Annotated in this window: 70 protein-coding genes and 3 tRNA genes (2 of these 73 running past the window's edge); 28 read left to right on the top strand and 45 right to left on the bottom strand. The window is 42.4% G+C overall.

The window, feature by feature from the left end; genetic code table 11:
• The 6 genes from ACZ5NL_RS10070 to ACZ5NL_RS10045 form a co-directional block, all read left to right on the top strand.
• Positions 1-564, top strand: partial view of an RNase J family beta-CASP ribonuclease gene (locus ACZ5NL_RS10070; protein WP_004067575.1) — the 3' portion only. It extends 759 nt beyond the left edge of the window; 564 of the gene's 1,323 nt are visible here — the last part of the coding sequence; the start codon falls outside the window, past its left edge; its stop codon occupies positions 562-564.
• 4 nt (positions 565-568) lie between these two features.
• The gene (locus ACZ5NL_RS10065) at positions 569-1,594 is read left to right on the top strand and encodes a polyprenyl synthetase family protein (protein WP_464842171.1); all 1,026 of its coding nucleotides are present in this window, start codon (positions 569-571) and stop codon (positions 1,592-1,594) included.
• Between the two features lie 80 nt (positions 1,595-1,674).
• Positions 1,675-1,751 (top strand) — tRNA-Thr (locus tag ACZ5NL_RS10060).
• Between the two features lie 70 nt (positions 1,752-1,821).
• Entirely contained in the window at positions 1,822-2,334 is a 513-nt protein-coding gene (locus ACZ5NL_RS10055; protein WP_464843476.1) for a winged helix-turn-helix transcriptional regulator, read from the top strand.
• The gene (locus ACZ5NL_RS10050) at positions 2,331-2,603 is read left to right on the top strand and encodes a hypothetical protein (RefSeq protein WP_464842170.1); all 273 of its coding nucleotides are present in this window, start codon (positions 2,331-2,333) and stop codon (positions 2,601-2,603) included. The genes ACZ5NL_RS10055 and ACZ5NL_RS10050 overlap by 4 nt, the downstream gene beginning before the upstream one ends.
• A gap of 1 nt (position 2,604) precedes the next feature.
• Positions 2,605-2,835: a hypothetical protein gene (locus tag ACZ5NL_RS10045; RefSeq protein ID WP_464842169.1), complete on the top strand. Its 231-nt coding sequence runs from the start codon at positions 2,605-2,607 to the stop codon at positions 2,833-2,835.
• Here ACZ5NL_RS10045 and ACZ5NL_RS10040 read toward each other — a convergent pair.
• Genes ACZ5NL_RS10040 through ACZ5NL_RS10030 form a run of 3 tightly spaced genes read right to left on the bottom strand, consistent with a single transcriptional unit; the run spans position 2,832 to position 5,119 of the window.
• A complete protein-coding gene (locus ACZ5NL_RS10040; RefSeq protein WP_004069907.1) occupies positions 2,832-3,281 on the bottom strand; it encodes a universal stress protein in 450 nt (149 codons plus the stop codon). The two genes, ACZ5NL_RS10045 and ACZ5NL_RS10040, sit on opposite strands and share 4 nt — an antisense overlap.
• Before the next feature lie 3 nt (positions 3,282-3,284).
• Positions 3,285-4,565, bottom strand: coding sequence for an ArsB/NhaD family transporter (locus tag ACZ5NL_RS10035; RefSeq protein WP_464842168.1), 1,281 nt, complete (start codon positions 4,563-4,565; stop codon positions 3,285-3,287).
• Positions 4,566-4,576: 11 nt separating this feature from the next.
• The gene (locus tag ACZ5NL_RS10030; protein ID WP_464842167.1) at positions 4,577-5,119 is read right to left on the bottom strand and encodes a universal stress protein; all 543 of its coding nucleotides are present in this window, start codon (positions 5,117-5,119) and stop codon (positions 4,577-4,579) included.
• A 124-nt stretch (positions 5,120-5,243) separates the two neighbouring features.
• Between ACZ5NL_RS10030 and ACZ5NL_RS10025 the strand changes: the two genes are divergently transcribed.
• The 8 genes from ACZ5NL_RS10025 (at position 5,244) to ACZ5NL_RS09990 (ending at position 13,632) form a co-directional block, all read left to right on the top strand.
• Positions 5,244-7,148, top strand: a complete 1,905-nt coding sequence (locus ACZ5NL_RS10025; protein WP_464842166.1) for a S16 family serine protease — start codon at positions 5,244-5,246, stop codon at positions 7,146-7,148.
• A gap of 58 nt (positions 7,149-7,206) precedes the next feature.
• The gene (locus ACZ5NL_RS10020) at positions 7,207-7,902 is read left to right on the top strand and encodes a SagB/ThcOx family dehydrogenase (protein ID WP_464842165.1); all 696 of its coding nucleotides are present in this window, start codon (positions 7,207-7,209) and stop codon (positions 7,900-7,902) included.
• Between the two features lies 1 nt (position 7,903).
• The gene (locus tag ACZ5NL_RS10015; RefSeq protein ID WP_464842164.1) at positions 7,904-8,083 is read left to right on the top strand and encodes a hypothetical protein; all 180 of its coding nucleotides are present in this window, start codon (positions 7,904-7,906) and stop codon (positions 8,081-8,083) included.
• Between the two features lie 40 nt (positions 8,084-8,123).
• Positions 8,124-8,495, top strand: coding sequence for a cupin domain-containing protein (locus ACZ5NL_RS10010; protein ID WP_464843475.1), 372 nt, complete (start codon positions 8,124-8,126; stop codon positions 8,493-8,495).
• Positions 8,496-8,607: 112 nt separating this feature from the next.
• Positions 8,608-9,891 carry a uracil-xanthine permease family protein gene (locus ACZ5NL_RS10005; protein WP_464842162.1) on the top strand — a complete coding sequence of 428 codons (1,284 nt, stop codon included), beginning with the start codon at positions 8,608-8,610 and terminating at the stop codon, positions 9,889-9,891.
• A 5-nt stretch (positions 9,892-9,896) separates the two neighbouring features.
• A complete protein-coding gene (upp, locus tag ACZ5NL_RS10000; RefSeq protein ID WP_464842160.1) occupies positions 9,897-10,595 on the top strand; it encodes a uracil phosphoribosyltransferase in 699 nt (232 codons plus the stop codon).
• A gap of 41 nt (positions 10,596-10,636) precedes the next feature.
• Positions 10,637-11,119: an Lrp/AsnC family transcriptional regulator gene (locus ACZ5NL_RS09995; protein ID WP_464842159.1), complete on the top strand. Its 483-nt coding sequence runs from the start codon at positions 10,637-10,639 to the stop codon at positions 11,117-11,119.
• Positions 11,120-11,124: 5 nt separating this feature from the next.
• Positions 11,125-13,632 carry a DUF5814 domain-containing protein gene (locus ACZ5NL_RS09990; RefSeq protein WP_464843474.1) on the top strand — a complete coding sequence of 836 codons (2,508 nt, stop codon included), beginning with the start codon at positions 11,125-11,127 and terminating at the stop codon, positions 13,630-13,632.
• On the opposite strand, the gene ACZ5NL_RS09985 is transcribed toward ACZ5NL_RS09990, so the two are convergent.
• Positions 13,629-14,417, bottom strand: a complete 789-nt coding sequence (locus ACZ5NL_RS09985) for a DUF63 family protein (protein ID WP_464842158.1) — start codon at positions 14,415-14,417, stop codon at positions 13,629-13,631. The two genes, ACZ5NL_RS09990 and ACZ5NL_RS09985, sit on opposite strands and share 4 nt — an antisense overlap.
• A gap of 106 nt (positions 14,418-14,523) precedes the next feature.
• Between ACZ5NL_RS09985 and ACZ5NL_RS09980 the strand changes: the two genes are divergently transcribed.
• Complete coding sequence (locus ACZ5NL_RS09980; protein WP_464842157.1) at positions 14,524-14,898, top strand: hypothetical protein; 375 nt, start codon at positions 14,524-14,526, stop codon at positions 14,896-14,898.
• A gap of 29 nt (positions 14,899-14,927) precedes the next feature.
• Here the strand turns inward: ACZ5NL_RS09980 and ACZ5NL_RS09975 are convergent, their stop codons facing one another.
• The 8 genes from ACZ5NL_RS09975 to ACZ5NL_RS09940 all read right to left on the bottom strand — a co-directional run bounded on the left by ACZ5NL_RS09975 (position 14,928) and on the right by ACZ5NL_RS09940 (position 20,566).
• The gene (locus tag ACZ5NL_RS09975; protein ID WP_464842156.1) at positions 14,928-15,959 is read right to left on the bottom strand and encodes a DUF5305 family protein; all 1,032 of its coding nucleotides are present in this window, start codon (positions 15,957-15,959) and stop codon (positions 14,928-14,930) included.
• Between the two features lie 20 nt (positions 15,960-15,979).
• A complete protein-coding gene (locus ACZ5NL_RS09970) occupies positions 15,980-16,924 on the bottom strand; it encodes a hypothetical protein (RefSeq protein ID WP_464842155.1) in 945 nt (314 codons plus the stop codon).
• The gene (locus ACZ5NL_RS09965; RefSeq protein WP_464842154.1) at positions 16,921-17,991 is read right to left on the bottom strand and encodes a signal peptidase I; all 1,071 of its coding nucleotides are present in this window, start codon (positions 17,989-17,991) and stop codon (positions 16,921-16,923) included. The genes ACZ5NL_RS09970 and ACZ5NL_RS09965 overlap by 4 nt, the downstream gene beginning before the upstream one ends.
• Positions 17,988-18,494, bottom strand: coding sequence for a DUF1102 domain-containing protein (locus ACZ5NL_RS09960; RefSeq protein WP_464842153.1), 507 nt, complete (start codon positions 18,492-18,494; stop codon positions 17,988-17,990). The genes ACZ5NL_RS09965 and ACZ5NL_RS09960 overlap by 4 nt, the downstream gene beginning before the upstream one ends.
• A 65-nt stretch (positions 18,495-18,559) precedes the next feature.
• Positions 18,560-19,108, bottom strand: coding sequence for a DUF1102 domain-containing protein (locus ACZ5NL_RS09955; RefSeq protein ID WP_464842152.1), 549 nt, complete (start codon positions 19,106-19,108; stop codon positions 18,560-18,562).
• On the bottom strand, positions 19,105-19,671 hold the full coding sequence (locus ACZ5NL_RS09950; RefSeq protein ID WP_464842150.1) for a DUF1102 domain-containing protein: 567 nt from the start codon (positions 19,669-19,671) through the stop codon (positions 19,105-19,107). The genes ACZ5NL_RS09955 and ACZ5NL_RS09950 overlap by 4 nt, the downstream gene beginning before the upstream one ends.
• A gap of 119 nt (positions 19,672-19,790) precedes the next feature.
• The gene (locus tag ACZ5NL_RS09945; protein WP_464842149.1) at positions 19,791-20,345 is read right to left on the bottom strand and encodes a DUF7344 domain-containing protein; all 555 of its coding nucleotides are present in this window, start codon (positions 20,343-20,345) and stop codon (positions 19,791-19,793) included.
• The gene (locus ACZ5NL_RS09940) at positions 20,345-20,566 is read right to left on the bottom strand and encodes a hypothetical protein (RefSeq protein ID WP_464842148.1); all 222 of its coding nucleotides are present in this window, start codon (positions 20,564-20,566) and stop codon (positions 20,345-20,347) included. The genes ACZ5NL_RS09945 and ACZ5NL_RS09940 overlap by 1 nt, the downstream gene beginning before the upstream one ends.
• A gap of 423 nt (positions 20,567-20,989) precedes the next feature.
• On the opposite strand from ACZ5NL_RS09940, the gene ACZ5NL_RS09935 reads away from it, so the two are divergent.
• On the top strand, positions 20,990-21,640 hold the full coding sequence (locus ACZ5NL_RS09935) for a hypothetical protein (protein ID WP_464842147.1): 651 nt from the start codon (positions 20,990-20,992) through the stop codon (positions 21,638-21,640).
• On the opposite strand, the gene ACZ5NL_RS09930 is transcribed toward ACZ5NL_RS09935, so the two are convergent.
• Complete coding sequence (locus ACZ5NL_RS09930) at positions 21,632-22,390, bottom strand: energy-coupling factor transporter transmembrane component T family protein (RefSeq protein WP_464842146.1); 759 nt, start codon at positions 22,388-22,390, stop codon at positions 21,632-21,634. The two genes, ACZ5NL_RS09935 and ACZ5NL_RS09930, sit on opposite strands and share 9 nt — an antisense overlap.
• On the bottom strand, positions 22,387-23,175 hold the full coding sequence (locus tag ACZ5NL_RS09925; RefSeq protein ID WP_464842145.1) for an energy-coupling factor ABC transporter ATP-binding protein: 789 nt from the start codon (positions 23,173-23,175) through the stop codon (positions 22,387-22,389). Before ACZ5NL_RS09925 ends, ACZ5NL_RS09930 begins: the two co-directional genes overlap by 4 nt.
• 88 nt (positions 23,176-23,263) lie before the next feature.
• On the opposite strand from ACZ5NL_RS09925, the gene ACZ5NL_RS09920 reads away from it, so the two are divergent.
• On the top strand, positions 23,264-23,779 hold the full coding sequence (locus tag ACZ5NL_RS09920; protein WP_464842144.1) for a biotin transporter BioY: 516 nt from the start codon (positions 23,264-23,266) through the stop codon (positions 23,777-23,779).
• Here the strand turns inward: ACZ5NL_RS09920 and ACZ5NL_RS09915 are convergent.
• The gene (locus tag ACZ5NL_RS09915; RefSeq protein ID WP_464842143.1) at positions 23,776-24,369 is read right to left on the bottom strand and encodes an NTP transferase domain-containing protein; all 594 of its coding nucleotides are present in this window, start codon (positions 24,367-24,369) and stop codon (positions 23,776-23,778) included. The genes ACZ5NL_RS09920 and ACZ5NL_RS09915 overlap by 4 nt on opposite strands.
• A gap of 58 nt (positions 24,370-24,427) precedes the next feature.
• Between ACZ5NL_RS09915 and ACZ5NL_RS09910 the strand changes: the two genes are divergently transcribed.
• The 6 genes from ACZ5NL_RS09910 (at position 24,428) to ACZ5NL_RS09885 (ending at position 27,541) form a co-directional block, all read left to right on the top strand.
• Positions 24,428-25,069, top strand: a complete 642-nt coding sequence (locus ACZ5NL_RS09910; protein WP_464842142.1) for a hypothetical protein — start codon at positions 24,428-24,430, stop codon at positions 25,067-25,069.
• The gene (locus ACZ5NL_RS09905) at positions 25,053-25,421 is read left to right on the top strand and encodes a Mov34/MPN/PAD-1 family protein (RefSeq protein WP_464842141.1); all 369 of its coding nucleotides are present in this window, start codon (positions 25,053-25,055) and stop codon (positions 25,419-25,421) included. The genes ACZ5NL_RS09910 and ACZ5NL_RS09905 overlap by 17 nt, the downstream gene beginning before the upstream one ends.
• Positions 25,422-25,484: 63 nt before the next feature.
• The gene (locus ACZ5NL_RS09900; protein WP_464842140.1) at positions 25,485-25,862 is read left to right on the top strand and encodes an ArsR/SmtB family transcription factor; all 378 of its coding nucleotides are present in this window, start codon (positions 25,485-25,487) and stop codon (positions 25,860-25,862) included.
• 25 nt (positions 25,863-25,887) lie between these two features.
• Positions 25,888-26,187, top strand: a complete 300-nt coding sequence (locus tag ACZ5NL_RS09895) for a MazG nucleotide pyrophosphohydrolase domain-containing protein (protein ID WP_464842139.1) — start codon at positions 25,888-25,890, stop codon at positions 26,185-26,187.
• Positions 26,188-26,298: 111 nt separating this feature from the next.
• A complete protein-coding gene (locus ACZ5NL_RS09890; protein WP_464842138.1) occupies positions 26,299-26,748 on the top strand; it encodes an Lrp/AsnC family transcriptional regulator in 450 nt (149 codons plus the stop codon).
• An 88-nt stretch (positions 26,749-26,836) separates the two neighbouring features.
• Positions 26,837-27,541 (top strand): DUF92 domain-containing protein, encoded by a 705-nt coding sequence (locus tag ACZ5NL_RS09885; RefSeq protein ID WP_464842137.1) that lies wholly within the window; start codon positions 26,837-26,839, stop codon positions 27,539-27,541.
• 46 nt (positions 27,542-27,587) lie between these two features.
• Here the strand turns inward: ACZ5NL_RS09885 and ACZ5NL_RS09880 are convergent, their stop codons facing one another.
• Genes ACZ5NL_RS09880 through ACZ5NL_RS09860 form a run of 5 tightly spaced genes read right to left on the bottom strand, consistent with a single transcriptional unit; the run spans position 27,588 to position 31,446 of the window.
• Positions 27,588-28,643: an SPOUT family RNA methylase gene (locus ACZ5NL_RS09880; RefSeq protein WP_464842135.1), complete on the bottom strand. Its 1,056-nt coding sequence runs from the start codon at positions 28,641-28,643 to the stop codon at positions 27,588-27,590.
• 35 nt (positions 28,644-28,678) lie between these two features.
• Entirely contained in the window at positions 28,679-29,281 is a 603-nt protein-coding gene (locus ACZ5NL_RS09875) for a 30S ribosomal protein S3ae (RefSeq protein WP_004068622.1), read from the bottom strand.
• 15 nt (positions 29,282-29,296) lie between these two features.
• Positions 29,297-29,542 carry a KEOPS complex subunit Pcc1 gene (locus ACZ5NL_RS09870; RefSeq protein WP_464842134.1) on the bottom strand — a complete coding sequence of 82 codons (246 nt, stop codon included), beginning with the start codon at positions 29,540-29,542 and terminating at the stop codon, positions 29,297-29,299.
• On the bottom strand, positions 29,532-30,959 hold the full coding sequence (locus tag ACZ5NL_RS09865) for a DHHA1 domain-containing protein (RefSeq protein WP_464842133.1): 1,428 nt from the start codon (positions 30,957-30,959) through the stop codon (positions 29,532-29,534). Before ACZ5NL_RS09865 ends, ACZ5NL_RS09870 begins: the two co-directional genes overlap by 11 nt.
• A gap of 31 nt (positions 30,960-30,990) precedes the next feature.
• Positions 30,991-31,446 carry a 30S ribosomal protein S15 gene (locus ACZ5NL_RS09860; protein ID WP_004068616.1) on the bottom strand — a complete coding sequence of 152 codons (456 nt, stop codon included), beginning with the start codon at positions 31,444-31,446 and terminating at the stop codon, positions 30,991-30,993.
• A 198-nt stretch (positions 31,447-31,644) separates the two neighbouring features.
• Here ACZ5NL_RS09860 and cas6 point away from each other — a divergent pair, with 198 nt between their 5' ends.
• Positions 31,645-32,382, top strand: a complete 738-nt coding sequence (cas6, locus tag ACZ5NL_RS09855) for a CRISPR-associated endoribonuclease Cas6 (protein WP_464842132.1) — start codon at positions 31,645-31,647, stop codon at positions 32,380-32,382.
• Here the strand turns inward: cas6 and ACZ5NL_RS09850 are convergent.
• Entirely contained in the window at positions 32,351-33,250 is a 900-nt protein-coding gene (locus ACZ5NL_RS09850; RefSeq protein WP_464843472.1) for an MraY family glycosyltransferase, read from the bottom strand. The genes cas6 and ACZ5NL_RS09850 overlap by 32 nt on opposite strands.
• 78 nt (positions 33,251-33,328) lie before the next feature.
• On the opposite strand from ACZ5NL_RS09850, the gene ACZ5NL_RS09845 reads away from it, so the two are divergent.
• Entirely contained in the window at positions 33,329-34,651 is a 1,323-nt protein-coding gene (locus ACZ5NL_RS09845; RefSeq protein WP_464842131.1) for an HAD-IA family hydrolase, read from the top strand.
• A 5-nt stretch (positions 34,652-34,656) separates the two neighbouring features.
• Positions 34,657-35,019 (top strand): DUF2304 family protein, encoded by a 363-nt coding sequence (locus ACZ5NL_RS09840; protein ID WP_464842130.1) that lies wholly within the window; start codon positions 34,657-34,659, stop codon positions 35,017-35,019.
• On the opposite strand, the gene ACZ5NL_RS09835 is transcribed toward ACZ5NL_RS09840, so the two are convergent.
• The 4 genes from ACZ5NL_RS09835 to ACZ5NL_RS09820 form a co-directional block, all read right to left on the bottom strand.
• Positions 35,016-35,546: a deoxycytidylate deaminase gene (locus tag ACZ5NL_RS09835; protein ID WP_464842129.1), complete on the bottom strand. Its 531-nt coding sequence runs from the start codon at positions 35,544-35,546 to the stop codon at positions 35,016-35,018. The genes ACZ5NL_RS09840 and ACZ5NL_RS09835 overlap by 4 nt on opposite strands.
• Before the next feature lie 47 nt (positions 35,547-35,593).
• The gene (locus tag ACZ5NL_RS09830; protein WP_464842128.1) at positions 35,594-36,376 is read right to left on the bottom strand and encodes a M48 family metallopeptidase; all 783 of its coding nucleotides are present in this window, start codon (positions 36,374-36,376) and stop codon (positions 35,594-35,596) included.
• A 6-nt stretch (positions 36,377-36,382) separates the two neighbouring features.
• A complete protein-coding gene (locus ACZ5NL_RS09825) occupies positions 36,383-36,748 on the bottom strand; it encodes a BlaI/MecI/CopY family transcriptional regulator (RefSeq protein ID WP_087035399.1) in 366 nt (121 codons plus the stop codon).
• A gap of 96 nt (positions 36,749-36,844) precedes the next feature.
• A tRNA-Lys gene (locus tag ACZ5NL_RS09820) sits at positions 36,845-36,922 on the bottom strand.
• 102 nt (positions 36,923-37,024) lie between these two features.
• Here ACZ5NL_RS09820 and ACZ5NL_RS09815 point away from each other — a divergent pair.
• Positions 37,025-37,112, top strand: a tRNA-Leu gene (locus tag ACZ5NL_RS09815).
• A 46-nt stretch (positions 37,113-37,158) separates the two neighbouring features.
• Here ACZ5NL_RS09815 and ACZ5NL_RS09810 read toward each other — a convergent pair.
• Positions 37,159-38,388, bottom strand: coding sequence for an aminotransferase-like domain-containing protein (locus ACZ5NL_RS09810; protein WP_464843470.1), 1,230 nt, complete (start codon positions 38,386-38,388; stop codon positions 37,159-37,161).
• 66 nt (positions 38,389-38,454) lie between these two features.
• On the opposite strand from ACZ5NL_RS09810, the gene gyaR reads away from it, so the two are divergent.
• A complete protein-coding gene (gene gyaR, locus ACZ5NL_RS09805; RefSeq protein WP_464842127.1) occupies positions 38,455-39,459 on the top strand; it encodes a glyoxylate reductase in 1,005 nt (334 codons plus the stop codon).
• A 383-nt stretch (positions 39,460-39,842) separates the two neighbouring features.
• Here gyaR and ACZ5NL_RS09800 read toward each other — a convergent pair whose 3' ends face one another.
• The 19 genes from ACZ5NL_RS09800 to ACZ5NL_RS09710 form a co-directional block, all read right to left on the bottom strand.
• Positions 39,843-40,508 (bottom strand): DUF72 domain-containing protein, encoded by a 666-nt coding sequence (locus ACZ5NL_RS09800; protein ID WP_464842126.1) that lies wholly within the window; start codon positions 40,506-40,508, stop codon positions 39,843-39,845.
• A 24-nt stretch (positions 40,509-40,532) separates the two neighbouring features.
• Positions 40,533-40,991, bottom strand: a complete 459-nt coding sequence (locus ACZ5NL_RS09795; protein WP_464842125.1) for a 4Fe-4S dicluster domain-containing protein — start codon at positions 40,989-40,991, stop codon at positions 40,533-40,535.
• A gap of 1 nt (position 40,992) precedes the next feature.
• The gene (locus ACZ5NL_RS09790) at positions 40,993-41,961 is read right to left on the bottom strand and encodes a respiratory chain complex I subunit 1 family protein (RefSeq protein WP_464842124.1); all 969 of its coding nucleotides are present in this window, start codon (positions 41,959-41,961) and stop codon (positions 40,993-40,995) included.
• On the bottom strand, positions 41,958-43,196 hold the full coding sequence (locus ACZ5NL_RS09785; RefSeq protein WP_464842123.1) for a hydrogenase large subunit: 1,239 nt from the start codon (positions 43,194-43,196) through the stop codon (positions 41,958-41,960). Before ACZ5NL_RS09785 ends, ACZ5NL_RS09790 begins: the two co-directional genes overlap by 4 nt.
• On the bottom strand, positions 43,189-43,749 hold the full coding sequence (locus tag ACZ5NL_RS09780) for an NADH-quinone oxidoreductase subunit C (RefSeq protein ID WP_464842122.1): 561 nt from the start codon (positions 43,747-43,749) through the stop codon (positions 43,189-43,191). Before ACZ5NL_RS09780 ends, ACZ5NL_RS09785 begins: the two co-directional genes overlap by 8 nt.
• Complete coding sequence (locus ACZ5NL_RS09775) at positions 43,746-44,192, bottom strand: NADH-quinone oxidoreductase subunit B family protein (protein WP_464842121.1); 447 nt, start codon at positions 44,190-44,192, stop codon at positions 43,746-43,748. Before ACZ5NL_RS09775 ends, ACZ5NL_RS09780 begins: the two co-directional genes overlap by 4 nt.
• 1 nt (position 44,193) lies before the next feature.
• Positions 44,194-44,535 (bottom strand): hydrogenase, encoded by a 342-nt coding sequence (locus ACZ5NL_RS09770; RefSeq protein ID WP_464842120.1) that lies wholly within the window; start codon positions 44,533-44,535, stop codon positions 44,194-44,196.
• Entirely contained in the window at positions 44,532-46,085 is a 1,554-nt protein-coding gene (locus ACZ5NL_RS09765; RefSeq protein ID WP_464842119.1) for a proton-conducting transporter transmembrane domain-containing protein, read from the bottom strand. Before ACZ5NL_RS09765 ends, ACZ5NL_RS09770 begins: the two co-directional genes overlap by 4 nt.
• Positions 46,082-46,447 (bottom strand): sodium:proton antiporter, encoded by a 366-nt coding sequence (locus tag ACZ5NL_RS09760; protein ID WP_042702593.1) that lies wholly within the window; start codon positions 46,445-46,447, stop codon positions 46,082-46,084. The genes ACZ5NL_RS09765 and ACZ5NL_RS09760 overlap by 4 nt, the downstream gene beginning before the upstream one ends.
• On the bottom strand, positions 46,437-46,904 hold the full coding sequence (locus ACZ5NL_RS09755) for an MnhB domain-containing protein (RefSeq protein WP_464842118.1): 468 nt from the start codon (positions 46,902-46,904) through the stop codon (positions 46,437-46,439). The genes ACZ5NL_RS09760 and ACZ5NL_RS09755 overlap by 11 nt, the downstream gene beginning before the upstream one ends.
• Positions 46,901-47,176, bottom strand: coding sequence for a hydrogen gas-evolving membrane-bound hydrogenase subunit E (gene mbhE / locus ACZ5NL_RS09750; protein WP_464842117.1), 276 nt, complete (start codon positions 47,174-47,176; stop codon positions 46,901-46,903). The genes ACZ5NL_RS09755 and mbhE overlap by 4 nt, the downstream gene beginning before the upstream one ends.
• Positions 47,173-47,436 carry a hydrogenase subunit MbhD domain-containing protein gene (locus tag ACZ5NL_RS09745; protein WP_464842116.1) on the bottom strand — a complete coding sequence of 88 codons (264 nt, stop codon included), beginning with the start codon at positions 47,434-47,436 and terminating at the stop codon, positions 47,173-47,175. The genes mbhE and ACZ5NL_RS09745 overlap by 4 nt, the downstream gene beginning before the upstream one ends.
• Entirely contained in the window at positions 47,426-47,782 is a 357-nt protein-coding gene (mnhG, locus tag ACZ5NL_RS09740; protein ID WP_464842115.1) for a monovalent cation/H(+) antiporter subunit G, read from the bottom strand. Before mnhG ends, ACZ5NL_RS09745 begins: the two co-directional genes overlap by 11 nt.
• The gene (locus tag ACZ5NL_RS09735) at positions 47,779-48,024 is read right to left on the bottom strand and encodes a monovalent cation/H+ antiporter complex subunit F (protein ID WP_464842114.1); all 246 of its coding nucleotides are present in this window, start codon (positions 48,022-48,024) and stop codon (positions 47,779-47,781) included. The genes mnhG and ACZ5NL_RS09735 overlap by 4 nt, the downstream gene beginning before the upstream one ends.
• Before the next feature lie 26 nt (positions 48,025-48,050).
• Complete coding sequence (locus ACZ5NL_RS09730; protein WP_464842113.1) at positions 48,051-48,554, bottom strand: Na+/H+ antiporter subunit E; 504 nt, start codon at positions 48,552-48,554, stop codon at positions 48,051-48,053.
• Between the two features lie 283 nt (positions 48,555-48,837).
• Positions 48,838-49,407, bottom strand: coding sequence for a 4Fe-4S binding protein (locus ACZ5NL_RS09725; protein WP_464842112.1), 570 nt, complete (start codon positions 49,405-49,407; stop codon positions 48,838-48,840).
• The gene (locus ACZ5NL_RS09720) at positions 49,404-50,393 is read right to left on the bottom strand and encodes a respiratory chain complex I subunit 1 family protein (protein ID WP_464842111.1); all 990 of its coding nucleotides are present in this window, start codon (positions 50,391-50,393) and stop codon (positions 49,404-49,406) included. The genes ACZ5NL_RS09725 and ACZ5NL_RS09720 overlap by 4 nt, the downstream gene beginning before the upstream one ends.
• Positions 50,390-51,682: a hydrogenase large subunit gene (locus tag ACZ5NL_RS09715; RefSeq protein ID WP_464842109.1), complete on the bottom strand. Its 1,293-nt coding sequence runs from the start codon at positions 51,680-51,682 to the stop codon at positions 50,390-50,392. The genes ACZ5NL_RS09720 and ACZ5NL_RS09715 overlap by 4 nt, the downstream gene beginning before the upstream one ends.
• 2 nt (positions 51,683-51,684) lie before the next feature.
• Positions 51,685-51,951, bottom strand: partial view of an NADH-quinone oxidoreductase subunit C gene (locus tag ACZ5NL_RS09710; RefSeq protein WP_464842108.1) — the 3' portion only. Its footprint extends 255 nt past the window's final position; the window shows 267 of its 522 coding nt (coding positions 256-522); its start codon lies off the right edge, out of view; it ends in the stop codon at positions 51,685-51,687.

Here is a 51,951-nt window from a genome sequence, read left to right as displayed (position 1 = left end):
GAGATAGCAAACAACATGGGAAGGCAAGCTGTTTTGGTAGGTAGGTCCCTCGCAAAATATACGGGCATAGCAAAACAGCTAGGCTTGATAAAAATGAAAGGGGCAAAAGCTGTGAGAAGCCCAAATGCCGTCCAGAAAACACTTAGAGAAGTTTCTCAAGCTAGAGAGAACTATCTCCTAATAGTCACGGGGCACCAAGGTGAACCGGGAGCAGTGCTTACAAGGATGGCCAACGGGGAACTCTATGACATCGGAAAAGACGACACTGTTGTGTTTTCGGCTGGAGTTATCCCAAATCCCCTAAACATAGCCCAGCGCTATGCCCTTGAGACAAAGCTCAGGATGAGAGGAGTGAGAATGGTTAAAGATTTACACGTCTCAGGTCATGCAAGCAGGGAAGATCACAGATATTTGATTAAGCTTTTAAATCCAGAGAATATAATCCCCGCTCATGGAGAGTTTAGGATGCTCACCCATTATGCTGAGCTTGCCGAAGAAGAGGGTTACCTCATCGGAAGGGATGTCTTTGTATCAAGAAACGGTTACAAAGTCGATGTGAGGTGATAAAATGAAGTTTGATCCGCTATTTAAAGCATTAAAAGAAAAGGCCAAGGTCGTCGATGAGGCTATTTTTGAGCTTATACCTGAAAAGGAGCCCAAAGTTCTTTATGACGCTGCAAGACATTATCCTCTCGCAGGAGGGAAAAGGGTTCGACCCTTTATAGTGCTGACCTCAACTGAAGCCGTAGGGGGAGATCCCGAAAAGGCCGTTTATGCTGCAGCGGCTGTAGAGCTACTCCATAACTATTCCCTTGTTCATGATGACATAATGGACATGGACGAAAAAAGAAGGGGCAGGCCGACAGTTCATAAAATTTGGGGAATAAACATGGCAATTTTAGCTGGAGATTTGCTCTTTTCGAAGGTTTTTGAGGCTGTGGCAAGGATACCTGTCGAGGCTGAGAAGGTTGTAAGGGTTCTGGATGTCATTGCAAAGACTTCAAATGAGCTTTGCGAAGGACAGGCAATGGACTTGGAGTTTGAGAACAAAGAAACAGTCACTATAGAGGAATACATGAAAATGATAAGCGGAAAAACTGGAGCGCTTATAGATGCCTCAGCCACAATAGGAGGAATTATAGGAACAGAAAACGAGGAGTATATTGGAGCGCTATCAAAATATGGAAGGAATATAGGTATAGCCTTCCAGATATGGGACGACGTTCTCGATCTTATAGCTGATGAAGAAAAGCTCGGAAAGCCAGTAGGAAGTGACATAAGAAAGGGCAAAAAAACGCTTATAGTAGCTCACTTCCTTGAAAATGCAAGTGAAGAAGACAAAGCAGAGTTCTTTAAGATATTTGGGAAATATGCTGGTGATGTAAAGGGAGAGGGCATAATAGAGGAAAACGTTCAAGAAGAGGTCAAAGGAGCAATTGAACTCCTCAAAAAATATGGAAGCATAGACTACGCTGCAAAAGTTGCAAGGGAACTGGCAGATGAGGCAAAGAAAGCACTAAAAATACTCCCAGAAAGCGAGGCAAGAAAACAACTAGAACTTTTAGCAGACTTCATAGTGGAGAGAGAATATTAGCCTTCCATCTATGTCTTTTTAATTTGAGAACTAGTTGAGCGAAAAGTTTATATATGCAATCTTGGCTTCTTTCTTTCGGTGCCCCGGTGGCTCAGCCTGGTGGAGCGGCCGCTTGGTAAGCGGCAGGTCGCGGGTTCAAACCCCGCCCGGGGCTCCAATAAAATACTCTTTTGAGAAGCGTACCACAAAGAGTTAAAACACTCGAATTATATTTTGGTTTGATACTCATGAGCACCAGAGAAAAAATTTTGGACTATGTCACAAAGAATCCTGGAATAACTTTTCGTAAATTAGCTCAAGAGCTCAACATAGGGATAGGAAACCTTCAATACCATCTACGGCATCTTGAAAAAGAGGGAAAAATCATCTCAAAACGGCTTGGAGGAAAAAGATACTTATTCCCTGCAGATTTTGAAGAAGACTACAGGCGTCTTATGATAGCTATTTCAAACGAAAGCCAAAGAAAGATACTCCTTTTACTTGCGGAAGGGGACAAAAACCAGAGCGAAATTGCAGAAAAGCTCAACTTGACTCCTTCTACTATAGTTTATCATACAAAACGGCTTGAAACGTTAGGGATTATCACAAAGACAAAGGACGGAAAAAACACCGTTTATTCCCTTAATTGCGATGTTGATGTTTTAGTTCGCATAATCAGAGAATATAAACCAAAAATCTGGGATAAACTGGCAGATAAATTGATTGATTTAACGTTAGCGTTCAGGGGGGAGGGGGAGTGATTGATATCCTAGGATATCTCCTCGATGGAGTTGTAATTATTTTAGGGGCTATGCTGTCAGTAGCAGCATGGAAAGCATACAGAAAAAGTGGAATGAAAAGTATTTTGCTTCTTTTTTTGGCATTTCTAATGTTCGTTGCCAAAAAGATCATTGAGAACTTTCATCTAATCAAAACATCACTGTCTTCAGAAATACTTGAGGTAGTCTCAACTACATTCGAACTTTTAATATTGGTATTGTTTTTTACAGCCCTAATAAGAAGGGATTGAAATGCCGTTTGCAATATACTTACTAAGGGTGAGACCTGGAAAAGAGAAGGAAATCAAAGAAAAACTGCTAAATGAGATGAACTTTGACGAAGTCTATGTAGTTACAGGACCATTTGACATAATTGGGAAAGTCCATATACCCCTTACCAGAAGAGCATTAATCGGCCTAAAAGAAGAATTAGAAAATTTAGAAGGCATCAGAGAGGTTAAATACCTTGAAGCTAGAGACTAGCGCACTATCAAGAGTGGAGGCTTCACGTTGCCCGCTATCTCTTCCAGCAAACTTCCTATCCTCGTCTTTCCGCTTTTTCCATAAGCCCCCATTATCACAAGTGAGTATTCACCACTATTGGCCTCCTCAAGGATTTTGTCCTTTGCAATACCTTCAACGATCTTTATGGAACAGTTCACTCCCTCTTCTTGACAGAACTTTAGCATTTCGCTCATAACATCTTGAATGTCCCGTTTCATATTGTTCCAGATTTCCTCTTCAAAACTGCGCACTTTCTCAAAGTCTCCTTGTCTTGCTCCCAAATTGAATGCAACTGCCTTAGCTTCTCTCCTATCCAAAACAGAAAACAGCACTATTTTTGCATTCTTTTTCTTGGCAACTGCAACTCCATGAAGAGCTGCCTTTTGACTCCACTTCGAGCCGTCTATCAACACGAGTATTTTCATTGTTCACCACCACACATACCTAAGCCATAATATCCCAACGCCGGCACCTACAGTTAAGACCATTATGAGCATGCCTATTTTGAGGAAGTCCATAAATGTTATCCTTATGTCTTCCCTTGCTGCTATCCCTATAACAACAACGTTTGCCGATGCTCCAATAGCGGTTCCGTTTCCACCAAGGCATGCTCCTAAACTTAAAGCCCACCAAAGAGGATAGGTATTGAGAGATGTCCCCATTGCCTTTATTAGGGGTATCATCGTAGCCGTGAAGGGGATGTTGTCTATAACAGCTGAAGCAAGTGCTGAAAACCACGCTATAACCAGCATAGCTTCTCCCTCGGCATGAACATGGGACGTTATCCACTGAGCTATCTGCCCTATAAACCCAGTTTCAACTAAACTCCCTACAATGAGGAACAACCCTCCGAAAAAGAACAGCGTTGCCCACTCGACTTTCTCTAGGATTCCCTCAGGATTTTCCCTACTCCAGAAAAGGAGCAAAGATGCCCCAAATAATGCAACCACAGCAGGTTCTATCCCAAGCTTGTCGTGAACAAAAAAGAATAGCACCACAATGACGATTGTTATAATAGACTTCCTAAAAAGAGGCAGATCCCTAATCGCAGCTCTTTCATCCAGACCGTCAAGTGTCTTTAAGATTCTCTCCTTTTTTTCAGGGCTGACCTTAAGGGTTCCTCTATAAGCCAAGTATACTACAAAAACCATGAGTATTAAATCAAGAAATGCTATTGGGCCCATATTGACGAGAAACTCGTTAAAACTAAGCCCTGCAGCGGAACCTATCATTATGTTAGGGGGGTCTCCAATGAGCGTTGCTGTTCCACCAATATTGGAAGCAAAGATCTCGGAGAGAAGGAAGGGGAGAGGGTTAACTTCCATAAGCCTTGAAATGTAGATAAGCATCGGAGTGAGCAGAAGAACCGTGGTCACGTTATCAAGAAAGGCACTTATGAGGGCTGTCACAACTGAGAAAAGGAGCAAAACTCTAATAGGTTCCCCTCTTGCAAGTTTGGCAGTTTTTATTGCAATATACTCAAACAGACCGCTTAGCCTTGTTGTATTGACAATTATCATCATTCCAGCAAGGAGAAGTATAGTGTCAAGGTCAAGGTAAAGAGGAACTTTTTCCCAAGGAACTATGTTGGCTAGAAGCATCAAAGAGCCTCCGGCCATTGCGGCAACGGTTCTGTGTATTCGCTCGCTTATTATAAGAGCATATGTAAAGATAAACACTGCAAGGGCAAATATCTCCAATGGGGTCATCTGAACACCTCCTAATAGACTATCACCGGAATCTCCAAATGCTGGATTATCTTAAAAACCAGAGGACTTACGGGAGAGGTTTTTGTGATCTCCGAGCCATAGTTCTTCGAGATTGCGAGCATATCATAATTCTCAGCCATCCTTATTACATCATCACTCTTGTTTCCAAAGAACATGCGCCGTTGTACCTTGAGACCGTAACTTTCAAGCTTCTTTGCTACGTTGTTGAGCAGCTCTTCCCCCATTATCTCCTCTCTCCGCCTGAATTCCTCACTTGCTTCCGGGCTGAGTGTTTGACGTACAAGTTCAAATACTTGGGAATCCAAAATATAAACAATCAAAATTCTTGCTTCATAAGCACTTATTGTTTCATATAACTCCGCGGGGATATTTTTAACATATCTGTCAAGCGGCATCAAGATAGAATTGATCTCTGGGATTCGTCTTTCTTCTTCAGTTAAAAGAAACTCCCTATAGTGCTTTATTATGTCCTCATATTTCTTCCCAGCTATGTGTTTAAACTTTCGACCGATGAAAGAGGAATACAGTCCCATATTGCTCCCCTTAACCGTTTTGATAGGATGTTTAAAAAGACTTTGGTTCAAACTTTCAATTTTTGGAGTTATGAACCACAAGAGATATTAAAGAACATAAGGAATAATCACTGGAGGTGAGAGGATGAAGAAAATCCTATCAATGCTGGCGTTAATTCTTTTGCTCTTGCCCCTGGCAAATGCTCAATGTCCTGAAAAAGGGAACACAGTTGTATTAAAAGCTCCAGCAGTATCGAGAACATCAAGCGGCGAGCTAATAGGAGTAGCAACGGACTTTGTAATCACAGTTGCTCCTGGAAATGGACATGTTTACGTTGAGACCTGGCCATTAGCGGAGGTAGACATGCAGGCATCAGCAAGGCTGGCTGCTCAAGTCGCTGGAAAGGTTCTTGGAGTTGATATGAGCAAGTACGACGTTTTTATTCAAGTAAAGTCAGATGCCCCAATTATTGGAGGTCCCTCCGCTGGAGGTACCATGACCGTCGGTATAATAGCTGCTCTAGAGGGATGGGAAGTAAGAAAGGATGTAATGATGACGGGTATGATAAATCCTGACGGAAGTATTGGGCCAGTAGGAGGGATTTTAGAGAAAGCCTCAGCTGCCCATAGTGTTGGAGCAAAGCTTTTTTTAATTCCTGAAGGTCAGAGAATACAGGTAGTTCAAAAGACAGAACAAAAGCAAATCGGCCCAATAGTGCAGATAACAAGTAAGTCCGAAAAAGTTGACGTGGTTGAATACGCGAAAGAGAGGTGGGGTTTAGAGGTTAGGGAGATTAGGGATATATATGAGGCAGTGTACTATTTCACTGGAAAAAAGATAGAGAAGCCATCCGTGCCAGCAGAGTTGAAAGTTGATACCTCTTTTCTAAAGGATGACGCACTAAAGGACTACGATGAGACTATGGCTTACTACAGGCAAGTTGAGAATAAACTCAAAAACAGCGACGTCAGCTACACCACTTATTCCTACCTTAAAAATGCACTGGATGATGCCAAGGCCAAGCTAGACGAGGCCAAGAAGAACTTGGACGAGGGTATGTATTACACAGCTTTAAGCCTTGATTTCCAAGCTAGGATTGCAATAAGGCATGTGGACTGGTATTTAGATGTGAAAACTGACAGTGATTTAGAGAATCTGTTAAAAGAGGTTGATAACGAGATAAAGGATACTGAGGACTATGTTTCAAATCTCACAATAAAAGGGATAACAATGCTCCAAGCGGTTGCCGCGAGTGAGGAAAGGGTTGAAGAGGCAAAGTCCCTTCTGAAGGATGCTTGGTCGTCCTATTACGATGGAAACTACTGGGATGCAATAAGCAATGCTGCCTTTGCATACGAGAGGATACAAACAGCGAAGTTCTGGGCATCTCTAGGAGAGCGATACGCAAAAGGAGAGGTAATTGAAAGAAACGCCATAAAAGATACCGCAAGGGAGTACTTAGACAATTCAAGGCTTATAATAACTTATATAACCTCAATGTTTGGAGAAACAAACCTGCAGGATTTGGTGAACTTGATGAACGAGGGAGAGGAATACTATCAGGATGGTAAATATTCAGCGGCCATATTTTCTGCAATGGAAGCCAGAATAAGGGCCGAGATAATCTTAGATACCCTCGGAATTGATAACGAGACCGTGCTTATGGATAAGCTCCAGAGAATGAAAGAAGATGCCAAGGTGGCCATTGCGATAGCTCAGAAAGAAGGCATATATCCCGTCTTAAGCATGGCGTATTATGAGTTTGCCCAGAGTTATGAAAAGCAAGACGGTTTAGAAAACATTCAGACTGCAATGGTGTTCTACCAATATGCAAAGGAAACTTCAACGGTATTCTTGAGCACAGCGACCCCACCAAAGATAACAGAAGAGCCTCTCATTCCCCTCACCACACCTCTTACAAACCAAACGACAACTCAAAACACCACTTCCCCAGTTCAACAGGAAACTGGCGGATACTCAATACCTTTAATAGCTGGCACCCTTGTAATTGGACTCCTTCTAGGTTTTATAGCCGGAAGAAAGACTTAGACACACTTTCTCTTTTTTCTTAGAAACGCTAAAATATCATGAAGACCTAATGATATACATGAACTATAAAAAGATCGCAACCCTTGTTGTGGTTCTTGTGATCCTGTCATCAATTGTTCTATTCCTAAAGCCTTATTTTCCCCGAGGAGGGGGAGCTATGTACTCTGGAGAGAAAATTTTTCTACCAGAGCCCAGATTAGAAGGAGATATGAGTGTAGAAGAAGCAATTGCCAAGAGAAAAAGCATCAGAACGTACAAAAACCAACCCACCAGCATAGAAGAGCTTGCCCAACTCTTATGGGCGTGCCAAGGGATAACTCACGACAACAAACGAGCAGCTCCGAGTGCCGGAGCAACATACCCCTTTGAAATTTTTGTGGTAGTTGGGAATGTTGAAGGTTTAAAACCTGGAATATATCACTATGACCCCTTTGAGCATAGCCTAACAATGATTAAAGAAGGAGACTTTAGAAAAGATCTCCAGAAGGCAGCATTGAATCAGAGGTGGGTAGGAGATGCTGCAGTTGACATTGTCTTGGTTGCCTTCTATGAAAGGACGACCAGATACTATGGAGAGAGGGGCATCATGTATGTCCATATGGAGGCAGGTCACATAGGACAAAACATATATCTCCAAGCAACAGCTTTGAACCTAGGAACGGTCGCTGTTGGGGCGTTTTATGAGGATGATGTAGCAAGAATAATAGGAACGAGTGGTGTTCCTCTCTATATATTTCCCGTAGGGAGGGCTTAGCATGGTAGTTTTAGACCACTACACCCTTGGATACATAACCTTTGGACTTATGAATCTCTCAATGCTCAGCGGTGCTTTCATACTTCTTTCCAAAAAGAAGCAGCTATGGATAAAGATACATGTGCTGATGAGCATACTTGCCTATCTATTTATGGTCTGGACAATATGGGTGGTCAGATAAACTTATTAATCCTCTCTCCTAACATTTTATGGTGATAAAAATGTTCGTTGGACACTACAAAGACGTAGAAGAAAAAGAAGTTACAATGGAGGGAGTCGAAAATGCAACAATAAGGTGGCTCATCTCCCCAAAGATAGGGGCTAAAAACTTTGCGATGAGATATTTTGTTATTAGGAAAGGAGGAAAAATACCAATCCACCAGCATGATTGGGAACATGAAATATTCATTGTAAAAGGAGAAGGCTACATAACAAACGGAAGGAAAACTGTGAAAGTTATACCCGGTAGCTTCTTGTATATCCCTCCAAATGAACCACATGGATATGAAAATCCCGATTCAGAAACCCTAGAATTCCTATGCCTAATTCCAGTAAAAGAAGGGAACATACCTCCTGAAGAAAGGGGCGAGTGATTTTTCATTTTGATGTCGAACTTTTATTATTTTCATTTCATCATTAACACGAAGATAGCATTGAACCCGAAAATTTTTTAAATCCCTCCCAACATATCTCGAGCGGGCTTTAATGGCAAACGGAATTAAAGTTGGAATAGAAGAAAAAGTTGAATCAAAGCAGGCTGTTCTTTTAGGCTTTCAGCACGTTCTTGCAATGTTTGGAGCAACGGTTACAGTGCCTCTTGTAGTAGGAACGGCAATTGGGCTTGAGCAGAGGGAGATAGCACTCCTAATCCAAGTAGTTCTCTTGGCAATGGGAATAGCAACTCTCCTTCAAACCACGATAGGGTCTAGATATCCAATCGTTCAAGGTTCTAGTTTCGCCTTTATTCCAGGGCTTATCAGTATAGGAAAGGGGCTCGGGTTGGCAGCAGTGGAAGGGGCTTTAATAGTAGGGGGATTAATCGAAGCAGCGATAGGTGCATTCGGAATTGTTGGGAAGGTTAAGAGGCTCTTTTCTCCCGTAGTTACCGGAGTTACAATAATGCTCATAGGATTCTCTCTAGCCCACGTGGCGGTCAAGTATACCTTTAACTTCTTTGCCGATCCAAGCGGTTCAACAATAGCGAAGGCTTTCTTTATCGCACTTGTAACATTCTCAACGACAGTTTACGTTGCACTTAAAGGAAAGGGATCGTTGAGGGCAATGCCTGTAATAGTGGGCGCAGTGGTGGGATACATAGTCAGTATTCCTCTTGGAATGGCAGATTTCAGTTTGGTTAGAGAACTGCCGCTAGTAAATGCTCCAAAACCGCTGCCATGGGGCACTCCAACTTTCGAAGCATCGGCTATAATAACCCTGCTGTTCGCATTTATCGTGAGCATAATAGAAAGCGTTGGAGATTATCACGCAATCTCCGCCATAGCTGAAGCACCAATAACAAACACGAACATCAACAGGGGAATAATGAGCGAAGGACTTGCTTGTTCCATTGCTGGAGTTCTTGGAGCTTGTGGAACAACGAGCTATTCCGAGAACATAGGATTGGTCGCCTTAACTAAGGTTGCAAGCAGGCAAGTAGTGCAGATGGGAGGAATTATACTGATCCTCTTAGCGATGATCCCAAAGTTTTCCGGTGTTTTGGCCTCTCTTCCTCAGCCCGTACTTGGAGGTCTTACAATAGCGCTCTATGGTATGATAAGTGTCACCGGGCTTAGATTAATAAAGGAGAAGGTGGAGCTAAACGATAGAAACATGCTCATAATTGCAAGTGCCCTGATTGTTGGACTTGGAGCTCCCCAATTGCCGCCTGAATTCCTAGAACACTTTCCAAAAATCGTGGGGAGCATTTTAGAATCAGGAATGGCTGTGGGAGCTTTAACGGCCATTTTGCTTGATCAACTGTTGAGGTGATTGAGATGATAGAAGACAAAAGATGGAAAGGTGTTTACTCCTTTGATGACTCTCCCTATCTTATGGAAGTATTAACAGAGCTCAGAGACAAAGAAACAGATTCCATAGCTTTCAGAAAAGGGCTTGTAAAGCTTGGAAGGTTTATGGGTTATGAGATAATCAAGACAATGGAAACAGAGAAAGTAAAAGTTGAGACACCTTTGGAAGAAACCGAAGGAATAATAGTAAAGGACAGGAGAAACGTGGTCATAGTAACGGTTCTTAGAGCGGCAGTTCCTCTTATGGAAGGTCTTGTAAAGGTCTTTGAGCATGCAAGGATAGGTATAGTATCAGCATCAAGGGGAAAAGCCCCAAAGTTTGAGATAGAGATGAACTACATCAAAATCCCTCAGATAACGCCTGAGGACACGGTAATCATAGCCGATCCAATGATAGCCACTGGTTCAACTCTGCTAAAGGTAATAGAGGAGGTCAAGAAGTACGGAACTCCAAAGAGGATAATTGTGTTGGGGGTTCTCGCAGCTCCTGAAGGAATAACCCGGATAAAGGAAAAATTCCCAGAGGTTGAGATATTTGTAACAAAGATAGATAGAGAGCTCAACGACAAGGGATATATACTTCCAGGCCTTGGAGACGCTGGAGATAGGGCATTTGGGGCACCAATAAAGCTTTCAACCCTGCCCCAGGTACACACGATAGAGTAGCGAAAACTTAAATAGCTCCTTTTCAATATTTTTTGATTGATATGGTGGACATAGACGAAATCGACAAAAAAATTCTAGTGGAGCTTAGAAAGAACGGTAGGATTACATTTACAGATCTTAGTAAGAAGCTCGGGTTATCTGTGGCAAGCATAAAAAACAGAGTAGACAAACTTGAACGGCTTGGGGCAATAAAAGGCTACTCAGCTCTTGTGGAGCCTGCTTTTCTTGAGGAGTATTTGCAGGCTTTAATAGAACTCGAACTCCTTGCCGATGATTCCCGAGCTGAAATGGTTTTGCAAGAGATAGGAAAGCTTGAAAACGTCTTGGGCATTTATAAAAAGACCGGAGAGTTTCAGGTTATGATAAGGGCAAACTTCAGGAACATGGACGAGCTGAAAAGCTTTTTAAGACTTCTTTCTCAAAGATACCTGCGCAAAAACCTCCGACGATGGAGAGTCACCATAATCCTCGATGTCATAAAAGACAATGGAGTTCAGGTTTTCAGAGGCTCTCAAAGGAGATGAGAGAGATGCTCTTGGTTATCAGGAGGGGAAGAAAGAACAGTGAGCTTGAGGCATTTTACATTGAAAATGAACCCGAAAAGCTTTCTCAGATTCAGAATTTAAAGGCGGAGAGAATTTTCAGACTGATAATGAGAGAGAACAGGCTTTTCAAGGTCTTAGAGGGAAGCAAATACCAAAATCCAAAAGAGATTGAGAAAATGCTGAAAACTGCGAGAATTGTCTTGACTTCCGATGCCGCAGAATGGGAAGAATATTTTAAAGGGAGACTCCAAAACAAGAGAGTTGAAAAAGCAGAGCTGTGCAGACTCTGTCTTTTAAATGGAAAGATAACTGTGCTAACAGAGGGAAATAAGATAAGATATCACCGTGAATTTATCTGTGAGAACTGTGCCGAGGAAGAACTTAAAAACGAGCTTCGATATAGATTTAGAAGTCTTGGAATGCTTGATCAGGCAAAAAAGCTTCTTGAAAGATTTAAAGACCTAGATAAGGTTCTGGCTGTCTTTGATCCTCGATTCGATCCAACAAAAAATCCAGACGTTACGAAGTGGGATGAATTAAAACCAAAGCGTATTAAGGTCAGAGAGATGTCTATAGAGGAAGTAAGCATTCCCAAAGAGTTTAAGGATGTTCTAAAAGGGGAAGGAGTGGAAAAGCTTCTACCTGTCCAAGTTTTAGCTCTGCAAAACGGCCTTCTTGAGGGGGAGAATTTACTGGTAGTTTCTGCAACGGCGAGTGGAAAAACCCTCATTGGAGAGCTTGCTGGTATTCCTAGAGCACTCAATGGTAAAAAATTTCTCTTTCTAGTTCCCCTTGTGGCTCTGGCAAATCAAAAGTACGAGGACTTTAAGCGAAGATACTCCAAATTGGGGCTCAGAGTTGCCATAAGAGTTGGGATGAGCAGAATAAAGACCAAAGATGAGCTCGTTGTTGTTGATACAGGCATAGATGCAGATATAATCGTTGGAACCTACGAGGGAATTGACTACTTATTAAGAGCAGGGAGAAAAATTGGAAACGTGGGGACAATTGTCATAGATGAAATACACATGCTTGATGATGAGGAGCGGGGTGCCCGGCTTGATGGACTCATTGCAAGACTCAGAAAGCTCTACCCGAATGCTCAGTTCATAGGATTGAGCGCAACAATTGGAAATCCCCAAGAGCTTGCGAAGGAGCTTGGGCTGAAGCTCGTCCTTTACGATGAGAGACCAGTTGCACTTGAGAGGCACGTGATAATAGCGAGAAATGAAAGCGAAAAGTGGCGCTATGTGGCTCAACTGTGCAAAGCTGAAACAATGAGAAAATCTCCTCAGGGGTTTAAGGGACAGAGCATAGTGTTCACATTCTCAAGAAAGAGATGTCATGAGCTTGCAGCATTTTTAACGAGCAGAGGTCTGAAGGCAAAGCCCTATCACAGCGGTTTGCCCTACCATCAAAGGAAACTCACAGAAATGGAGTTTCAAGCCCAGATGCTCGACGTTGTTGTGACAACCGCTGCCCTTGGAGCGGGAGTTGATTTTCCGGCCTCTCAGGTCATCTTCGAAAGTCTCGCAATGGGCAACAAGTGGCTGACCGTTAGAGAGTTCCACCAGATGCTTGGAAGAGCCGGAAGACCTCTTTACCACGAAAAGGGCAAGGTTTATCTCATAGTGGAGCCCGGTAGAAAGTATTCTGCTCAAATGGAAGGAAGTGAAGATGAAGTAGCGTTTAAGCTTCTAACGGCATCAATTGAGCCTGTTTACGTGGAATGGAGCGATGAGATGGAGCAAGATCAAGTTTTAGCTCATTCTTGTGCCTTCTCCTACCTTGACGATATCGAAGAGGTGCAAACACTCTGCCTCGGAGCAAATCAGAATGCCGAGAAAGTCCTTGAAAAGCTTGAAGAGTTCGACTTCGTAAAACTGAGGGGCAAAATTGTAAACGTTACCCCGTATGGAAGGGCCGTGAGCATGAGCTTTCTCCTTCCAAAGGAAGCTCAATTTATAAGGGAGAACCTCTTCAAAAGACACCCGAGAGAAGTGGCGATTAAGCTGTTGCCATTTGAGAATGTTTATCTAACCAGAACGCTCCAGAGAGAGCTTGAAAGTGCTGTGAGAGGAAGACTGAGCAGCAACATCTTTTCCCCGAGCTTTGCCTCTGTTTTGGAGGAACTCGAAAAAGTTCTGCCAGAGGTTAGTCCAAACGTACAGGACAAGCTATTTTTAATTTACCAGGACTTCTTTATGTGCGAGGAAGAAGAGTGTACAGAATATGCAATGGAAAAGATTTCGTCCATGATAATCGAGCTCAGAAGACAAGGAAAACATCCAACGCAGATCGCAGATTATTTCAGAAGGCAGTATTCCCTTGTGGTCTATCCTGGAGATGTTTTCACATGGCTCGATGGCATAATACGAAAGCTAGAGGCCATTGAAAGGATAGCCAAGGTGTTTAGAGCAAAAGATGCAGAGTTCGAAGCAAGAACGTTGAGAAGGGAACTAGAAGAAGGAAGAAAGCTAAGAAAAGATTAACCAATTTGCAAAATCATTTGGGCTGGATCTCTTATCGCTGGTCCCAATCCAAGTATGTAAACTGCCAAATACCAAAACCGCCTCTCTTCTTCGTCTGGCACAAGGTATTTCAGACCGTAATAAACTGCTATAAGGATAAAGATTATCCATGGGTAGTATACAAACGCTCCAAACTTCTGAACGAGAATATTCTCAATCCAGTGGACTTCCCTATAACCATAATAGTGAATAGCCACGACTGTGGAGCCTATGTCAAAGATGTGGGCAAAAACTGGGAACAGATAGAGCTTCTCAAAGGGTCTAAGTTTGTAATAAATCAAAACCGGCAAGAGGAACAGCGTCGTGTATAGCACAGTCAGTTCATACGGCTTCCAGCTTTTGACATTTGTGATCAATAGGTAGTTTGCATATAAAGTTAGAACTACCCCCCACCCTACCGTTATTTTTGGATACGTTTTTAGCTTTGAATCCGCAAAAATCGCTGGTAAAATCAATAAGAATGCCGTGAAAAATATTCCCGGAGTTAAAATGAGGGGATGAGGCTTCAAGACTCCTCCATCGACAAGCGCTCTGACGGTTGCTCCAAACACAACCATTGGGGTAACGGCATAGAATAATTTTTCATCAACTTTTATCTTGAGAGGCTTTATTATCCATCTGTACGTATAGATAATCGCTAGCCCCAGAATGACAGCATAAACAAAGGTGTTGTACGGGTTGTAGCCTTCTCTCGTATACATAGGCCTTATGAAATACTCCCATATAAATCTCCCAACTGATTCCATCTCACATCCCTAGAAGGCTTTCTTTTGCTCCCTTAAAGCTTTTTCTCCTTCAAAAATGGAAAGTTTAATAAAAAGTAGAATTAATAATTTTCCCGAGGTGATTTGGATGCCGATGGGACCACCGTTTGTTCCCGGGCTTATGGCCGCTATGGGGTTCATGGCAGTGCTAGTAATCTTAATAGCCCTGATAATTGCAGGATTTTTCCTGATGCTTGGAGCAAAGTTTGCTGGGATAGAAAACGTGAGCCTCGGAAAGTCCATGATAGCTGTTGTTGGCGGTGGAATCCTAGCCCTGCTCATAGGCTGGATACCCCTCATAGGATGGATTTTAGGTATCATAGCTTACATCTGGGTGATAAAAACAGTGTTTAATACAGACTGGATAAAAGCTACAATAGCATGGCTAATGACCATAGTCATTGAAATACTGGTCGTGTTTGTCTTAGCACTGCTTCTCGGCGTAAGTGCCGCTATTCTTTGATCTTTTCAAATTTTTAAAAAGAAAAAAAGTCAGTTGTTTTTGTTCTTTTTGTGCCTGTACTCGTACGCTATATTACCGTCGATTATCGTATAAACGTCTTCTTCGCCATCCTTGTAGTGAAGAATTGGTTTGTCCAAGAGATCAAAGGTCTTCTTTAGATCTTCTTTTGTGGCCAGAATCACTCTTTTCTCCACATGAATTGGAGCCCCTTCCGTTATGTAAGGGGATAGATCTTTAAATTCATTTTTAGGTCTCTGGGCTCTTATCGTGTAAACTCCTCCCAACAGGGGAGTTAAGAACAGTAGGGCCAGTATTGGGGCCACTTTCTTTGCAGTATCTGCGTAGAAAGGCAAACCAGCAATCTTTACTACCGTTTTCTCCGCTCCTTTCTCAACTACCGTTTTCTGTATGCTTTCTTTCTCATTGGTGAAATAATAAAGACCAGAGCCTGAATCCTTAACTAGAGATGAGCTGTGCTCAAAGCTTTCGGTTATTTGCCTTCCATAAACATTCCCTTCAACATTAACCCTCGTAACAAACATTATCCTCCGGTTTAACCTCTTCAAGCCGAGTTGCTCTAATATTTCATTTGTCCTGTTTGAGAGTTTGGTTAAATTGAGTTCGTACTGCAAAGTAAATTTACCATCCTTTAGCTCTCCCGATTTTTCAAAGAGCTTTTCTTCCCACAGAACGACCTCTTCGGTACCTCTGTTTACTGTATACTGAACTATTCCTTGGGTGTTGTAAGTTCCCTTTATTGAAGTCATTGGAGTAAAGCGATAGCTATATGTGATCATAAAGCTTTTCACAAGGGGAATAGGGTATTCCTCTCTCCTGAGTGTTTCTCCATAAAGCGTGTTGTTCTTTAACAAAGCTACGTGAATGAGCTCTCCTTCTTGAGTATATTTGCCAATCGTGTGCTGTGTAGTCACGACAGAAGTAGCCCCCATAAGTTTTATTGAATAAAATCCAAAAAACAAAAAGAGAACAAGCGACACTGCAAGAACTTCCCTTCTAGTTACCAATCTTTTTAGTTTTTCTTTTATATTATCTTTATCCATCTAAATTTCCTCCCAATATATCAACCTCTCCCATGAGAGTTTCCATTCTCCTCATCGTCTTCACAATCAACGTTCGCTTCTACTGTAATATTATTGCTTACTATTCCATAGCCAACTATCTCTGCACCTTCGTTTAAGGAGTAATTACCGCAAGTCGTGAACTCCCATTTTCCACCTTGTCCAGTCTCAACCCATCTCGTGAAGATTGTAATGTTCATGTGAGCGCTTTCTCCGGAACCTAGCTCAACGTTCCATTCTAAGTGATCTGACTTCCCATGTCTGGTGAAGTTGTAAGTTCCCTTGCTCGCACTTGTTTTACTCAAGTTTACATCAAATTCTCCAGGGATAATGTCCGTAATTGTCAGATTCTGGGGAGTTCCGCCGTTAGTTACGTTTATCTGGAACACCCATTCTTGGTATGTTTTCAATGGGATGTTAGTTGTGTTGCCGCTCAAAAGGATCTTTCTAATCTCCGGCCCGCTTAGGATTATAACCTTTATCGGACATGTCTCGATCACTGCATCTCCCCCATCCCAAGTAGCGTAGAGAGTTATGGGAACTTCATAAGTTCCTGGGTCTGCATTTCCAACGCTGATGTTCCCCCAGAAGGTATAGTATTCTTGGGAAGCAATTGGTCTTGCTATACCATCTTCACTTTCTATCCACATCTCCGCTCCACTTGGAAGATTGGAATAGTCCGGATCTAGCCAGATATCAACCGTTTCGAGTTCGTTTAAGTAGTTGCCAACAGTTAGTGCATCAAAAGTAAGTTCGCTGTTCTGATCAACTATTACCGTTGCTGCGTAGCCATCGTAGCACATAAAGCTCAAATACTCTTTATCGTGGGGAACAACTGCAACTTTTATCTCTCTTTCGGCATTAAAGTACACAAAAGTTCCACTTGAACCAATGACTATCAATGAGGATAGAAGCAACAAAAGTACAACCGGGATAAGTTTTCTCATCTCCCAAACACCTCCATTTTGATTTGCCTTAATAAGCTGGATCTTCTATTTCTGATTTTCAACACATCTTCATTTCCGATGCCCGAGATAAAGTAGAGAAGGCCAAGAAATACTGCAGTCTCAAAGAGGACTGTAAAAACTGGCAAAACTGGATTTATTCTGTATAACGAATCTATAAGCGATTCAGGCAGCAGCGGGATGTAGGCGTTTACTCTAATCCTATCCGTGAACAGAGAAGTTTCCTCGGGCGCTTTTATTGTAACTTTAACTGTCTCTTCTTCTTGGGGCCCTAATTCAAAGTGAGTCTCCGATAAACTTGAAATTCCTCCAGTCTGGGGCTCAAGGTAGTAGACCATTGGATAGAAGTTCCCATTTTTGATTGTGATGTTTCTTTCAAATGTGGAACCGGGTAAAACCCACCCTTCTCTTTGACCCCCAGCTGAAGTAACTGCATATTCAATTGGAAACACCTGCCATGAAACGAAAATTGAGGCTGAGAGCATTACTAAGAGAAAGGCAGAGGTTAGAATGTAAAGCGTTTTAAACTTAACTTTAATGAACTTTGCTCTTTTTCTTTTGTGCTTTGGAGCTTCTCCTGTGAAGGCTAAAGCTCCCACTATTATCATTAAAGCCGCAAGCAACATTTTATTTCTTCCAGAGATTCCCTTTTGGATGTACGTGCCTAACTGTGGGATTTTGAGGGGAGAACTACCGATAATAACAACTTTTCCCGCTATTTTATCTTTTGAAATTGGGCTTGCTCTCCCATCCTGCTGATCTGTGGCAACGTTGTTGTCACCTTTGGTAATATAACCTTCCTCAACAATTGCCACAACTCTATGGACGGTCCAACTGCCTCTTAAGTTAAATACGATTATATCACCAATATCAGCGTTTCTCGAAAAGGGACTTATGAAGAACAAATCTCCCCTATTCAGTGTAGGGGTCATGCTATCGGAGGAAACATAAGACATGAATACGGGCCTATCAAGAAGAGCTCCCACGATAGACCCCACAACAATCACGGAAACCGTGAGAATCAGAAAATATTCAATGAGCTTCCTCATTCACAAGGACCTCCAAAAGCCTGTATTGTAATGTTTTGGTTGTAATCACCCAAGGGCAAGCCGGTGGTGTTAAATCTCATCCCCACCTGGACGCTCTGGTTTGCAGGAACCTCAAACTCTATGTTTTGACTCCAGATTCCGGTGTAAGGGCTCACAAAGAGGCCGATAACTGAAGTTGGCGAGCTTATACTCACACATATCACGCTTTCTCCTGTTTCGCTTTCGTTGTTGTATATCTCAAAAACGTCATTGAAAACGTAGATGGTATCGGGTGAAAGTCCCTCTCCATAGCCTGGATAGAGAGGACTTTGATTGCTGATGTCAATCTTCAAGTACCCCTGACTTAGATAAGCGTAAGGTGGAAGGGGATTCTCTATAGGGACCGAAACATTACCATCAACAGCCAGAACAACTGGAATCGGCTTTACAACAAAAACTCCCCAAGCAAAAAACATTATGACTAACATGATCGGCAGAACAGTAAATTTGATGAGTTTTCTCACTTTTCTCTCCCCCTAAAATTTAGATAAACGGGGCAAAGGCCCCAAGATGGAAAAGGTTAATCAAATCAGTCCTCACATTCCCCAAGTACTGCATCGAAGTTCAATGTTCCACTTAATGCATCGCCATCGTCTAGGCCTTCGCTGTCGATTATCATGCCGATCTCAACTGTTTCTCCCGGAAGGATGGTTATGTCTAACTCGTCAACTCCTTCTTGTCCTGTGTATTCTCCTACAAAGAAGCTAATCGCACCATCACCACTGTATTCAATGTGCATACAAATAGGAACCTCTTCCCAGAGGTGGTTGCTAACGCCAAAGACGTGTTCGAAAACATATATTGAGTCTGGACTTACACCCTGACCTACTGTGATGTTTTCACTTACCAGTTCCCAATAATGGGGGTTAGCCGTGCTTAAGTCAATAACAAGCATTCCGTTATCATTTATGTATGCGTAAGGTTGCAGTGGCACCAAGTCTATGAGCTCAACGTCATCTGGGACGATAGCTATGTGGACTTCTCTATCTGCTTCAAAGTACGCAAAGGTTGCACTGCTCGCTGTTACTGCAATGACAATTCCTGCGATTAGCATGAAGATTCCTAGTATCTTCTTCATATTATCACCCCACACTGAATAGGTTCTTCTCCTAATGGCCATGCCATGATGGTTATGTTTCCGTAGAAGTCACCCAAAGGCAGTCCGCCAGTAGCTAGCTCCATTCCAACTCCAAGCTCTTCTCCAGGTTGCAGAATGAAACATACATCTCCAGCTGCAGTGTCTGAGTTATAGGGCTGGCCATATCCATTTGTTACCCACATATTCTCTGTTGGGTCATAGAACGAGAATGTGTTTGGATCTGATGAGATAATCCTAACCACTATAGGGAACTGCTCCCAGAGGTGGTTGCTTACGTAGAAAACGTGGTCAAAGTTGTATCTTGACTGTGGGCTTAAACCAAGGCCTCCTGTCCAGTTTTCGTCTCTCCATCCTGGCCAGTTGGGGTTGTCCATTGAAAAGTCTATTACTAGCATACCCCTCTCATTTATGTATGCGTATGGTTGTCCTGGATGTAGGTCGATGAGCTCAACGTCATCTGCAACAACATCTACGTGGACACTTCTCTGGGATCTGTAATCCCTGAACGTTGCACTAGTGCCGAGGGCCATTGCAAAGGCCACTAACAGGCCTAACATTCCAAGTGCTAAAACTTTTTTCAAATCTTTCGCCTCCAAATTTTTCGAAGGGTGCCTCATTGACATGAGGCACTCACTGCTTTCTTACCTCTTAGAGTATATAGTTAATTCCGACTTACCATCGGGTAATCTGTCATTACTTTATAAACTCCATGTACTTTACTAGTCACTGACCTCCTGATAACTCTATAAGTCTTGAAGTGCTGAATAATTGACAGAGCAAAATATATTGTCGAGATTATCACAAGTGGTATGTTGTCAAGCCAGACACCAAGGAGAGCAAAGAGGACAGAAACACCTGAGTAAAAGGTGCTCCAACTTATATCATGCTTTGAAACCACTTCCATGTAAACATCTACATCTTCGGGAACCTTAACCAGAGTTACCGTGTTGTGTTCGAATTTTATTATCCCCGCTCTTTCCATTTTCGGAAGGTGGGTCTGGAGCAGACTCACATAGACGCTCTTTCTGTGTTTTCTATTGTTTTGTCCTTCATTTTCAGCTATGAAGTTCACAATTTCCCTTAACTCGGCCTTCCCATTATTGTTCTGGAGGAACTTCAGGAGGAGCATTCTCCTATCGTTCCCCAGGATCATTGAGGAAGGGCTCATTGTGTCATTTTCATCTTTTGCCCTGACCTCTCCTGGAATGGTTCGCATTACCTCACCAGTCGATAGTGTCTTCTGTGGTTTCCGTTTCTATAGAAAAATTCAACTTTTCCTGCTTGTGAAAGCTTCCTTAAAGTTCTTTCGACTTTTTGTCTGGTACATTCCACGCCCCTCTCATTGAGAAAGCGGGTTAGGAACGAAACTGTCAGCTCTTCTTTTTCCTTAAGAAGCTGAAGAATCTCCTTCTCAATATTAATGTGCATTTTTTCCATACAATATCATCTCCCAATGAGTGTTAAGTTAAACATATCGATTTAAAATAGTTCAAATTACAACAACTGCTTAGAACTTGTAGGTGTTAATAATATATAAAGGTTTGGGAAAAGTTCGATTTCCACATTTTCGAGAACTTTATCTTTTAAAATAGTCTGCATAGCTTTATGTTGCTTTAAAAACTCGAAAAGAAAGATAATAGGATTTAACAAATCCTGGAAAGAGTTCAAAAGCTATACAACATTCCAAAATCTTTTCATTTTACTGGATTATGTCCAATTACATTTAATAAAAACGCCATAATGGATTCATTTTTCAGCTATCTTCTCAACTTACTATAAGAGAACTTAACAAAAAGATGGGAAAATGTCCAATAGTTCTAGTTCAAAAAATATAAATATTAAGACATCATAATTCTATTGATGTCAATGTTCTTCAGGCCAAGTGATACTCCAAAGAATATCATTGAGATGCTCGAAGAGCTTACCCCGTTAGTTGGTGGATTAGAGAACAGCAGTATAGCCGGGGTTATAACAACTGATGCCTTCGCCCAAACCCTAATCCAGTACTCTTCGATTGCAAATGCCCTGAATTCGGAAATCCCAACCTACTACCTTGAGCCAACGAACGGCTTCTCTCTAAAGATGCTCAACAAGTTCTCAGAGAAAAGCGAAAACATCTTAATGGGCAAAGTTTATACTTTAGGGGAGCTTCTAGATGCACTCGAGATGGTTAGTGATGACTCCTTTGTCTTTGTCTCGAACTTTGGGGTTCTTGAAGAGGTAGACAAAAAGGGCATGCTGGAATTGAGAAAAATCGTCGATAGGAAGGGGATATTCCTGATACTTTCCCACAATGCTCTTGAGATAAACGAACTTAATTTGATCTCCGAGTTTAGGAGACTCTTCTTCATCCCTGAGCTTTTCGAACATCTTTTGGTCATGAGAATCAGCGGTTATAGGGGACACTACAGGTTAAATCTAACCGTTCTTAAAGCCCCTCCAGAATTTGTAAAAAATACTGGAGAACACAGTATACCGATAGACTCAAAGGTAAAGCTGATTTTAGAATAGTTTAATGTACCCGACCCCGAGAAAGTACCTCGCATAGACCGCAATGAAGAACAAGATGAGGGTTATTCCTAGTGCCATGTAGTCCTTTATCTCCATCTTGATGTTGTGGAGAAAAGTTCTCCTTTTGCTTGCTCCAAAGGCCCTGCTTTCCAAAGCTATGCTGAGTTCGTGGGCGGTTTTTATTGATGCAACTATCAAAGGAATTAAGACAGGGACGGTATTTTTAGCCCTTTGGATAAAGTTGCCTTTCTCAAGCTCAAGCCCCCTAGACTTTTGAGCGTCCATTATAGTCTGAGCCAGCATATAAAGAGTTGGGATATACCTCAGGGCTATAGTCAAAGTAAGGCCAATTTCATAAGGCATTCCCATTTTAATAAAGCCAAGGATGAGGTCCCTTTGAGGTGTTGTCATTATTAAGCCCAAAGTTAGCAAGGCAACCGAAAGAAGCCTTATTCCATAACCAAAGCCGATAAAGAGCCCAAAATACCACGGTTTTAGAATAAAAGGCCATATAATCATTGCAACCACAGATATCGGGATGAGAGGTTTGAGGACGTTAAAGATTTCTCCAATGGTAATCTTGCCTAGAATGACAAGGGTAAGGACTATCAGGAGAAAAAGGAGAAACAGCAGGAAGGGGGAGTTGAAGAGAATTAAAGCTATTATGCCAAAAAGAGAACCAATTATCTTTACCCTCGGATCAAGACGGTGAAGGAGTGAGTTCCTCTCCAAGTATAACGCATACATCATGTTCCCATCTCCAAAGCTTTTACGAACTCCTCAACACTTCTGAAGAATCCCAAACCTATCTCTTTACTTATTGTGAGAAGTCTTGGCCTGTCTAAGTCGTATTTCCTCAAATCAATCTCAAAAAACTTCCTAACATCTCCATCAAAGACCTTTTTTCCCTGATATAAAAGTACAACCCTCTCCGCTAGTTCAAGAACTAAATCCATTTCATGGGTTATCAAGAGTATTCCATGACCTTCTCTGTAAAGTCTTTTAATGACCCTCTTTACGCTTTCGGCATTTTTCTCATCGAGTCCTGTTGTAGGCTCATCTAGAATTATGTATTTGGGCTTCATAGCCAAGATACATGCTATTGCCAAGCGCTGCTTTTCCCCACCGCTGAGGGAGTAAGGTGAGCGATCTTCGTAACCCTCAAGGTTGACCTCCCTCAACGCCCATTTGACCCTTTCCTCGATCTCCTCTTCTGAAAAGCCGAGATTTTTAGGACCAAAAGCAACCTCCTTAAAGACATTCTCCTCAAAAAACATGTGCTCCGGATTCTGGAAAACATAACCAACGACTTTTGCAAGCTCGGCAACACTATGCTTTCTAGTGTCCATCCCATCCACTATAACTTCGCCTTTTGTCGGCTTTAAGAGTCCATTCAAATGCTTTGCGAGGGTTGTTTTCCCGGAACCATTAGGGCCAACTAGAGCTATGATCTCGTTTCCGAAAGTTAGGCTAACTCCTCTCAAGGCTTCTTTTTTTCCCTCGTAGACATGCCACAGATTCCTTACCTCTATCATCTTTCAAGAGTTTGATGTGATGCTTTAAAAAATTGCCTCTGCATAAAAAATTTTAAAGCTAGCTAAAGTTTCATAAGTGGGTGATAAAATGAAAGCTAAGGAGATATCTTATGTGGCACTCTTCGCAGCTTTAACCGCAGTTGGAGCTCAAATAGCAATCCCAATCGGCACTGTGCCAATAACGCTTCAAGTTCTCTTTGTTTTGCTAAGCGGTCTAATCTTGGGGGCGAAACTTGGGTTTTTAAGCCAGATGGTGTACCTCTTTATGGGTGCCATAGGACTTCCTGTTTTTGCAAACTTCAGTGGAGGCTTTGGGCATATATACGGCCCTACTGGAGGTTACCTAATAGCATTTCCAATTGCAGCATTTTTAGCAGGATTAATGAGCGAAAGAGGAAGGAGAACAAAGGACTATGCCATAGGCTCTGCGATAGGCATTCTAGTGATCTACCTTGTAGGCTGGTTGAGATTGGGACTTTTTATGGGGGGAGATTTTGAAAAGGCCTTTTTGATAGGAGTTGCTCCATTTGTTCCAATAGACGCTGTAAAAGGGGCAGTGGCAGTTGTGATTGCCGATAGGGTTCATAAAAGCATTGGAATTTAAAGCCCCTTTCTAATATTTTCTTCCACAAATTTAATGTCCAAGGAATTCTTTACTTTAAAGAAGCTCAGTGAAACCTTTGGGTTTCTCTTAATAAGCTCTTCAATGCTTACTTCTTCATAATCAAGGTAGTTCGCGATGCAGCTTATCCTTCTCTCGTTTTCGCTTAAGCATGTCTCAACTGCCTTTCTCAGAGCCCTTGCATTGTAAAAAGCGTGGGTAATTTCAAGGCTCCCATCGGCCCATACTGGGATTAGGGCATCAGCATAGCGGTCATAGAATAATGTCGATAGGTAATTTACCAGAAAGGGCATCACCAAGGGCATGTTGCCCTCTACAAGAAAGACATCTCCTGAAAAGGGCAACGCTTTGTGAAGAGCTTCAAGCTTGTTTCTCACCCTTACAGCAATAGGATTTGAAACATGAAGTGAGAACTTTCTTAATTCTTCTTTCCTAACTACTGTAAGGGTTTCATCAATTCTCTTTGCGTTTAAAAGCCTTTTCTCTACTATCCTTATCATGGGTTCTTCAAGTATTGGATTCAAATAGCTCTCCCACTTCCTTTCCGGAAAGGCAAGTATATATGCCCGCATGAGTGGAGATAAAGCAGGGGCTTTAAAAATCTTCTTGGGATAGATTTATAGCATTGTGATGAGCATTATATATCTGGGGAAGAGCATGGAAGAGCTTAGCCCAGCACTTGTTGTGCTTTTGTTCCTCGAAGATTTCGCGAGGGAAAACCCTTCAATTAGGAAAGGCGCCAAGTATTTCCAGTGGCAGAAGAGATACGATGGTTACGACGTTGCTTATTCCATTGTGGGAGCCACACTAGCTGAACTTATCCATGAGGGATACATAGAGCTAGAATTTAAGAAGAAGCTATTCAGGAAGAGCATTATATTCACAAGAAAGAGACTGATTCCAAAAAGATACGGGGTCTTGGGGAGAGGATTAAATTCAATAAGTGAATACACCCCAACGGCGCTTCATTCGGCTTTGTTCCTCGTATTTCCTGTGTCTAGATTCCCTGCTGCATTCCTAGGTACATATATAATTGAAAAGGAGTTGAAGGATGGAGAACCAAAAAAACTAAGAAGTAACCCGGAAGTTGTAAAGTATAAAGAGAGACTTAAAGCATTGCTGGAAGAGTTTAAAGAAGGCAATCCGGAGTTATGGAACGGAATTAAAAAGGAAGTAGATAAGGCATGTCAGCTGGTAAGGGGAAAACAGGGCTATACTCTTTACTCACCCCTTGATATGCTGGAGGAAAGGAAGAATGAAGGTAAAAATTAGGAAAGAGCTTTTAGAGTACCTTCTACAGTTGGCGAGGGATTTTTATCCCAACGAATTTGGTGGATTTCTAAGAGAAAAGGATGGAATCTTTGAAGAAGTTCTGATAATCCCAAAGGGCTACTTCGGTAAGGAGTCCGTTTATTTTGATACATGGCTCTTGCCTCATGATGAAAACATAAAAGGAACAGTTCATTCACACCCAATTCCTTCCCCTAGACCATCTCGGGCGGATGTGGGCTTTTTCTCTAAATTCGGAGGAGTTCACATAATAATTGCGTATCCTTTCAGGGAAGAGAGCGTAAAAGCCTACAACAGCGAAGGGAGGGAGATCGAAATAGAGATAATTGAGTGATGTTAGAATTCATATGAAAATTTTTATAAATGCTGATTTTCTTAAATACTCTGGTGAAGCTCCATGAAGGTTAGGGAACTTCTTGAAAGCTTAAACGAAAAACAGAGAAGAACTGTGCAAAAATGCTTAGCTTCATGCGAGATAATCGACTTGGAGGAAGAAGTCGAAACTGAACTTTCTAAAGATTTAATAGAGTTCGTGAAGGTTCTATCAAACCCAATAAGAGCGGGAATACTAAAAATGCTCAAAAACAGATGGATGTGTGTATGTTTAATAGCAAAGGCATTAAACCAAGATCAGACCCTCATAAGCCATCATCTCAGAACTCTTAAAGGAATGAATCTCCTACACGAGAGAAGGGAGGGAAAGCTTAGATTCTACAGGACAAACCTTGAGGAACTTAAGAGATACGTGGATATGCTGGAAAAGGAGCTTCTCTAAAACTTTATTTTATTTGGTGAGCATTATGGAGCGACTTCAAAGAGAGGTAGACAGGGTAATAAAAAGTTTTGGCGGATACTGGGAGCCTTTTGAAATGCTGGCTGCAGCTGTTGAGGAGCTTGGAGAACTTTCGAGAGAAATGTTAAAATTTGAGGGTATTAAAGAAAAAGGAGAAAAGAAAAAAATCAAAGAAGAAATCGGGGATGTGCTGTTCGCTCTTCTGTGCATCGCGAACTATTATGGGATAGATGCAGAAGAGGCCCTTCTTGAGAGCATCTCCAAGTATTCAACAAGAGACAGGGGTAGATGGAGTGATAAAGGCTAAATCTCTGCAACTTATTAACCGATAAAATTTCCGTTCATTCATCACTCTGTTAGGGATTTTTCGAAATATTTATATAAATTGGTAACAAAAAATGCATGAGGGTGATTGTACATGAGGAAAAAAATCGACAAATTCGATTTACAGATAATAAAACTACTTTCGAAAAATGCAAGACTAAACTATAGACAGTTGGCTGAATATCTAAATACAACTCGCCAAAGGGTCTCAAGACGTTTGGAGAGGTTAGAAAGAGAGGGCATAATAAAGAAGTACACAATCATCCCGGATTTTGATAGACTTGGGTACATATACGTGATACTTGGGATAACTCTAACCCCTGGAACTCCACTGGAGGAGCAGATAGAGATTCTCAAAAACGATGAAGATGTCAAAGTGATAGAGAGGGCTATTGGAGCTCACAATCTCGTAATTCACCTTTTGGTTCCAAAGGACATGAAAGAAGTTGAGAAAAAAATAACAGAAATAACTGGGAGACTTAAAAATGTGGAGAAAGTTGACGTAACATTCATAACAGAAGTTGTCAAATTTGAGCTCGTCTGAAAACTTTTCTTTTTTCGGCAATAAGTGAAAGAAAAGCTAATAAAAGCTTGGATAAAAGAGACAGGCAGAGTCATAAGCGGTGAGTACAATGAACATTGCCACTATTGCAGTAATTGCAGTATTGGGCACTCTGGCATACAAACTAAAGGCCCTCGATGGCAAAGGAACCATAGCTGCAGCACTTATTGGAGTAACAACCATTGTATTTGGAGGGATTTTCCCATTTTTAGCGCTACTCACCTTTGTCCTTCTTGGAGTTTTTGCGACGAAATATCGTCTTGCAGAGAAAGTCAAAAGAGGGATTGCTCAAGAAGGAAAAGGAACAAGAAGCTGGCAAAATGTTCTTGGGAATGGTCTTGCCGCTGTGATATTCTTGTTAATTGAACACTACACCAAGCAAGATGTCTTCTGGGCTGCCACGTTTTCTGCAATAGCTACTGCAAATGCAGACACTCTCGCTAGTGAGCTGGGGAAAATATTTGGCAAGGCTCCAAAAATGATAACAAATCTAAAGCCCGCAAATGTAGGAGAAAATGGAGCTGTCTCCTGGCAGGGAGAGCTCATTGCCTTAATTGGAGCATTTATCATAAGCATTTTTGCGGTGTTTTTGACTCCTCAAAAAATTGAAATGCTCTCTGCCGTAACCCTCGGTGGATTTATAGGGTGCAACATTGATAGCCTACTCGGTGCAACACTTGAAAATAAGGGAGTTATAAACAACCATCACACAAACTTTTTAGCCACCATCATAGGGGGAATAATTGGAGGAGTAATTTTCCTTTTCCTGCTGTGATGAGATGGCGGATTGCTGAATTGTGATGACGACCTTAGGATCTGAGCTATCCTTTGTCTCTTTTTTTCCTCAATTCCTCTTCATAGATAGTCCAAAGGGCAATTAAGGCAGCTGGAATTCCGTGTTCTGTTGCAAAAGTCATGTAAGGGGCCAGATCAACAACATAATCTGCGTATCTAAAAAGCCCCCTCGGAATGCCCTCCCTCGAACCTATAAAAACCACAACTTCCTTGGCATAGTATATGTCTTTTGCAAGATTTTCTTTTACTTCAGAAACGCTGTGCCCTTTTGGGTCGGTAATTATGAGCAACCTCTTATTTCGTCTTTTGTCCCTTATAACTTGATAAAGATCCCACACGCTAACCGGAACCTTTTCCACCTTCCAGGGGTATGCCTCCCGTTGAATCTGATGCCTAGACTCTTGGCCGATTTTTACTCCTTTTATAAACTCCATCAGCTCATAAGCATCTATCTTCTCTTTGGGTGCTATAATAAGCTCTCTCACTTCAAAAGCTTGAGCGGCTCTCCCAATTTTCTCACCAAAGTTCCTGCAAGCCTTGTAATCGCCCCAGTAGGGCATCTGAACTATTGTAACTTTTTTAAAGAGCTTTCTTGCGTCTATCTTGTCTGGGGTGAACTTCTTCCACTCTTCTTTTCCAGTAATAGATATATAAGCCCTATCTCCGATGATTTCCACTAAGACTGTTTTATCCGGGAAAGTTAAGTCAACTTCAGCGTTTGTAAGCTCCTTTATTTTCCCTCCAAGTGCCACATTGACATCAACACTTGAAAAATCATGCTTTCCTCTTCTCTTTGTTTTCACTGCGAAGCTCTCGCCCTCGTTTATGTACTTTGCTACCTCCCCGGCAATGGATATTATATCATCAATTGTGGCAGAGACTTCAAAAAGAACTGGGATTACTCTCTCAATCTCAGGAATTTCAAAAAGCTTTTTTTCTGCATCTTTATCTTCACTTTCCACAAGAACAAGACCCGAATATCCATGAGGAGCTATCCAAACTTTGGCATCTCCGAGTAGATCTTTAATGTAGTTGGCAGCAACGGCTTCCATTCCCCGCTGGGTTTTTATTAGAAATTTCATAAAAACCACCGAAAGCTAAGAGAAAAGAGAAATAATCAGGCTTCTGGTTCTGCAAGAACCTTTATCTTCCTTATCTCAGCTCTCTTGAGTGGATATATCTTCTTGGCTTCTCTTGCTATCTCAGCAGCCATCTTTCCGTTAACTGCCTCAAGCACAAAGTCTGTAAAGTTAAGCTCCTCTGCCTTCTTGCGGATTATGTTCTCCATTATTTCTCTAATAGCCCTCTCCTGACTTGTCTGTATCCTCCTTATTGCTATAACCATGCCCATAACTCTGAGCTTGTAGCCATCCTTTGTTGTTATGTTAAAGATACCATCAATTCTCGTAGTTCTTCTCCTCACAAGGCTTCTTATGTAGCTCCTTGCCAGCTTGTGGCCCTTAAACTTAGTGTATGCGTTCTGTCCTTTAACGTCGTAAATCTGGAAGTAAAGCTTTACCTGACCCTTTGTGAAGTCTCCGGTTAAATCCTTCAAAGTGGTCTCAATAACCCTTCCCTTTACCTTTTCGGGATCATCTGCGGGAGTTAAACCAATCTCCTTGCTCCCGAAAAATTCTGGAGCGTAAACTATATACCAGTTCTTGAGCTTCCACTTATCCCTTGCAGCGGCAGCCCTCTTCCTTGGGTTAGCTCTTGCCATCTTAACACCTCCAATTCATTTCTTTATGACATCCTCAGCGATCTTGATTGAAAACACCAAATCATCCAGCGCTACTATCAAGCTTTCAATCTCACCAAGGTATTTAACTTTTGTTATGACTCTACCATCTTCCCAGTAGGTTCTAAATTTAAAGTTTTCTGGTAGATTAAGATTGTCAACTTCAACGGCCTCGGCAATAGCCTTAGCCGTACTTTCATCCTCATATTCCCAAATTATCTCAGCCCTAGCTTTAATTTTCATCTGTTCCACCGCTTGAGTTCTGCTCTCCAAGGAGTTTGTTTATTAGCTCAGCAAATTCGTCTATTTTATCCTTAGGAATCCTTATGCCCGCTGCTATTGCATGTCCTCCGCCTTCTCCTCCAAGAATCTCCGCAGCTTTTCTTAAGGCTTCCCCCAGGTCGTATCCTTTCTCAATTCCTCTTTTTGTTGTTCTAGCAGAACCTTTTACGAGCCCATCTTCGTCGCTGTCTGCTAGGACAATTACGGGCTTTTCGGGCTTTGCAAGTTGGGCATTTATTGCCATTGTTGCTGCTATCCCCACCATGGTGTCTTTGATGTTTTTGCCCGCGTAGAATATGTAGGCATGTTCTTTTTCAACTGCGTTGCTCCAGTTTTGTATTAGGTATCTTCTCATCTCTATTTGCTCCCTCTTGTACTCATCCACAAGTTTTAATGCATCTTTGAATGCTTTTTCGTCCCCTAAGCATATTGCAACGCCCAAAGTGCCCATGTTAAGTCTTCCTGTAGCATTCAAAAGGGTGGCAAATTCCCTTGCCTCGTGCCTTGGATCCCCCTCGGGATAGAGCTTAATCAGCACCACATCCCCAATGAGCCTGTCAATGTCTTCTTTGGAGGCATTGTTCTTAATTAAATGAATAACAAGGGCATCATGGAGCTTTCTCTTCTCCTCCTCTTTAAGCTGCCAGTAATTCATATCTGGATCAAAGCCCTTGCTACGCAGGAATTCTATTGCGTTTCTCAAGTCTCCCGTAATGCCCGGGAGCTCTGGATTTGAGGCGTAAGCAAGCATCTGGGCTAAAGTTCGGGTTTCTCTTCCAAAGAGCCTCAGCTCCTTACGAAGCTCTATCAAGTCCAGCTCTTTTGCATCTTCTATTATGTCAAGGTTCATTCCGTGAAATTGCCCATCGATTTCCTGCATATCACCGACTGCACCGACCAAAGCCAAATAGCTTAGGTCTTTGTTTCTTTCGTTTATTGCCCTTGCTACAAAGTAAGCCACACCAGAACCGCTTAAGTCTCTAACGCTATCTGCTCCAAATTGGGTGGGATTTACAAGTATATGGTTTTCTTGTTCGATTTCGCCATCTTCTGGTGGGTGGTGATCCGCTATAACAACACTAGCATCTTTTAGATAGCTCTCAATTAGCTTTATAGATCCGCTCCCGAGATCGCTGAAAACATAAATCTTCTGTTTTTCTTCTGCAAGCTCTTTTAACGTATCTTCCCCAAGCTGCTTCACTATACTGAGATGAAAATCTGCTCCTTCCCTAGCAAGCGCTTTTGCTAAAATTGCACCGGCAGTTATGCCATCTGCATCTCTATGTGAAACAATACGGATAGTATGGCCTAACTCACTGTGCATTTTTATTAGCTCTGCACCTTCCCTAACCTTCTCTAAAAATGCGTTCTTATCCATTATACCACCTTAATAAGGAAAAAGGTGAAAATCAGCGGACGAGAAGCTTTGCTTGCTCTGGATCGTATCTCCACTTAGCTGGTAGCTTTCCGGTTCTCCTGTAGTATTTTACAAGTCTCCTGATCTTGCTCTCAGTAAGCTGGAGGCCTCTCATTGAGTGAAGGTCTTTGGGATGCTGTTCTAGGTGCTTCCTAAGTTTGACTGCCTTTCTAATGAGGAACATTAAATCCTCTGGAATCTCCGGAGCAAGACCGTTCTCTTCGAGTATCTTGGTTATTTTCTTTCCAGTGATGAGCCTAACACTTGGAATCCCATATTGGTCTCTCAAAATAGTGCCTATCATAGCGGCACTATATCCTTCCTTTCTAAGCTTAACAACAAGATTTTCAACTTCCTCAGCGGTGTATTCTACCCATGTAGGTGGGGCAGTCCTCGGTGGCTTCTTTGATCCAGACTTTCCTCTTTTTCTTGCATGCAACCTTGCCATTTCCAACACCTCCCGGTGACGGCCAGCTACTGCCAGCCGCCCCTTATAAGATTGCCAATAGTGGGTGATAAAAGGGCTTTAAAAAGTTTGCCCCTATGGTGTTTTACCTTTACAGAAAATAAGCAGGAAGACAATCTGCATTCGAAATTCTTATTAACATCAAAGGCAAAGATATTAGTTAGAGCGGAGGGTCAGTTAATGAGAATTGAAATCAAACTTAAACCTGAAAATAAGAATGCTATAGTGCCATTTAACTACAACGATGAAATCCATGACCAGCTACTTGAGAAGATTTTCCTTGCGGCACCAGATTTAGCGGAGGCACTTCAAACGGAGTATAAAGATTACTTCACCTTCTCTAGGATAATGATTAGGGAAAGAGAGATTATTCCCGATAAAGGAATTAAAGTGCTCTCGGATGATATATCACTCTATGTCTCATCTTCTCTCACCGAAATCATAAAGGCAATTGCAGAGGGGTTTATCTCGAATCCTATCTTAAAGGTGGGAGAAGCGATCTTCTCTATGGCTGATATAAAAATACTCCGGGAACCAAAGATAAGGGATGGAACGCTTTTTTCAACGTTAAGCCCTATAGTTGTAAGGACAGCCAAATTTGAAGACAACAAAGTGAAGATATGGGACCTTTATCCAAACAGCGAGGGATTCCAAGACAAGCTCAGAAAAATAATGCTTACAAAGTTTTCAGAGATAAATGGCAGACTCCCGGAGGATACCGACTTTCACCTTGATGTCATAAAGTTCAAACCCGTAAGGATAAAGGTGGGTAAAACATATTACAGAGGCTCTCTGATGGTTTTCCGGTATTATGGGTCGAAGGAGATAGCAAAATTTGGATACGAAAACGGCTTTGGAGACAAAACCAGCTATGGTTTTGGAATGGTCAAAGTAATTGATGAAGAAGAAGGACAATAAGCCCTAAGATAGTTTCTATTCCCCAAACCATAGCAACGAGTTGGGGCTCTTTTACTTTTTTTATTCTCATCAGCAAACCCAGAAAGCTTAGGTAGGGTGGGGCTTTTAGAGTTCCATCTTTCAAAACCTCTGTCCTTCCCAAAGGCCTGCCTTTAAATCGTATTTTTGACTTAAGGAGAAAGTCCACGAAATGAGGCAGCAGTAAAAAAGCTGCAAAGACTTCAACTTTACCTAAAATACCAACCAACCCTATTAAAGCCCCAAGAGATAATGTTCCAGTGTCCCCGGGGAAAATTCTAGCAGGGTATCGATTCCACCATAAAAATCCAAGGGCTACGGCACTTCCCACCAATGCCAAAACTTGGGCATTTCCGGAAGTTATTAACCCTAAAAAGAAAAGGGCTATAGCAGAAGTACCTACCTCCAGCCCATTGAATCCAGCTAAGAGGTTTACCAGATTGGCAGAACCAGTTATGAAGAGTATTGCAAAGAGATAGTAGAACAAGCCCAGTTCAAAAGAAGCCAGGAGAATGTCTAAATTGGTATTTATAGATATCGAAATGACTATTGAGGAGACCAACAAAGACAGAAAAACTTTATGGGACTGTTTAAGCCGAGTTATGTCATCTATTATGCCTATAACCCCAAAGAGAAGGAATATCAGAAGAGCCTTTGCAAGAGTTCCATTTAGAAGAGAGACAAGGCTTAGAGGCAATACGAGTAAAAAAACAAGACCTCCCATTTCCGGAACCTCGGGTTTGTGTATTTTGTGAATGTCCCTTCCAACTATGCCGGCTTTTCTCATTAGCGAACCGATGTAGGGGGTAAGGAGAAGGGAGAGGATAAAACCCACAACAGGCGTTATCATTATAACCACCCAAGCTAAATTAAGCAAGGACTTAATAACTCTTCCGCTACTATAAGAAATGCCGCAGGGTGAAAAAGCATGGACATCCAGCTAGCTGTCTTCGATCTTGATGGGACCCTTGTGGGTGCTCCAATGGATTTTGCAGAGGTAAAGGAGAAATTAAGAGAGAGGCTCGAGAAGGAAGGAATATCAAAGGAGCTCATCGGCGATTTGACACCTATGTATGAAACCCTGCTCAAGATATCCCAGGTCACAGGTATAGATTTCGAATATTTGCATTCATTTCTCGTCGAACTGGAAGTGGAAAGGGCCAGAGACAGCTATTTGTTCGAAGGTTCCAGGGAGCTTCTGAAGTTTTTAAAAGAAAATGGAATAAAAATTGCTCTGATGACCAGAAGTTCGAGAAAGGCCACAGAATACGTGCTAAAAAAACACGGCATCGAGGAGTTTTTTGACTTTGTAGTTACCCGGGACGATGTGGCTCCAGAAGATGTTAAGCCAAATCCCGGCCATTTAAAGACAATACTGGAACATTTCAATGCTCCGCCAGCAAAAGTAGTTGTGGTGGGGGATCACGGATATGATTTGCTCCCAGCAAAAAAATTAAAGTGTCTGAGCGTACTTATAACTTCCAACGAAAGCGGAAGAATGAGCTTTAAAATTGAAGAAGAGGCAAACTTTGAAGTAGCAAACGTCAAAGATGCGATTGAGCTCTTCAAGCGTTTGCTTAAGACATACGTTGTTGTACCAGCGTACAATGAAGAAAAAACAATAGGCAACGTTCTGAAAGACTTACTCCAATATTTCAAAAGAGAAGAGATCGTGGTTGTAAATGACGGGAGCAGAGACAGAACTAGAGAAATAGCAGAAGAAGAAGGTGTGGTTGTCTTAAATCACCTCGTAAACAGAGGATTAGGGGGGGCATTGGGAACAGGGATAAGGTATGCCCTTCTAAAAGGAGCCGAAGTAATATTAACATTCGATGCGGATGGTCAGCATTTAATTGAGGATGCTCTAAGAGTGATAAAACCAGTTGCAGAAGGAAGGGCAGATTTTGCCGTGGGTTCAAGATTAAAAGGGGACGTAAGTGAAATGCCTTTTGTAAAACGTTTTGGAAATTTTGTTCTTGACTTTATAACGGCAGTATTCGCAAGGAAATACATTTCCGATTCCCAAAGCGGCTTGCGGTGCTTGAATAGAGAATGCGCATCCAAAATAAAAATTACATGCGATAGGTATGCCGTTTCAAGTGAAATAATAATCGAGGCTTCAAAGAACGGATGCAGAATAGTTGAGGTCCCTATAAAAGCGGTTTACACAGAATACGCCAAAAAGAAAGGAACCAATATTTTGGAGGGCGTAAAGATAGCTTTTAACTTGTTGTTAGATAGGATGAGGTGATAAAAATGTATGCCGTACAATACATCGCCGTTGTCATTATTTTGGCACTTATGGTATACGTACTTGGAAAGTACGGGAGAAGGGAGCTTGACTGGCAGGATTTGGTATTCTGGGAAGTTCTACTTCTCGTAATGCTAATAATCTCCCTGAAGCCTGTAGAGATCTCTTTAACAATAAAAAACATACTCGGACTTGGAAGGGGCCTAGATGCATTGTTTGTGGTCTCTATAGGGCTCAGCTACCTGCTGTTGTTCAGGCTTTATATCGCAATAGACAAAACCGAGAGGGAGATAACCGAGCTGACACGTCAGATTGCGATAGAATTTCGGGAAATCAAGGAAATTCTAGAAAAACTAGAAAGGGATTAATCCTCTCCAAAAAGCTCTTCCAAGAATACCTTAACCCTCTCCTTGGGGACTTTAAATTGTCTTATTTTCACGATTCCTTTCTCTTGGGCTTCTTTCAGCAAAATCTCAGTTGCTTTGTTTGGATACATCTCTTCGTAAACTATCTCCTTAACTCCTGCATTTACTAGTAATTTAAAGCAGACGTCGCATGGAAAGTGGGTAACATAAAGTGTGGCCCCTTCAAGACTTATTCCCTTTCTAGCGGCCATCGCTATGACATTCTGTTCTGCATGAACAGCTCTATGGCAGTGCCCATCCACTATCAAACAGCCCACATCTATACAGTGATCCATATTCCTTGGAGCCCCGTTATAGCCCGTTGCCAAAATGTAGCCGTCTTTCACAGCAACTGCTCCAACTCTAAGTCTAGGACATGTGGCTCTTAGACTCACGAGCTTTGCAATGAGCATGAAATATTCATCTTTTGTGGGACGTATTTTCTTTATATGGTCCGCTCGCTCTTTATCCAGAACTATCTCTACTTCCATGATACCACCTAATAAAAAAGAAGCAAAGGGGTTAAAAGAATTTTTGATCAGTTGAAAATCCTCTCCCTGAGGGTCATAGCTTCAACTTCAGCCATAATTCTCCATATCCTCTCTTCATAGCTTGGATGTGTTTCAAAGAGCGATTTTTGATGAGATCTCTCTATCTTCGGCTCTATAGAGGGTAGCGCAGATTCCTTAACTTCGATCCTCAAGTCCTCGTAGTACTTGAGTTCTTCAAGAGCTTTCTTTAGGGCCAATGGAACAGGTATTAAGCGCAATGCAGTTTCATCAGCTTTAAATTCTCTCTGTTTTAGGTAATCAGACCTACGAACCTCATAAAGAAGGTAAAACATGAAGGAAGCCAATGAAACCAAGGTGTTTCCAGAAACTAGGAAATTCAAAAGGGCCATAGCGAGCATGAGATATCTCCCATAAGAAATGAGCGGGAAGAGTAGGGTATCCCCATTTTTTATATGGCCTATCTCATGAGCCGCAACTGCGAGGATTTCTTCTTCATCGAGAACCTCAAACAAACCCATGGAAAGTACAATCGAATTTCTAAAAGAGTAAGCATTTGGTATATAATCATCCAGTAGGTAAATTTCAGGAGTTGCTATTCCAGCCTTATTTGCCATTCTCATTATCCCATCATAGAGCCATGGAAGATCTTCATAGGAAAGCTTCCTTTGTTTTTTCTTTAGGGAGCTCTTAACGGTCCACAGGTACAGTCCACTGAGAATAAGGAATATCCCAATCACAAATAACAGACCGAGTTTTCCTAAGTACAAAAGTGTAATCAACACCTGGGCAAGGAATATAAGTTTAAGCATCCGTTATCACTTCTTTATCTTTGAAAGGTATGCAACGGTTGCCTCCTTAAAATTGCTCATGAGCGCATTCAAAATGCTCTCCACAACTTTCTTCTCGAACTCCTCTTTACTCGTAGCCACACTGTAGACGTATCTCATTCCTCCCCTTCCTGTATCCACACTCCTTTTTAACAGTCCCCTTTCACAAAGCCTGTTCATTAGTATGCTAACTGTGGAACGTCTTAAGTTCTCATGCTTCTCTTTTAGATATTCATAGACCTCTCCGGCCGTTGCAACTTTCACTTTCCACATGTACTCCATTATCTCAGCTTCCATTGGAGGCAGAACCGCTCTCAAACCATCTTCATTTATCTTGAATTCATGAGGCTGCATTGAACATCTCCTCCAGTTTATTAACTATCCAGTTTAATTAACCTAGCATCATACATAAATTTTTTGGAACATAAACTCCTTATAGAAGAGCCTATTTGGCGGGCCGGGGGGGATTTGAACCCCCGACCTGCGGATTAAGAGTCCGCCGCTCTAACCATGCTAAGCTACCGGCCCACGCCCAATCCAATAAGGATTGAAGGCTATTTATAAACCTTTCGGTTAAAGGGGACAGAAAAATTTATAAACAAACTAAGAAGACAAATAAACGGCGCTCTTGCGGGGGTTGCCGAGCCTGGTCAAAGGCGCGGGATTGAGGGTCCCGTCCCGTAGGGGTTCCGGGGTTCAAATCCCCGCCCCCGCACCAAAAGCTCTTCTAAATACCAGAAACAAAAAAGAAACAAGAAAAGAGATCACGTGTGGAACTTTTCTTTATACAGCTCGGCAAGCTTTTTAATCCCTACTGGGATATCCTCCTTGCTTGGCCTTGAGAAGTTAAGCCTTATAGCGTTCCTTCCACTGTCATCTGTGTAGAATGGCTTTCCTGGTACCACCACAACCCCTTTCTTTTCCATCAGCTCACCGGCAAAGGATATTCCGTCTGCACCTTCTGGTAAAAATAACATAACAAACATTCCCGCTATCGGTCTTGTAAATTCTGCATCCGGCAGGTTTTCCTCTAGAGCCTTCAGCATGATATCCCTCTTTTCTTTATAACCAAGTAGTGCTCCTTTCAAATGATATTTCTCAAAATAGCCCCTCTTTAAGTATTCCAGGGCAATGTATTGGGAAATAGCTGGAGCACAGAAGTCAATTGGCTGTTTTTGCATAAGAACCTTTTTGAGGATTTCTCCCTCAGCTATTATCCATCCAATTCTGAACCCTGTTCCAAGAACTTTGCTGAGCGTTCCCGCCACTATGACTCTTCCCGCATCGTCTAGAGCCTTTAAAGGCACTATTTCTCCTCCTTCATACCTCATAAAATTATAAGCGGTATCCTCAATTACTAGGAGATCGTATTTAGACGCAATCTCAAGTAGTGCCCTCCTGCGTTCCATGCTCATTGTGATTCCCATGGGATTCTGACCGGTTGGGATGGTATAGATGAATTTAACTTTCTGTCCCTTAGCTTTAAGCTCCTTTATTTTCTCTTCCAACAAATCAACTTTCATGCCCTCATTATCAACTGGGACTCCCTCAATTTTGGCTCCTAACTGCTCAAATGCCAGCAAGGTATTTATATACGACGGGTTCTCTGTTATCACGACATCTCCTGGATCTATCAAAACCCTTCCGAGAAGATCTAACGCCCCCGTTCCACCTATTGTAAGAACGATGTTTTCCGGAGAAACTTCCAAATGATCATGTTTTTTCAAAAATGCTGCCAATTCTTCTCTAAGCTCTGGAATTCCATTTGCTGGAGTATACATAACGGATTTTGGCTCATTTTCAAGAACTTCTTTCGCTATTTCCCCAAGAACAGCCCTTGGAATTAACTCTGGATCTGGATCCCCAGCTGCGAGAGAAATTAACTTTATTCCTTTCTTTTGAAGTTCCGATGCCTTTTTCATGACCTCGGCTAAAGCTGAACCCTTAATCCAATTTGCCCTTCCAGCTAGGTATTTAGTATAGTCCATCCACATCACCGTTAATTAATCTTCATAAAGATATTTATACGTTTTGACTGCTATCTTAGAAGGGGGAATATCATGAAACCTAAGGTGTTCATAACCCGACAAATTCCGGAAAATGGAATTAAGATGATTGAAGAATTTTATGAAATAGAAGTCTGGGAAGATCCAAAGGCACCTCCACGAGAAGTGCTCTTAAAGAAAGTCAGAGAGGCTGATGCTTTAGTGACCCTTGTAACAGACAAAGTAGATAAGGAACTATTAGAGCACGCTTCAAAGTTGGAGATAATAGCCCAGTATGCCGTTGGTTACGATAACATAGACATAGAAGAGGCCACAAAAAGAGGGATATACGTTACAAACACCCCTGGGGTTCTTACGGATGCGACAGCAGATCTTGCATTTGCTCTTCTCTTAGCAGTGGCAAGGAGGATTGTAGAGGCTGATGCCTTTGTACGGAGTGGAGAATGGAAACAAAGTGAAGTTGGCTGGCATCCGTTAATGCTCTTAGGACATGGGCTGAAAGGAAAGACTCTAGGAATAGTGGGTTTTGGAAGAATTGGTCAGGCCCTTGCAAAGAGAGCCAAAGGGTTTGGGATGAGAATCATCTACTACTCAAGAACACGTAAAATCGAGGCAGAAAAAGAGATTGGTGCAGAGTATGTGGAGTTTGAGACCCTTTTGAAAGAGAGTGACTTTATAAGCCTTCACGTTCCCCTAACAAAAGAGACTTATCACATGGTAGGAGAGAAAGAGCTCAAGCTTATGAAGTCCAATGCAGTCCTCATAAATACATCTAGAGGTGCAGTCATAGACACTAAAGCCTTAATCAAAGCATTAAAAGAAGGATGGATTGCCGGAGCAGGCCTAGATGTATTTGAAGAAGAACCATACTACAACAAGGAGCTTTTCAAGTTAAAAAACGTTGTTTTAACTCCCCATATAGGCAGTGCAACTCATGAAGCTCGAGAAGGCATGGCAGAGCTGGTTGCGAGGAACTTAATAGCATTCGCTAAAGGGGAAATTCCTCCGAACATTGTTAATAAAGAAGTTGTAAAAATTAGAAAACCAGGATTTGAATAAAACGCTTAGCATCATCGCACATACAGACGTTGTTGAACTGACCTCCTCCCCGCCATGAACGGCGAGGGTTCCAACGAGTTAACCCCCCGCCACTGGCGGTTCGGTTTACGGGCGCATTGCCTACTCCCGTTGCCGGTTTCGGCTCAGCCCGAAGGCCCGGTCTTGGGCCCGTTACCCCTACCGGCCAGAGTCGGATTGGGGTTATCGTTTCAGAGGCCACCCACCAGAGTTTTTAACCGCTCAAAGGCGGTTTTTTAGAGGACGCCTTACGGCGTCAACCACTCCAAGCGGAGTGGTAACGTGAAACCCCTCGTCTCATCGGGTTGTTTTACGGTGGCCTCTCCGAGGCCTTACTACATCCCAAAGTTTAAAAGAGTTTCGCCTTAAAAGTAAACATAACTCTCTCCTCTATCCCACTCTTTGATCTTTTTAGCCATCTCCCTTAACTCTTCCTCACTGTATTTGTGTTTGTATATTATCCTCCCTTCTTGATAACTTCCGTGAAGACGGTAGTAGTTAATTCTCTTTCTATGGAGGGGCTTTCTAATTAAAGGATCAGCAACGTCGATAAGATCAAACTCCTCAACGAATTTCTTTATTCCCTTTTCACTCCAACCCCTAAGCTCAACTGCAATTTTAAACTTCCTTCTCTCTATCTGCTCAAAAAATCTTTCCGCATTGGTAAAGCTTTCCTCACTTTCTCTAAAGCTTTTAGGAAGCTGAATCAGAATAAATTTTGCCCCTAACGCCTCAGCTTCTTCAAGTGTAAGCTCCCAGTATTTAAAAACCTCTTTCGTGGGTCTTAGCAGTCCCACGTCTCCAGATGGTTTTACATTACTCCGCCTCCAGGTGGGGCTGGTTGGGGGATGTGTTATGCCTTGAAATGCTTTAATAGAAAACACAAAATCTTCAGGAGCTTCCTTTTTCCATTCTTGGAGAGTCTTTTCCTGCAAGACTTTGTAAAAAGTTTGCTGAATCTCCACAGTGCTAAAGTTTTCAAAATACCTTTTCTTGGCTTCACAAAAACCACATGTCCCCACAAGTATCATGATAAAGAATAAAGAAAAAAGTAATTAAATACCTTTTTCCCTAGCCTCGGGGGGTTCTTCTATAAGGTTGTCACTGTACTTGTCGTAGTCGGCAATGAGAAATTCGTCACTCATAGATAGGGCTTTTACAGCCTTTTCTTCTCCTGGAAACTTTTTACCTGGACATACGTCCACACAGAGGGCACAGAACATACAACGGGAGACATAGTGCCTTATTTTTCTAAGCTCTGGAATCCACTCCATGGCATTTGCAGGACATACCATTATACAAAGCCTGCACCCAATGCATCTCTCGGGATCGTAGTGTAGCTTTCCTCTGAATCCTTCCGGAACAGGAACGGGGGGATATATCTTTACTTCTCCTTTTTGGATCTTCTCAACAAGCGATGTTACATCTTTTGGAGCGTGCTTTACCGGGAATGGATTTGTGAATGGTCTCTGAAGCATCTGTTTTATCATTAGGAACATTGCTTTTGTTGGCATTTCACATCACCTCCGCCCATATCAACACCAGTCCAAGAAGGGCTATTATGTTCACATATACCCAAAAGATCCTTGATGCCTGCTCTATCCTGAACCTCGCAAAGGATGTCCTGACCAGCGTCACTGCTAGAATGTAAAATATCAGGACTTTGAAGAGGAACCAAAGCCCCTCGGCTATATAGAGAGCCGCTCCCGAAAGATTCAAGCCAAACAAGTAGCTCAGTGTGAAGGGGAAGAACAAGACTACCTCTATTGCTATCATGGCAAAGCCCCTAACTGCATCTGAAAGATAGAACAGGGCAAGGTTCCTTCCGCTGTACTCTGCAAGCATACCTTCTGCTATCTCCGTTTCAGCCTCTGCTATATCAAACGGAAGCTTCGCCAGCTCTGCTGGGGTTACCCATAGGAAGGTTATCAAGAGTAATAGAACACCCAATCCTCCTAGTGGGCCCACAACAGTCCATACAGGAGTAGAGGCTATTGTGCTCAATGAAAAACTCCTGTAAATTAGGGCAAAGCCTGTTATAACTATTGCAAAGGGCATTTCATAGCTCATCATTAGAACCATTTCTCTCTGGGCTCCCACTGAGGAAAATGGACTGCCTGAGGCAAATCCTCCAATAGCCATTGCAAGTGCCTGAAGAGTTAGGAGGTACAAAATAACTACCAGATCACCGTATCCTTCTAAGGGTGCCTTTAAGATGCCGAATGGGATATAGAGAAGAAGGGTCATTGATGACGCGAATGCTAGGATAGGCATTGCATTGAAAATCCATCTTACTGCGTTTTCCGGTACAACGGTTTCTTTAAGGAGTAATTTACCAACATCCCAGAAGGGTTGCCTTATTGGAGGCCCTATTCTAGAGGTCATTCTTGCAGATACTCTTCTGTCAATACCTTTGTAGATCAATCCAAGGAACACCCCTATTATTGGCATTCCTATAGCGTAAAAAATAGTTTCGGGGGTCATTTCCTCACCCCCAGTTCTTTTTCAAGTTTCTTGGTTTTTTCTACGGCTTTCTTGTGCAGATAAGAGTAGTCTAAAAGCCTACCGCTTGAATCCCTCACGACAGCTACCCTATCATTACAGCACATACATGGGTCTATATACGCCACAACCACTGGAATATCTGCTACTTCTGCTCCAAGCAACAATGGTGCCCACGAATTTATGTTGTTGTAACTCGGCGCTATGACCTTCCAGACTGCAGGGCCGTCTCTAGTTCCATCGTACTTGAAGTAGTGAATAACTTCTCCTCTTGGAGCCTCATGTGCTCCAATTGCCTCTCCCTCTGTCTTTTTGATTTTATTAAGCAACGCTACGTAGTTTGGAATTGCAAGTATCTTTCCTTCTGGAAGGTTGTCAAGACAGAATTCTATTATATCTAAACTCTGCTCAATCTCGTAAAGCCTCACCATTGTAATATCGTAGGCATCTCCCCTTGCCTCCCCGACTATGTCTTGAGGAACCACTGCTTTAATATCCATGTCCGCATAAGCGTCGTATGGAATATCCTGCCTAACGTCCATCCTCAGTCCAGCGGCCCTAGCCGTTGGCCCAACTACATTGAGCTTCAATGCCATTTCCTTTGAAAGCTGTGCGACTCCTCTTGTCCTTGCCTTATAAACCGGATCAGACAAGAAAACTTCCTTCATGTGCTCTGTGAACTCCCAATAGTAGGTTATCATGTCTCTCAAAGCTTTAATGTGACTCTCTTTCAAATCCCTCCTAACTCCTCCAATCATGTACATTGAGTAGTTTATCCTGTTGCCCGTTATGGCTTCAAGAACATCGAGGACCTTTTCCCTTCCCTTCCATGTCCAGAAGAGGAGTGGGTCAAAGCCTATTTCGTGTGCTATAACTCCGAGCCATAGGATGTGTGAGTGGATTCTCTCAAGCTCGGCTATTATTGTTCTTATGTACTGAGCTCTCGGGGGCGCTTCAATACCAAGAGCCTTCTCGCTGCCGATGACAAATGCGTATGGGTGGGATATCGAGCATATTCCACATATTCTTTCTGAAAGATAGAGTGTCTGTATTGCGTTTCTTTTCATTCCCATATACTCAATTCCCCTGTGCGCAAAGCCCCTCTTAACATCAACCTTCACTATCTTCTCTCCCTCAACCTCTGCCTCTACCCTTATTGGTTCTTTTAGTGCTGGGTGAATTGGGCCAATGGGGACATAATAAGTTGTTTTAGCCATTCTGCTCACCCCTTTGTTTCCTAATTTCTTTTACACTCTTATGGGTGTGTTTAATCATGTCTTCAACTCCATACTCATCTCTTCTCCATGGATACTTCCCTTCAGGCCAGTCATCAGGCAAAAAGAGGTGTCTCTTGTTCTTAAGCCCCTCAAATTCAATACCGAGCATTTCTCTGATTTCTCTCTCATTAGTTTCTGCACCAATCATAAGATCCGTTATCGTGGGAAGGACAAGGTTACTCTTCGGGAGGTCAAACTTCATTACTATGCTCACTTCACCCCATGGATGGGAGTGAAAGACCCCAAAGGAGTATATCATCTTGATTGCTTCACCAACGTCTTCTCCGGCAATAAAGTGTAAATGTGGATAGTCTATTTCAAATATTGCCTCAACTGCTTTCCTGAAGGCATCCTTGTTAATCTCCATCCAGATCTCCTGATAACTTCTGGGCCTTTTGACACCCATTTTGTATTCTTTTACCTCATAGTTTAATATCGCATCTCCAAGCTTTTCTTTCAATCTCTCAAGGATTTCTTCAGCGGTTAGTGTCATTTCTCCTTCCCCTCCAGCTCTTTTTCAAGCTTCTCAATTTTGAGCCATGCTTTTACAATTCCATCTATTATTGCCTCTGGCCTTGGGGGACATCCAGGAACGTAGACATCCACTGGTATTATCTCATCTATTGGTCCGGCTATGTTGTAGGAATCATAAAAGACGCCGCCTGTTGTCCCGCAGTTTCCTATCACAACGACGGCCTTTGGATCTGGCATCTGTTCATAGATACGTCTAAGCTTGTCAGCAAAGTCTCTCGGAATAGCTCCCGTGACAAGTAAAACATCTGCATGCCTTGGAGAACCAACGAGCTTTATTCCAAACCTCTCTGCATCATATCTTGGGGTAAGCACAGCCACTATTTCGATATCACATGCGTTACATGAACCCCCCGAAGCATGAAAAACCCAAAGAGAGCGCTTAAAATTAGTCAACTTACCCATATTACACCCCTCCAATTAGTATGAATGTTATTATAGCTCCAATGCCAAGATACCACAAAATGTAGTCCCTCATGTCCCCGGTGTGGATTGCTTGAAGCACCTTGTAGTATCCTTTCAAAGCCTCGATGAATCCCCAATAGATGTCTCCAGCCTTTACCTGAACTTTCTCCTTTGTAGGCTCTGGATTACCGCTCAAATAGGGCTTTATCTGTTCAGTATCTCTCTTATAGGATGGGTTGCCTCTAGAGTATATTAGATAGGCTATTACGCCGAAGAGAGCTAAGAATATCAGCCATAGGAGGGGGTTCCAAAATCCTGAAGGGGTAGTAAGTGTAAAGCTCATGCCAGACCACCCCAGCTGTGGTATTGAGCAAAGTTGATTAACGCATCAACTGCCGGATAAACAAGCTTGTCAAGTACTAGGTTCGGGAAGAGACCAAAGATTATACAAAGCGCTGCTAGAATTACCATTGCAATTATCATTGGTTTGGGAACCTCTCTTGTATTTTCGAACTTTTCAAGCGGAGGACCAAGGAAAGCTGACGCAAATACCTTAACGAATGATGCCAGAGTTAAAACACTGGTAACCATTGCAAATACTGTTAGGAGTGGATTAAGCCGGTATGATGTTTCATATATGAGAAGCTTGCTCGCAAATCCGTTAAACGGCGGAAGGCCGGATATTGCAGCAGCCCCTACCATGAAGCTTATTGTGGTTATGGGCATCTTCCTAGCCAAGCCCCCCATCTCATTAAGGTTCCTTGTTCCCGTAACATAGAACAGGGCTCCGGCGGTCATTAGGAGTAAGCTTTTGTAGATGATATGATTAATTATGTGGAACACTCCACCTGCCATCGCATCTCTTCCGAACTCAGCAAGCTTTGAAGGGTCGTGTAAAACTGTTAAACCAACGCCGACACCAAGAAGCATGTAGCCAGTCTGAGATATAGCGTGGTAGCTCATTAATCTCTTGACGTCTTTCTGAACCAGAGCCATTGTAACGCCTATGAACATTGTAAGTACTCCTAGGATAGACATAATCCATCCTACCCTTGCTAGGTCTATTACAACGTTTGCAAAAAGCGTGAAGCTCACCCTAAAGAGGGCATAAAGGCTAGCATAAGTTGCTACCAAGAGAGGTGGATTTATTCCCGCGGGAACTTCTGTATATGCATCCGGCACCCAGTAGTGCATTGGAACAGCACCACATTTCATTGCAAAGGATGTAAAGAGTAATCCGAGTGCAATCATGTCAACTAGGTTAAAGGAAACATTTTTGGCTATGTATGCGAGATTTAAATTCCCGTACTGTCCATAGAGTATACCTATTGCAAAGAGCACCATTAAAGACGCTACGGCACTAACAATGAGGTACTTTATTCCTGCTTCGCTTGCTTCACCGCGATAGTTTCTAAATCCTACCAATGCCGATCCAGCTATACCAGCTATTTCTAGGAACACGAAGAGGTTAAAGAGATCTCCTGTGAGCACCATGCCAAGGATTCCCACCTCAAGGAGCATTAACAGTGCATAGTACTTTTCCAGACCTGTTTCTCTCTCTACATGGCTGTAGGAGTAGAGAGCCCCTATAAAGCTCATCAGCGTTGCAGATATTGCCATAAATGCGCTCATGGCGTCTACTTCGAACATAATCCTTATTGGAACAGAGTAACCGGAAGGCAACACAAGGGTTGGCTTGTCCGCCCCAAAGACATAGACCATTATTCCCTCAGTAACTACTTTCTTGGCGAGCAGGAGGGAGAGGATTACGGTTATGCCGGTTATTATAATTGCCCATATTGAGACTTCCTTATAGTGTTTCTTAAACAGAGGTGCTGTAAATGCTCCAAATAAGGGAACGGCAATCATTAAGGCAGGCAAGTGCTCGATCATCCTCTCAGCCTCCTTATCTTGGTAACGTCGAGGGTTCCATAGTGTCTGTAGATGTTAACGGCAAAAGCCAGCATTAGAGCAGATACAGCAACCCCGATGACTATGCTCGTAAGGGTTAGTGCCTGTGGAGTTGGCAGAACCATTTTTCCTACAGCTTCGGGCGGTGCTTGCGTGTAAATTGGGGCGTAACCACCTTTTACATAACCCAATGCCACAATGAACATATTCACTGCCCCTTCAAGGATTTCAACGCCAATTACGACCTTTATAAGGTTACGCTTAAATCCGATTGTGTAAAAGCCAAGGGCGAGCAACACTGCAACTACGATAAATGGGAAGTTAACAAAGATGCTACCATTCATCTTTCTCCCTCCTGAGTATAAGGAAGAATATCAGAACTATGCTTGTAAGACCGGCCAATACCTTTGTTCCCACGAAGATGTTAAGGTATGAAAGCGTTCCGCCTGTATTGAGATAGCCTGGGTTAATCCCTTTAGGCGTGGGCGCTCCAAAGAGGAAGCCGCTGTTTGCAATCACGTTTTTCAAGAACGTGTATCCCATGAGGCCTAATGCACCAATTCCCAAGAATCCCAAAGCTCCAAGGCTTTCTAACTGACTTAGCGGAACCTTATCAAAGAGTTCTTTGACCTTTTCTTTGTTGTTTGCCACTATCAGCAAAGCCAAACCGCTTGCAAATACGGCTCCACCCTGAAAACCTCCACCGGGTGTTAGATGACCATGTAGGATGATATACGAGCCAAATACCAATATTAAAGGTGCTAAAATTTTTGTTGTTGTTCTTATGATTGTGGTTGTCATTTCTCCTTCCCTCCATAGTGTCTTAATGCCATTAGAACACCAGAAACTGCGGTGAAGAGGACTGTTGCTTCTCCCAGAGTATCAAAACCTCTGTAGTCAAATACAACACTCGTAACAACGTTGTTAGCCGAAGCCTCTTCTTGGGCGTGCTCTATGAAATAGGTGTCCATCTCTGCATGAGGCGGCTCTCCAAAAGGTCTCAAGCTCATAGCTACGGCTAGGAGGAAGATTATGAATGATAAGAATGCAAATAATCCCAGTGCTCTTCTCATTCTACCACCTCCTCATCGGTGGTGTTTCTGATAGCGAGGAGGTACATTGCCGTCGTAAGTCCAGCTCCAACACCTGCTTCCGCTATAGCAACATCTGGCGCTTGAAGAACGTAGAACTCTACGGAGAGAGCCAAGCTAAAGACTGCCATTGCTATTACAGCAGCAATTAAGTTTTTGAACCTGATGGCGGCTATTGAGCTCCCTATTAATCCAATTGCAATGAAAACCTGCAGAATCCAGAAGAAGTTTTCAAAGCTCATAGTATCCCTCCAGTTCATCTATTACAGCACCATATGGTCGTATCCCAGATTTTCTAGCTGCTCTACCAATTGCATGAGCTCCGACAGGGTTTGTTAGTACTAAGAATATCACCACAAGGGCTGAGTGGATTCCTATTGTAATCCACCTTGCGTCATGGTTTGGAAGCCATCTGTAAATCGAGTAAACTACGGTTGCTAGGACTATGAAAATCGTTCCGAAAGTCGTACATTTTGTCGAAGCGTGAATCCTTGTGTAGACATCTGGAAATCTCAGTATTCCAATGCTGGCCAGTAGATTGAACCCAACTCCAATTGCAAGAAGTATCGCCAAAAGTCCCTCTATCATGCCAATCCCACCTTCTTCTTTACTAAGTACCTCGCTATGTACAAGGTTGCAATATAGCTAAGAACCGCATAAACGAGGGCAACATCAATAATCACGGCTTGCTCTGTAATTACTCCATAGAGAACCATAGCACCAGCAGTCGTCGTTGTTAGAGCATCTAATGCTACAACTCTGTCGGGAATTGTTGGACCGATTAGCATTCTTATCATTGTCAGTGTAGCAGAGAGAAATAGCAGTATCATCGCCCCCATAAACAAACTTTCAGGTGTCATTCCGCAATCCTCCTTGCCCATTTTGGTAAGTATCCACAAAGTTCCTCAGGGGTTGGCTTTTCTTTTCCCGGTGGAACATTGATCCAATGGACGTACAAGTTTCCTTCATCGTCAATCTCAAGAGTAAACGTTCCGGGAGTTAGTGTTATTGAATTTGCAAGAAGGGTTCTGCTTTCATCTCTCGTTAATCCTGGGGAGATTTTCACTATTCCTGGCCTTATCTTCCCTGTTATAACTCTATAAGCAACGTCAATGTTCGCCCTTGCCATGGCATAAAAGAACGGTCCCACTGCATAAATCAGGAAAAGCGCCCATCTTTTTGGGTTAAAAAAGTAATCAAGCCTTTCATCCATTATGTTTCTCGTTGCATATCCTATGAGAGCTGCTATTATAATTCCAGCTGCTAGTTCTGCTGGACTCCATAGTAAAACACTACCGGAACCTGCTGTTAAGATCAGGTACACAATCAACGACCATAGGAAAGATGTCGTAAAGGGCATTCTCCCACCTCAACTTTAGGTTTTAAACCTTTTAAGAGCATATTTCAAACTATCTCCATTACCTGCTTGTCCAAAATCCATTAAATACGTTTCTTTAACAAAAGGTTAAAAACATGTAATTTGACAAATATAAAAGTAGTAAAGCTTTACATAAAATAGAACATAAGAGTACAAAATTGTTCGAAAAAGTTCAGTAATGTTAAAAAATTTAGAAGCTATGATAATAAATGGGCAAGATTTTTAACTAAAAACCATAAAAGTAACAGAAGAAAAGAGATAATGTTCACTCTTCGTATTCTTCTATTGCACCAAAGCGACATACCGTTGCACATATACCACATCCAACACACTTATTGGAGTCAATTTTATGCACTTTCCCAGGTGAACCTTCAATAGCATTTTGCGGGCAGTTTCTGGCACATAGTGTACATCCCTTACATTTCTCTGCAATTATACGATATTTCTTTGTTTTTCCTCCCTGTTTGGCAAGCATTTCTTTAATTTCCTCATCTTTGAGCCATCTGAGGTTATCATCGTATTTGTCGTATGTTGCAAGTAGGAACTCACTGCTCATCTCTAATGCATTTACCGGACAGACATCAACACACTGTTGGCAAAAGACACATCTTCCCAGCCAGAGAGTCACCTTTTTGAGTTCCGGCACGTATTCAAACACTCCCGCTGGACAAACGGTAATACAGAGCTTACATCCTATACACTTATCCACATGATAAATTAGTTTTCCCCTAAACCCTTCTGGAGTTGGAACCGGATCGCCTTGAGGAAATGGATTTGTTGCAGGCTTTTTGAAGAGGTTGCTTAGGACTACGGAAAGAGTTGGGGGAATCTTCATGCAATCACCCCCAGAACGTCTATAACCAACAACAACACTCCAATTAAACTCATTGGAAGAATCTTGCCCCAAAACATGCTGACTGCCTGTGTAACCCTGAGTCTTCCAGTTATAGCTCTAAATATACTCATACTCACAAAAAGCACTGCAAAAACTTTAAGCGTGTGGAATACCACATCAAGAACTACTGCCGCGATGCCGGTTAAACCAATGTATCCGCTTATGCCCCATGGGAAAAAGATGGCCACGACCAAACTAGCACTTGCGAATTCTTTCAAAGCACTGCTTAGCTTGAATAATGCTAGGTGTCTTCCGCTGTATTCTGCCATAGGCCCTTCTGCAACTTCTGTTTCTGCCTCCGGAATGTTGAAATAACCAACTTCAATCTCGCTTGCAAGCCAGAGCAGGAACACCATGAGAAGGACAAATGTACCAACTATCGTCAAGGGGGTACCAATTTCCCAGATGTTATATTGATAAAACGTCCCCAAGCTGAAAGGTTTTTCAACTCCAAGCTTGCTTAAACGCCAGAGAATTGCAAAGAGCCCTAGCATCATAGGCACTTCCCTGGAAGCTAACATGATGATCTCCCTCTGAGCTCCAATCTGTGCATACGGAGAGCCTGAGCTAACGGCACCAATTACCCTCACAAAGCCAATGAGAGCAAGTAAGTAAATGAAAACTATCACATCCCCCTTCGTGGCCAAGATTGGCTCAAATCCAAGAGGGGTGTAAGCTAAGAGGGCTATTGAAGATGCTAATGCTAACATTGGGGCAATTTCAAAGAGCCTGTTGGCATCTCTTGGGATTATGGACTCCTTACTTACCAGCTTTAGGAAGTCATAAAACGGCTGAAGTATTGGAGGACCCATTCGCCTTTGCATTCTCGCAACCAACTTTCTATCCAATCCCTCCCAAAGGAGAGAAGCAAAGGAGACGTAAAGGTAAATTGCTATCAATCCAAGGGTCAGATAAACGATGTTCATAACTTAACACCCCCACAAGCACTTCCAACTGGCTCCGGTTTTGCTTTTATGTTTGGATTTATCTCTCTCGTTTTCTCAATTGAAGCTCTGAGAAGATCTTTTTCTGTAAGAACTTTTTTCTTGCCAGTTTTAGCATCTATAACAGCTACTCTATCCGTACAGCTTAGACAAGGATCTATCGATGCGATTGCAACTGGCACATCAGCAAGCTGTTCTCCCACTAGTGCCCTTGCAACTGCAAAGAGGTTTGGAAAAGTAGGCTCCCTCATTTTCCACCTTTCCGGAATTTCACTTCCGGGGTTGGCCATTACGTAGTGAATGAGCTCTCCTCTTGGAGCTTCATATCTGCCAACACCTTCACCTTCTGCCTTTTTAAGCCGGATCAAAGTTACGTTATCCTTTGGAAATGCCTTTATTTTCCCCTCCGGCATTTGGTCTAAAGCCCTCTCTATGAGTTCCATGCTCTGCCACAGTTCTCCAACTCTGACGACCATTCTATCAAACACATCCCCTTTGATTATCCCTGTGAACTCCTTTGGAGTTATTGGTTTAATTCCCAAATCCGGATAGACTCCGAGCTGTTCATTGTATCTGACGTCCTTCTCAACCCCGCTTCCTCTTGCTGTTGGACCTTGAGCGCTGTACTCAATAGCTATCCTCTTGGGTATAACTCCTGCATCCCTGAGCCTAGCTTCAACAGTTGGATCATAGAGAAATATCTCCTCGATCTTTGGCATGACCTCCTCCCGATAGTATTTTATCATCTCCAGAATTGCCCTTTTGTGCCTATCCTCTATATCCCTCCTCACGCCTCCGATCGTGTTCATAGCGTAGTTTACTCTGTTCCCTCCTATTGCCTCCAAGATATCCATAACCCTTTCTCTAGCAAGCCAGCTTAGGTGAAGAACAGTGTCATAACCTATAGCATGCCCTACAACTCCAAGATTGAGCAAATGAGAGTGGATTCTTTCCAGCTCTCCAATTATCACCCTTATATACTCGGCTCTTTCCGGTACTTCTATCCCAGCCATTTCTTCGACTGCCCTAGAATACGTATAGTTGTGAGAAAAGGAACATATCCCGCACATTCTTTCAGCAAGGTAAAGTATCTGGATGTAATTTCTTCTCATGCCAATCCATTCTACTCCTCTCAAGTTATATCCCAGCTTTACATCAACGTTTACTATTCTTTCACCATCTAGGGTAATGATGAACTTTTCAGGCTCTTCAAGTGCTGGGTGAATGGGACCAATTGGGATTTTAACCCAATATTCTACTCTATTCTCCATTTTTAACCCTCCTTTTTCATTTTGTAAGGATGGCCTGCATTCTTTATCATTTCACCGCTGATACCTCTTTCATCTTTCCTTAAAGGATAAACACCCTCTGGAAAGTCTTCTGGTAAAAACAGTTTCCTTGGGTCGGGTATTCCCTCAAAGAACAATCCCAAAAACTCCTGAACCTCTCTCTCATAGGGAAGTGCACTCGGAAACACGTCCGTAACAGTGGGAAGTTTTGGATCATCTTTGGGGCATTTAGTTCCCACTATAAGGGAAAT

The organism is Thermococcus aegaeus (assembly GCF_055393685.1).
The sequence above is the reverse complement of the archived record's forward strand: the minus strand, read 5'-3'. Positions and strand labels throughout refer to the sequence as shown.

Excerpts from the sequence above, each read along its gene's own strand:
- mbhE (WP_464842117.1), bottom strand. The coding sequence starts at position 47,176 with ATGAGAAGAGCACTGGGATTATTTGCATTCTTATCATTCATAATCTTC.
- ACZ5NL_RS09800 (WP_464842126.1), bottom strand. The coding sequence starts at position 40,508 with ATGATACTTGTGGGGACATGTGGTTTTTGTGAAGCCAAGAAAAGGTAT.
- ACZ5NL_RS09985 (WP_464842158.1), bottom strand. The coding sequence starts at position 14,417 with ATGGAATCAGTTGGGAGATTTATATGGGAGTATTTCATAAGGCCTATG.
- ACZ5NL_RS09875 (WP_004068622.1), bottom strand. The coding sequence starts at position 29,281 with ATGGCAAGAGCTAACCCAAGGAAGAGGGCTGCCGCTGCAAGGGATAAG.
- ACZ5NL_RS09835 (WP_464842129.1), bottom strand. The coding sequence starts at position 35,546 with ATGGAAGTAGAGATAGTTCTGGATAAAGAGCGAGCGGACCATATAAAG.
- ACZ5NL_RS10005 (WP_464842162.1), top strand. The coding sequence starts at position 8,608 with ATGGCAAACGGAATTAAAGTTGGAATAGAAGAAAAAGTTGAATCAAAG.
- ACZ5NL_RS09825 (WP_087035399.1), bottom strand. The coding sequence starts at position 36,748 with ATGCAGCCTCATGAATTCAAGATAAATGAAGATGGTTTGAGAGCGGTT.
- ACZ5NL_RS09810 (WP_464843470.1), bottom strand. The coding sequence starts at position 38,388 with ATGTGGATGGACTATACTAAATACCTAGCTGGAAGGGCAAATTGGATT.
- ACZ5NL_RS09790 (WP_464842124.1), bottom strand. The coding sequence starts at position 41,961 with ATGACCCCCGAAACTATTTTTTACGCTATAGGAATGCCAATAATAGGG.
- ACZ5NL_RS09770 (WP_464842120.1), bottom strand. The coding sequence starts at position 44,535 with ATGAGCTTTACACTTACTACCCCTTCAGGATTTTGGAACCCCCTCCTA.
- ACZ5NL_RS09955 (WP_464842152.1), bottom strand. The coding sequence starts at position 19,108 with ATGAAGAAGATACTAGGAATCTTCATGCTAATCGCAGGAATTGTCATT.
- ACZ5NL_RS10045 (WP_464842169.1), top strand. The coding sequence starts at position 2,605 with ATGCCGTTTGCAATATACTTACTAAGGGTGAGACCTGGAAAAGAGAAG.
- ACZ5NL_RS09920 (WP_464842144.1), top strand. The coding sequence starts at position 23,264 with ATGAAAGCTAAGGAGATATCTTATGTGGCACTCTTCGCAGCTTTAACC.
- ACZ5NL_RS09760 (WP_042702593.1), bottom strand. The coding sequence starts at position 46,447 with ATGAATGGTAGCATCTTTGTTAACTTCCCATTTATCGTAGTTGCAGTG.
- ACZ5NL_RS10010 (WP_464843475.1), top strand. The coding sequence starts at position 8,124 with ATGTTCGTTGGACACTACAAAGACGTAGAAGAAAAAGAAGTTACAATG.
- ACZ5NL_RS09780 (WP_464842122.1), bottom strand. The coding sequence starts at position 43,749 with ATGACACTAACCGCTGAAGAAATCCTTGAGAGATTGAAAGAAAAGCTT.
- ACZ5NL_RS09830 (WP_464842128.1), bottom strand. The coding sequence starts at position 36,376 with ATGCTTAAACTTATATTCCTTGCCCAGGTGTTGATTACACTTTTGTAC.
- ACZ5NL_RS10025 (WP_464842166.1), top strand. The coding sequence starts at position 5,244 with ATGAAGAAAATCCTATCAATGCTGGCGTTAATTCTTTTGCTCTTGCCC.
- ACZ5NL_RS09905 (WP_464842141.1), top strand. The coding sequence starts at position 25,053 with ATGAAGGTAAAAATTAGGAAAGAGCTTTTAGAGTACCTTCTACAGTTG.
- ACZ5NL_RS09890 (WP_464842138.1), top strand. The coding sequence starts at position 26,299 with ATGAGGAAAAAAATCGACAAATTCGATTTACAGATAATAAAACTACTT.
- ACZ5NL_RS09850 (WP_464843472.1), bottom strand. The coding sequence starts at position 33,250 with ATGATAACGCCTGTTGTGGGTTTTATCCTCTCCCTTCTCCTTACCCCC.
- ACZ5NL_RS09995 (WP_464842159.1), top strand. The coding sequence starts at position 10,637 with ATGGTGGACATAGACGAAATCGACAAAAAAATTCTAGTGGAGCTTAGA.
- ACZ5NL_RS10015 (WP_464842164.1), top strand. The coding sequence starts at position 7,904 with ATGGTAGTTTTAGACCACTACACCCTTGGATACATAACCTTTGGACTT.
- ACZ5NL_RS09975 (WP_464842156.1), bottom strand. The coding sequence starts at position 15,959 with ATGGATAAAGATAATATAAAAGAAAAACTAAAAAGATTGGTAACTAGA.
- ACZ5NL_RS09725 (WP_464842112.1), bottom strand. The coding sequence starts at position 49,407 with ATGAAGATTCCCCCAACTCTTTCCGTAGTCCTAAGCAACCTCTTCAAA.
- ACZ5NL_RS09745 (WP_464842116.1), bottom strand. The coding sequence starts at position 47,436 with ATGAGCTTTGAAAACTTCTTCTGGATTCTGCAGGTTTTCATTGCAATT.
- mnhG (WP_464842115.1), bottom strand. The coding sequence starts at position 47,782 with ATGATAGAGGGACTTTTGGCGATACTTCTTGCAATTGGAGTTGGGTTC.
- cas6 (WP_464842132.1), top strand. The coding sequence starts at position 31,645 with ATGAGAATTGAAATCAAACTTAAACCTGAAAATAAGAATGCTATAGTG.
- ACZ5NL_RS10055 (WP_464843476.1), top strand. The coding sequence starts at position 1,822 with ATGAGCACCAGAGAAAAAATTTTGGACTATGTCACAAAGAATCCTGGA.
- ACZ5NL_RS09840 (WP_464842130.1), top strand. The coding sequence starts at position 34,657 with ATGTATGCCGTACAATACATCGCCGTTGTCATTATTTTGGCACTTATG.
- ACZ5NL_RS09730 (WP_464842113.1), bottom strand. The coding sequence starts at position 48,554 with ATGCCCTTTACGACATCTTTCCTATGGTCGTTGATTGTGTACCTGATC.
- ACZ5NL_RS09925 (WP_464842145.1), bottom strand. The coding sequence starts at position 23,175 with ATGATAGAGGTAAGGAATCTGTGGCATGTCTACGAGGGAAAAAAAGAA.
- gyaR (WP_464842127.1), top strand. The coding sequence starts at position 38,455 with ATGAAACCTAAGGTGTTCATAACCCGACAAATTCCGGAAAATGGAATT.
- ACZ5NL_RS09715 (WP_464842109.1), bottom strand. The coding sequence starts at position 51,682 with ATGGAGAATAGAGTAGAATATTGGGTTAAAATCCCAATTGGTCCCATT.
- ACZ5NL_RS09735 (WP_464842114.1), bottom strand. The coding sequence starts at position 48,024 with ATGATACTGCTATTTCTCTCTGCTACACTGACAATGATAAGAATGCTA.
- ACZ5NL_RS09935 (WP_464842147.1), top strand. The coding sequence starts at position 20,990 with ATGTCAATGTTCTTCAGGCCAAGTGATACTCCAAAGAATATCATTGAG.
- ACZ5NL_RS09970 (WP_464842155.1), bottom strand. The coding sequence starts at position 16,924 with ATGAGAAAACTTATCCCGGTTGTACTTTTGTTGCTTCTATCCTCATTG.
- ACZ5NL_RS09880 (WP_464842135.1), bottom strand. The coding sequence starts at position 28,643 with ATGAAATTTCTAATAAAAACCCAGCGGGGAATGGAAGCCGTTGCTGCC.
- ACZ5NL_RS09980 (WP_464842157.1), top strand. The coding sequence starts at position 14,524 with ATGCCGATGGGACCACCGTTTGTTCCCGGGCTTATGGCCGCTATGGGG.
- ACZ5NL_RS09795 (WP_464842125.1), bottom strand. The coding sequence starts at position 40,991 with ATGCCAACAAAAGCAATGTTCCTAATGATAAAACAGATGCTTCAGAGA.
- ACZ5NL_RS09885 (WP_464842137.1), top strand. The coding sequence starts at position 26,837 with ATGAACATTGCCACTATTGCAGTAATTGCAGTATTGGGCACTCTGGCA.
- ACZ5NL_RS09990 (WP_464843474.1), top strand. The coding sequence starts at position 11,125 with ATGCTCTTGGTTATCAGGAGGGGAAGAAAGAACAGTGAGCTTGAGGCA.
- ACZ5NL_RS10040 (WP_004069907.1), bottom strand. The coding sequence starts at position 3,281 with ATGAAAATACTCGTGTTGATAGACGGCTCGAAGTGGAGTCAAAAGGCA.
- ACZ5NL_RS09775 (WP_464842121.1), bottom strand. The coding sequence starts at position 44,192 with ATGGGTAAGTTGACTAATTTTAAGCGCTCTCTTTGGGTTTTTCATGCT.
- ACZ5NL_RS09915 (WP_464842143.1), bottom strand. The coding sequence starts at position 24,369 with ATGCGGGCATATATACTTGCCTTTCCGGAAAGGAAGTGGGAGAGCTAT.
- ACZ5NL_RS10020 (WP_464842165.1), top strand. The coding sequence starts at position 7,207 with ATGAACTATAAAAAGATCGCAACCCTTGTTGTGGTTCTTGTGATCCTG.
- upp (WP_464842160.1), top strand. The coding sequence starts at position 9,897 with ATGATAGAAGACAAAAGATGGAAAGGTGTTTACTCCTTTGATGACTCT.
- ACZ5NL_RS09870 (WP_464842134.1), bottom strand. The coding sequence starts at position 29,542 with ATGAAAATTAAAGCTAGGGCTGAGATAATTTGGGAATATGAGGATGAA.
- ACZ5NL_RS09895 (WP_464842139.1), top strand. The coding sequence starts at position 25,888 with ATGGAGCGACTTCAAAGAGAGGTAGACAGGGTAATAAAAAGTTTTGGC.
- ACZ5NL_RS10065 (WP_464842171.1), top strand. The coding sequence starts at position 569 with ATGAAGTTTGATCCGCTATTTAAAGCATTAAAAGAAAAGGCCAAGGTC.
- ACZ5NL_RS09900 (WP_464842140.1), top strand. The coding sequence starts at position 25,485 with ATGAAGGTTAGGGAACTTCTTGAAAGCTTAAACGAAAAACAGAGAAGA.
- ACZ5NL_RS09965 (WP_464842154.1), bottom strand. The coding sequence starts at position 17,991 with ATGAGGAAGCTCATTGAATATTTTCTGATTCTCACGGTTTCCGTGATT.
- ACZ5NL_RS09860 (WP_004068616.1), bottom strand. The coding sequence starts at position 31,446 with ATGGCAAGGTTGCATGCAAGAAAAAGAGGAAAGTCTGGATCAAAGAAG.
- ACZ5NL_RS09940 (WP_464842148.1), bottom strand. The coding sequence starts at position 20,566 with ATGGAAAAAATGCACATTAATATTGAGAAGGAGATTCTTCAGCTTCTT.
- ACZ5NL_RS09755 (WP_464842118.1), bottom strand. The coding sequence starts at position 46,904 with ATGACAACCACAATCATAAGAACAACAACAAAAATTTTAGCACCTTTA.
- ACZ5NL_RS09765 (WP_464842119.1), bottom strand. The coding sequence starts at position 46,085 with ATGATCGAGCACTTGCCTGCCTTAATGATTGCCGTTCCCTTATTTGGA.
- ACZ5NL_RS10030 (WP_464842167.1), bottom strand. The coding sequence starts at position 5,119 with ATGGGACTGTATTCCTCTTTCATCGGTCGAAAGTTTAAACACATAGCT.
- ACZ5NL_RS09865 (WP_464842133.1), bottom strand. The coding sequence starts at position 30,959 with ATGGATAAGAACGCATTTTTAGAGAAGGTTAGGGAAGGTGCAGAGCTA.
- ACZ5NL_RS09930 (WP_464842146.1), bottom strand. The coding sequence starts at position 22,390 with ATGATGTATGCGTTATACTTGGAGAGGAACTCACTCCTTCACCGTCTT.
- ACZ5NL_RS09720 (WP_464842111.1), bottom strand. The coding sequence starts at position 50,393 with ATGAACATCGTTTATCTGACCCTTGGATTGATAGCAATTTACCTTTAC.
- ACZ5NL_RS09945 (WP_464842149.1), bottom strand. The coding sequence starts at position 20,345 with ATGCGAACCATTCCAGGAGAGGTCAGGGCAAAAGATGAAAATGACACA.
- ACZ5NL_RS09785 (WP_464842123.1), bottom strand. The coding sequence starts at position 43,196 with ATGGCTAAAACAACTTATTATGTCCCCATTGGCCCAATTCACCCAGCA.
- ACZ5NL_RS10035 (WP_464842168.1), bottom strand. The coding sequence starts at position 4,565 with ATGACCCCATTGGAGATATTTGCCCTTGCAGTGTTTATCTTTACATAT.
- ACZ5NL_RS09845 (WP_464842131.1), top strand. The coding sequence starts at position 33,329 with ATGGACATCCAGCTAGCTGTCTTCGATCTTGATGGGACCCTTGTGGGT.
- ACZ5NL_RS09910 (WP_464842142.1), top strand. The coding sequence starts at position 24,428 with ATGAGCATTATATATCTGGGGAAGAGCATGGAAGAGCTTAGCCCAGCA.